Here is a 51,414-nt window from a genome sequence, read left to right as displayed (position 1 = left end):
AGCCCTCGTAGATCTTCACCGAGCGCTCGTCGTTCAGCGGGGGCTTGTTGTAGTGGTGGCGCTTGAGCAGCTCGACCACGTTGAGACTGGCGATCACCTGCTCGCGGTCGGGCTGCAGGTAGGTCCAGTTTTCCGCGGCGGCCTTGGCGGCGGCCGGCAGGGAGTGCAGGCCGAGTAGCAGGGCCAGGGCTGTAGCGGAGAAGAGACGATGCATGTTGGTTCGACGCGAGGGCAAGTGATAACGCATATTAGGCCGTCTAGTGGAGCGCCAGGTTCCGTTCGGTTCCGGCGACAAAACGCAAAAGCCCGGCATCAGGCGCGAAGCCGCGTACTGTCTGTACCGGGGGGCTCACTCACTATGGAGGCAGCATGAAGGCATTGCAAGGCGTCGGAGGGCAGTTGGAGTGGGTCGAAAGACCGTCTCCGGCCTGCGATGTGGGACAGGTCCGCATTCGCGTGGCCGCGGCGGGACTGAACCGGGCTGACCTGTTGCAGCGTGCCGGGCACTACCCGCCGCCGCCGGGCGCCAGCGACATTCTCGGCCTCGAATGCTCGGGGGTGATCGCCGAGGTCGGCGCCGGCAGCCCGTGGCAGGTGGGCGACCGGGTCTGCTGTCTGCTTGCCGGTGGCGGCATGGCCGAGGAGGTGGTGGTCGACGCGCGCCACGCGCTGCCGGTGCCGGCGGGGCTGTCCCTGGCCGAGGCGGCGGCGCTGCCTGAGGTGTACGCCACCGCCTGGCTCAATCTGTTCCAGTTGGCCGTGCTCAAGCCAGGCGAGAAGGTGCTGTTGCACGCCGGGGCCAGCGGTGTGGGCTCGGCGGCCATCCAGCTGTGCAAGGCCTTCGGCAACCCGTGCTGGGTCAGCGTCGGCTCTGCTCAGCGTCTGGCCTACTGCGAGGAGCTCGGCGCCCAGGGTGGCGCGCTGCGTGGCGAGGGGCTGGAGAGCCTGCGCGATTTCGGCCCGTTCGACGTGATCCTCGACCCGGTGGGGGCGAACTACGCCGAGATCAACCTGCAGCTGCTGGCGCGCGACGGTCGCTGGGTGAACATCGGCTTGATGGGCGGCAGCAAGGCGCAGCTGGACATGGCCCTGGTGCTGGGCAAGCGCATCCAGCTGATCGGCTCGACCCTGCGCAATCGAGACGAACAGTTCAAGGCCGAGCTGATGGCCGACCTGCAGCGCCATGTCTGGCCGCTGTTCGAGGAGGGGCGGCTGCAGCCCCGGCTCGAGCGGGCTTTCCCGGCCGCGGACGCCGAACAGGCCTTCGCCGAGCTGGCTGGTAATGGCGTGGCCGGCAAGCTGGTGCTGCTGATCGACGAAAGCCTGAGCTGAGGCCTCAGCGGCACTCCAGCTGCGCGTGCAGGTCCTCGAATTCGTTGTCGGCCACGCAGTAGCTCAGGCCGGCCGGCAGCGGGCGGACCAGGCGCAGCTCGTTGTCGGCGAAGGTGCAGGCCATGTATGGCGGCTGGCCGGAGAGGGTCCAGTCCAGCGGTGCGACGCCGATCTCGTTGACCGAGTCCGACTCGATCAGCGCGGCTCCCTGGCGCGGGTCGCCCGCGTACAGCTCGATGATGGATCGCCACCCGCCGTCGGTCGCGGGCGTATCGGGCGTGAAGCGCTGCCAGTCGGCGCCGGCCGCCTGTGGCGCCTGCGGGCAGACGAAGACCTGGGCCTGCAGTGTGGAGGTGGCCAGCAGGCACAGCGCGAGGAGGGGGTATTTCACGTTGGCATCCTTGCCTTGGGGCGTTGATAGGAGGACGGTCAGTTCCAGTGCAGGATATTCCAGCCGGCCTGCTCGGCGTGAGCGCGCAGGGTCGGGTCCGGGTTGACGGTGTGGGGGTGCGGGACGAGCTGCAGCAGCGGCAGGTCGTTGTGCGAGTCGGAGTAGAAGTGCGCGCCGTCTAGCGATTCGCCCTCGCTCTCCAGCCAGGCCCGCAGTCGCGTGACCTTGCCTTCGCGGTAGGTCGGGACGCCCGAGAGGTTGCCGCTGTAGCCGCCATGCTGCAGTTCGCAGTCGATGGCCAGCACCTCCGCCACGCCCAGCCGTTCGGCGATGGCGCTCACCAGGAAATGCGCCGAGGCGGAGACGATCAGCAGGCGGTCGCCGGCAGCGCGGTGGGTCGCCAGGCAGCGCATGGCGTCGCTGAAGATGATCGGCTCGATCACGTCCTCGACGAAGGGGCCGACGATGAACTCCACCTCCTCCGGCGTACGTCCCACCAGCGGTGCCAGGGTGAAGGTCATGTAGTCCTCCATCGCCAGCTCGCCGCGGGAGTACAGCGCCATCAGCTCCTGCTCGCGGGGCACGAAGGAGTCGCGGTCGACCCACTGGAGGTCGGCCATGTGCTGCGCCCAGAGCGAGGCGCAGTCGCCATGGATCAGGGTTTCGTCGAGATCGAAGATCGCCAGGGCCATCAGGCCACCTCCCGGATCGAAGCGCTGTCGATGGACAGGCCGACGCACTGGCCCCGGTCGATCAGCGAGCCTTGCGAGCGATTGAGCACGTCCACCAGCAATTCCACGCCGTTGGCCTGCACCCGGTAGCGAATGACGTTGCCGAGCAGGCTGTGGCCGAGCACCTCGGCGGCGATAGCGCCGCTGTCCTCCAGGCGGATGGCCTCGGGACGGATGGCGATGCGGCCGCCCACCGGGCGCAGCAGCAGGCGGCTGGCAGCCTCGGCGTCGAGCAGGTTGTAGTTGCCGATGAAGCCGGCGGCGAAGGCGTCGACGGGCTCGGTGTAGAGGGATTCGGCATCGCCGCTCTGGACGATCCGCCCGGCGTTCATCAGGAAGATGCGGTCGCTCATGGTCAGCGCCTCCTCCTGGTCATGGGTGACGAACAGGGTGGTCAGCCCCAGCTCCTGCTGGATGGCGCGGATCTGCTCGCGCAGGTGCTTGCGGATGCGCGCGTCGAGGGCCGACAGCGGCTCGTCGAGCAGCAGCAGGCGCGGGCGGGTGACCAGCGAGCGGGCCAGTGCCACGCGCTGGCACTGGCCGCCGGAGAGCTGGTGCGGGTAGCGCGTGGCGTAGTCGTTCAGCTCCACCAGGCGCAGCACCTCGTCGACCCGCCGGGCGCTCTCGTCCTTGCCGACCTTCTGCATGCGCAGACCGAAGGTGACGTTCTGCGCGACCGTCATGTTCGGGAACAGGGCGTAGCTCTGGAACACCATGCCGACGCCGCGCTTCTGCGGCGACAGCGGCACCAGGTCCTGGCCGTCGAGGAGGATCTGCCCGCCATCGACCCCGGTGAGGCCGGCGATGCAGCGCAGCAGGGTGGATTTGCCGCAGCCGGAGGGGCCGAGCAGGGTGACGAACTCGCCGCGCCCGATCTCGCAGTGGATGTCCTGGAACACCGGCGTGGCGCCGTAGCGTTTGTGCAGATTGCGGATGGAAAGGTAGCTCATGCCTGTGTCTTGTCCTTGTTCAGGCGGGTGGCCGCCCAGGTGAACAGTAGTACGAAGAAGAAGTAGGAGATCACCAGGGCGCTGTTGAAGTGGCCGCTGCTGTTGCGCATGTTGTTCAGGTACACCTGCAGGGTCTCGTAGCGGGTGCCGACCAGCAGGTTGGCGAACACGAACTCGCCGAACAGGAAGCTGAACGAGAGGAACAGCGACACCATCAGGCCGTTGCGCAGGTTGGGCAGCACCACCAGGAACGCGGCCTTCCAGGTGCTGGCGCCGAGCAGGTGGGCGGCATCCACCAGGTCGCGCAGGTTGATCGCCTGCAGGTTGTTGGTGATCGCACGGTACATGAACGGCAGGGCCACGGTGAAGTAGCAGCCGATCAGGATCCACGGTGTGCCGACCATCGCCAGCGGGCCGGAGCCGTAGAGCTGCAGCAGGCCCACCGAGGACACCACCGGCGGCACCGCGAAGGGCAGCAGGATGAGGATGTTCATCAGCCGGTCGAGCCTGGGGAAGTGGTAGTGCACCACGAACAGCAGCGGCAGGATCAGCAGCACCGCCAGCAGCAGGGCGCCGACGCACACCAGCAGTGACTGGCCGAAGGCGGCGAGAAAGCGCGCGTCGCTCCACAGCGCCAGGTACCACTTGAGGGTCAGGCCGTCCGGCAGGATGCTCGCCGACCAACTGGTGGACAGCGAGTAGAGCAGGGTGGCCGCCAGCGGCAGCAGCAGGATGGCGAACAGCAGCCAGACCACCACGCGGTGGTAGAGGGCGGCGGGCCTGGCTTCAGCGCGCATCGTGGTAGCTCCTGCGCAGCAGCCACTGGTGCACCACGGTGATCAGCGCCATCAGGCCGACCAGCATCATCGCCAGGGCGCTGGCCAGGTTCGGGTCGAGGCTGATGTCGCCGGCCACCAGGCCGGCGATGCGGATCGGCAGCACGTTGAAGTTGCCGGTGGTCAGGTAGTACACGGTGGCATAGGCGCCCAGGGCGTTGGCCAGCAGGATGACGAAGGTGCCGAGCAGCGCCGGGGTCAGCACCGGCAGGCCGATGTGGCGCCAGAACTGCCAGGGGCCGGCGCCGAGCAGCTGGGCCGATTCGCGCCAGTCCTCGCGCAGGGCGTCGAAGGCGGGGTAGAGCAGCAGCACGCCCAGGGGAATCTGGAAATAGGTGTAGAGCACGATCAGGCCGGTCTTGGAGTAGAGGTTGAAGCCCTCGATCAGCCCGGCCTGCTTGAGCAGCAGGGTCAGCGCGCCGTTGAAGCCGAGCAGGATGATGAAGGCGAAGGCCAGCGGCACCCCGGCGAAGTTGCTGGTCATGTTGGAGAAGGCCATGACGAAGTCGCGCAGTTTCGAGTCCACCTGGCGCAGGGAGTAGCTGCCGAGGATGGCGATGGCGATGCCGAACAGGCTCGACCAGAAGGCGATCTCCAGGCTGTGCCCGATGGCCTGCCGGTAGAAGCGCGAGGCGAGGATCTTCTCGAAGTTGGCCAGGCTCCAGGTGTCGCCGACGATCAGGCTGTGCACCGCGACCCACAGCAGCGGGGCGACCTGGAAGGTGAAGAAGAAGACGGCGAAGGGCAGCAGGCAGAGCAGCGCCAGCCACTTGCCGCGCAGTGCGACTCTCACGTGAGCGGCTCCTTGTACAGGGGTTGTCGTGGGGTGCGCCGGGCCAGTGTGCGTCAGCGCATGACCGCAATGAAAGCGGAGCCCGTGCGGGCTCCGCGTCGCGTTCACTGCATTTCGATGATCACGTGTTCCTGCCACAGCTGCGGCAGGGCCTTGGAGGTCGCTTCCCAGGCGGCGGCGTCCCTGATCGGCTGGACCTTGGCGTACTGCTCGTTGGGCAGCAGCCGGGCCTGAACCTCTGCCGGCAGGACCAGGTGCTCGGCACGGATCGGCCGGGCGTTGCCCTTGGCCAGGTTGATCTGGCCGGCGTCGCTGAGGATGTACTCGCGCGCCAGCTTGGCGGCGTTCGGATGCCGGGCGTACTTGTTGATGACGGTGGTGTAGCCGGAGATCACCGAGCCGTCGGACGGGATCAGCACCTCGAAGCGGTTCGGGTCGATCTGGGCGCGATAGGACAGGCCGTTGAAGTCCCACACCACGCCGACTTCCACCTCTCCCTTCTCCAGGGTCTGGATGTTCGGGTTGGACAGCGACAGGCGGCCCTGCTTGGCGATCTCGGAGAAGAAGTCCAGGCCCGGCTGGATGTTCTTCTCGTCGCCGCCGTTGGCGATGGCCGCGGCCAGTACGCCGTTGACGGCCTGGGCGGCGGCGCTGACGTCGCCGATGGCGACCCGGTAGCTGCCCTGCTTGAGGTCGGCCCAGGACCTGGGGGCCTCCTTGACCAGCCGCTTGTTGACGATGAAGGCGATGGAGCCAGTATAGGCCAGCATCCAGTGGCCGTCCTGGTCCTTGGCCCAGGACGGGATCTGCTCCCAGGTGCTCGGCTTGTAGGGCTGGGTCACGCCCTTCTGCACGGCGATGGGGCCGAAGGCGGCGCCGACGTCGCCGATGTCGGCGCTGGCGTTGTCCTTCTCGGCCTCGAACTTGGCGATTTCCTGGGCTGAGCTCATGTCGGTGTCCATGTGCTTGAGGCCATACAGCCTGTTCAGGTCGGCCCAGGTGTCCTTCCAGTTGGCCCAGCTGTCGGGCATGCCGACGCTGTTGACTTCGCCCTCGGCGCGGGCGGCCTGTTCCAGCGCCTTCAGGTCTTCGCTGGCCATGGCCTGGTTGCCCAGAACGATGGCCGATCCCAGCAGTGAAGCCAGCAGCAGGCGTTTCATGTGGAGCTCCTTAGTCGGGTTGGTCTAGATCAGTGCGGCTGCGGCTCAATCTAGAAGCCTTGTGTGACGTTTTCATGGCGGCGAGACAGGCGTACGGACGCTCAGGCGCTGCTCGACTGGCCCACTACCTTCGGCAGGCCGCACGAAGGCTGCGGCTGTCATCCGGCAGTCATCTAGGCTGCCTAACATGGCCACATCCGGGCAGGGTTCCGGTGCTGGTCTAGTCCAGATGGGAGAAGCCTGATGCGCGAAGAAGCGCCCCGTACCGTCACCGCCATCGGCCGCGCGCTGCTCGAACAGATCGAGTACGGCCTGCTGCCGGAGGGCGGCAAGCTGCCGGCCGAGCGCCGCCTCAGCGAGCTGTTCGAGACCACCCGCATCACCCTGCGCGAGGCGCTGGGCCAGCTGGAGGCCGAGGGCCGCATCTATCGCGAGGAGCGCCGCGGCTGGTTCGTCTCGCCCCGGCGCCTGGCCTACAACCCGCTGGGGCGCAGCCATTTTCACGCGATGGCGCGCGAACAGGGGCGGCAGCCCGCGACCGAGCTGCTGAGTGCGCGCTCGATGCCGGCGCCGGTTGATATCTGCGCGCGCCTGGAGCTGCCGGCGCTGTCGGCGGTGCTGCAGATCCGACGGGTGCGGCGCATTGACGGGCGGCTGGTGCTCTACGTCGAGCACTACCTGAACCCGGCTTATTTCCCCGGCATCCTCGACCACGACCTGACGGCCTCGCTGACCGAGCTGTATGCCAGCCGCTACGACATCCGCTATGGCCGGGTGGCCTTCGACATCCTGCCCACCGTGCTGCCGGCCGAGGCGGCGCTCAACCTCAAGGCCGCGCCGGGCAGCCCGGGCCTGCGTATCACCCGGGTCAACCGCGACCAGCACGGGCGGATCATCGATTGCGACCTGGAGTTCTGGCGCCACGACGCCGTGCGGGTCAGCGTCGAAGTGCCGGACTGAAGGGCGGTTCTTTCCCAGCTTCTCTTGGGAGAGGGGCTCAGGCCAGTTCGGCGCTGGCGTAGAACGCAGTCAGCACCCTTACCAGGTGGGCCAGGTCATGGCTGCCGGCCAGTTCGCGGATGGAGTGCATGGCGAAGGTCGGCAGGCCGATGTCCACGGTGTTCACGCCCAGCTGGCTGGCGGTGATCGGGCCGATGGTCGAGCCGCAGCCCATGTCGCTGCGCACCACGAAGCTCTGCACCGGCACCTCTTCGGCCAGGCACAGGTGGCGGAAGAAGCCGGCGGTCTCGCTGTTGGTGGCGTAGCGCTGGTTACTGTTGACCTTGATCACCGGGCCGGCGTTGAGCTTCGGGCCGTGGTTGGCGTCGTGCTTGTCGGCGTAGTTGGGATGCACGCCGTGGGCGTTGTCGGCCGACACCAGCAGCGACTTCTGGATGACCCGGACGAAGGCGTCGCCCTCCGGCAGCACGCGGCGCAGCACCTGTTCGAGGAACGGGCCGTCGGCACCGCAGGCCGAGCAGGAGCCGATTTCCTCGTGGTCGGTGCATACCAGCACGCAGCTCTCGTCGCCCCCGGCCGTGAGCAGCGCCTGCAGGCCGGCGTAGCAGGACAGCAGGTTGTCCAGGCGGGCGCCGGCGATGAAGTCCTGGTTGAGGCCGATGACGGCGGCGCCCTGGGTGTCGTAGAAGCTCAGCTCGTAATCCAGCACCGCGTCGGCGGCGATGCCGTGCTCGCTGGCCAGGCGGTCGGCGAGCAGGGCGCGGAAGTCGGCACGCTCGTCGCCGCTGATCTGGGCGAGGATCGGTGGCAGTTCGGTCTGGGCGTTGATCGGCCAGCCCTGGTTGGCCTCGCGGTTGAGGTGGATGGCCAGGTTGGGGATGACGGCGATGGGTTGCTCGAAGTCGATCAACTGGCTCTTGACCCGGCCGCTCTCGCGGAAGGTCACCCGCCCGGCCAGGGACAGGTCGCGGTCGAACCAGGGCGCCAGCAGGGCGCCGCCGTAGACCTCCACGCCCAGCTGGAAGAAGCCCTGACGCTGCAGCTCCGGCTGCGGCTTGACCCGCAGGCAGGGGCTGTCGGTGTGGGCGCCGACCAGGCGCAGGCCGCCTTCCAGCGGCGGGCGGTTGCCGAGGCGGAAGGCGATGATCGAGGAGTCGTTGCGGGTCACGTAGTAGCGGCCGCCGGGCTCGGTGTGCCAGGGCTCGCGCTCGTCCAGCGGGCGGAAGCCGGCGCTGTGCAGGCGCTGCGCCAGGCTGCGGGTGGCGTGGAAGGGCGTGGGCGAGGCCTTGAGAAAATCGATCAGGCCCTGGTTCAGTTCTGCTCGCATGACGGACTCCGGACGGCGATGGCCCGAGTTTATCGCACTGTCGTCGTGAAAGGGCTCAGCGCCTGCGGGCGACCACGGCGAACAGGTGCCAGTGCTTGGCGTGGCCGGTGGCGGTCTTGCCGTCCCACTCGTGCTCCTCGAACTGCAGTGGCTCCCAGTCGTCGAGCAGCCGTGCGAGTTCAGCGCGGGTGTGCAGGGTCAGGTCGCGTGCCTGCCACTGGTCACGCTCGCCGAAGAAGTGGCCGGTGAACAGGCCTCCCGGCACCAGCGCCTGCCCGATGCTGCGCCACAGCCCGGGAAAGTCCGCCGGCGGGCAGAAGGGCAGGGCGAAGCTGGCATTGATCAGTTCGGCCTCGGGCAGTTCCAGCGCCTGGAAGGCGCCGCAGCGCAGTTCGAGCCGTTCGGCCCATGCACCCGCCTGCTCGCCCAGCCCGTCGAGGGCGGCCTGGCGGTTGTCGATGGCCTGCACCCGCCAGCCCTGGCGGAGCAGTTCGAGGCTGTCGCGGCCCATGCCGCAGCCCAGGTCCAGGGCCAGGCCCGGCGCGCCGTTCCAGTGGCGCAGGGCTTCCAGCAGCGTGGGATGGGCGGGCGCGCCGCGAGTGGCGACGTCGAAGTCGGCCACGCTCAGAACGGCGCCGGGCAGTCGAAGCGCAGGCGCTGGCCACTCTGCGGGTGGGTCAGGGCGAGCATACTGGCGTGCAGGCACAGGCGCTCGTGGGCGGCCAGGGCTTCGTCGTGGGCGTAGAGGCGGTCGCCGAGCAGCGGGTGGCCGATGGAGAGCATGTGCACGCGCAACTGGTGCGAGCGGCCGGTGATGGGCGTCAGTTCCACCCGGCAGTAGTGGCCGCAGCGCTCGACCACGCGCCAGAAGGTCAGGGCGTGCTTGCCCTGCTCATGGTCCACCACGTGGCGTGGCTTGGTCGGCGGGTCGTAGCGCAGGGGCAGGTCGACGCTGCCGCTGTCGAGTTCCGGCTGGCCCCAGCACAGGGCGGTGTAGGCCTTCTCGGTCTCGCGGTCATGGAACTGGCGCGACAGCTCGCGGTGGCTGTCCGGGTCGCGGGCCAGGACGATGAGGCCGGAGGTCTCCCAGTCCAGGCGGTGGACGATCCGCGCCTCGGGGTAGCCGTTCTCCTGCAGGCGGGTGATCAGGCAGTCGCGGTTGTCCTCGGCGCGGCCGGGCACCGAGAGCAGCAGGGTGGGCTTGTTGATCACCAGCAGGGCGTCGTCCTGGTGGATGATGTGGATGTTCGACAGCGGCATGGCTTTTCCACAAATGACAACGGCGGCCGTGGCCGCCGTCGCTCACCGCAACCCGATCAGCGATCAGGCAGGGTGATGTTGAGTTCGAGGATGGAGCAGCTGCCCTGGTTCTCCAGCGCCACCTGCACCTGATCCTGCTCGATCTTGACGTATTTGCGGATCACCTCGACCAGTTCCTTCTGCAGGGCCGGCAGGTAGTCCGGCTGGCTGCGCTGGCCGCGCTCGTGGGCGACGATGATCGACAGACGCTCTTTCGCGATCGACGCAGGGGTTTCCTTCTTGCGTTCACGAAAGAAGTCGAAAATGTTCATTAGCGCGCTCCAAACAGGCGTTGCATGAGCCCTTTCTTCTGGACATCGAGGAAGCGGTGGGGCACGTCCTTGCCCAACAGGCGGTCGACGGCGTCGCCGTAGGCCTGGCCGGCGTCGCTTTGCTCGTCGAGGATGACCGGCACGCCCTGGTTGGACGCCTTCAGCACGGCCTGGGATTCCGGGATCACGCCCAGCAGGTTGATGGCGAGGATTTCCTCGACGTCTTCCACGCCGAGCATCTCGCCCTTGGTCACGCGCTCCGGGTTGTAGCGGGTCAGCAGCAGGCGTTCCTTGATCGGCTCCTGGCCCTGCTCGGCACGGCGCGACTTGCTGGCCAGCAGGCCCAGCATGCGGTCGGAGTCGCGGACCGAGGAAACTTCCGGGTTGGTCACGACGATGGCTTCGTCGGCGTAGTACATGGCCAGGTGGGCACCGGTCTCGATGCCGGCCGGGGAGTCGCAGATGACGTATTCGAAGTTCTGCGCCAGTTCGTCGATCACGCGGCCGACGCCGTCCTTGGTCAGGGCGTCCTTGTCGCGGGTCTGGCTGGCGGCCAGCACGTAGAGGTTCTCGAGGCGCTTGTCCTTGATCAGGGCCTGGGTCAGGGTCGCCTCGCCGTTGATCACGTTGACGAAGTCGTACACCACGCGGCGCTCGCAACCCATGATCAGGTCCAGGTTACGCAGGCCCACGTCGAAGTCGACGATGACGGTCTTGTGGCCACGCAGGGCGAGGCCGGTACCGATGGCGGCGCTGGTGGTGGTTTTGCCCACGCCGCCCTTGCCGGAAGTGACTACGAGGATCTTGGCCAAGGTGATTTACCCCAAATATTTGAAAATAAAAGCTTTTCTGAGCCGAAATACGGGCTTCCGAAGGCTTTTTTGGTCCTTGAAAATTGGCCGCAGTATCCGTTAAAGGCGGGTGATGTTCAACACGTCTCCCGACAGGCTGACCTGTACCGATTGGCCCCACAGAGGGTCGCGGCGCAGGTCCTCGGCGGTCTTGTACTGACCGGCCACGGAGAGCATCTCGGCGCCCATCTGCTGGCAGAAGATCCGCGCCCTGGCATCGCCCTTCACGCCGGCCAGGGCACGTCCGCGCAACGGACCGTACACATGGATATTGCCATCGGCGAGAAGTTCCGCGCCGGCACTGACCGGCGCCATCACCACCAGGTCGCCGCCCTGGGCGTAGATCTGCTGGCCGCCGCGCACCGGTGTGGTGATGATCCGGGTCGGTTTGTACTGCGGTTCGGCCGGTTTCGCTTCCTTCTTGCGCGCCTCCACTGGCTCGATCAGCTTCTCCCGGGCGCCGGAAGGCGGCAGGACCGGAATGTCCAGGGTTTCGGCGGCGGCGATGTCGGTCTCGCGGCTGGCGCGGATGGCCAGGGTGCGCAGGCCGTGCTGCCGGCAGACCTCCATCAGTTTGCCCAGATCGAGGTCGCCTTCACCTTCCGGCAGCTTGTCCAGGGCCAGCACCAGCGGCGTGTTCTGGAAGAAATTGGGGGCCTGGGCCACCTTTTCGGCCAGCTGCCGGTCCAGGCGCTCCGGGTCGTTGTGCGCCAGTTCCAGGATGGTGATGGCGAGCATGCTGCCCTTGAGCTGGAACACGGGGTCTTGGTCGAGGAGGTCGGCTTGGCTCATGGTCTGCCCACTGCATTGAATGGGCACGACTTATAACGAGAAGGCCGCAGCGCCGCAAGCCGCGAGCGCTGCTGTAGAATGGCGGGATTTGTCGCCTGCCCGGAATCACAATGGACCGCCCGCAATTTCGCGCCTACTTCCTTCACCCGCGTTTCTGGCTGCTGTGGCTGGGCCTGGGGCTGCTGTGGTTGCTGGTGCAGTTGCCGTACCGGGTGCTGCTGGTGTTCGGCCGCTGGCTCGGCGCGCTGATGTACCACACCGCAGGCTCTCGTCCGGCCATCGCGGCGCGCAACCTGGAGTTGTGCTTTCCCGACAGGAGCGAGGCTGAGCGTGCTCGGCTGCTGAAGGAGAACTTCGCGTCCACCGGCATCGCCTTCTTCGAGATGGCCATGAGCTGGTGGTGGCCGCAGAAGCGCCTGGCCCGGCTGGCCCACATCGAGGGGCTGGAACACCTGCGGCAGGCCCAGCAGGAGGGGCAGGGCGTGATCCTGATGGCGCTGCACTTCACCACCCTGGAGATCGGCGCGGCGCTGCTCGGCCAGGTGCACACCATTGACGGCATGTACCGCGAGCACAAGAACCCGCTGTTCGACTATATCCAGCGCCGCGGCCGCGAGCGGCACAACCGCGACGCCACCGCCATCGAGCGCGAGGACATCCGCGCCATGCTCAAGGTGCTGCGCGCCGGCCGTGCCATCTGGTACGCGCCGGATCAGGACTACGGCCGCAAGCAGAGCATCTTCGTGCCGCTGTTCGGCATTCCGGCGGCCACGGTCACCGCCACCACCAAGTTCGCCCGCCTGGGCAAGGCGCGGGTGGTGCCCTTCACCCAGGAGCGCCTGGCCGACGGTTCCGGCTACCGGCTGGTGATCCATCCGCCGCTGGCGGACTTCCCCGGCGACAGCGAGGAGGCCGACTGCCTGCGCATCAATCGCTGGATCGAACAGGCGGTCAGCCAGTGCCCCGCTCAGTATCTCTGGGCGCACCGCCGCTTCAAGACCCGGCCGGTGGGCGAGCCGCGCCTGTACCGCAAGCGCACCTCCTAGACTCTCAGGAAACAGTGGAAGCGCCCATGACCGAAGCAGTGGATGTCGCCAGGCCCGTCACCGGTCTGATCCTTTCCGGGGGCGGGGCGCGGGCGGCCTATCAGGTGGGCGTGCTGGGGGCGATCGCCGATCTGCTCGGCGAGTCGTGCCGCAATCCCTTTCCGGTCATCGTCGGTACCTCGGCCGGCGCCATCAACGCCGTGGGGCTGGCCTGCGGAGCGTTGCACTTCGCCAGCGCGGTGCGCCGGCTGAACGAGGTCTGGCAGGCCTTCCACTGTGCCGACGTGTACCGCAGCGACTGGCCGGGCGTGCTGCGCCAGGCCAGCCGCTTCCTCGGCCATAGCCTCCTGGGGCTGGGCAAGGACCTGCCGGTGGCGCTGCTCGACAGCTCGCCGCTGGGCGGCCTGCTGGCCCGCGAGCTGGATTTTTCCGGCATCGCCGCGGCGGTGCGCATGCGCCAGCTGCGCGCGGTGGCGGTGACCGCCTTCGGCTATGAGAGCGGCCAGGCGGTGACCTTCTACCAGGGCCGCGCCACCATCGACCCCTGGTTCCGCCATCGCCGCGTGGGCGTGCCGACCCGCCTGAAGCTGGAGCACCTGCTGGCCAGCGCGGCGATCCCACTGATCTTCCCGCCGGTGAAGGTCCACCGCGAATACTTCGGCGACGGCGCGGTGCGCCAGTCGGCGCCGATCAGCCCCGCCCTGCATCTGGGCGCCAACCGCGTGCTGGTGGTGGGGGTGAGTGGCAACCCGGTCGGCAAGGACGTCAACCAGCAGGTGGTGCGCCCGCGCAGCGGCCTGCCGCCGACCCTGGCGCAGATCGGCGGGCACATGCTCAACAGCACCTTCATCGACAGCCTGGAAGGCGACATCGAGACCCTGGAACGGCTCAACCACATGAGCCGCCTGGTGCCTTCCGGCCTGCGCCCGCGCGGCCTGGGACTGAAACCGGTGGAGGTGCTGGTGATCTCGCCCAGCCAGCCGCTGGACCAGATTGCCGCGCGCCACCGCCACGAACTGCCGCGCTCCATGCGCTTCTTCCTGCGCGGCCCCGGCGCGACCCGCGCCAGCGGCGCCGGCGTGCTCAGCTACCTGCTGTTCGAACCCGGTTACTGCCGGGAGCTGATCGAGCTCGGCTATCAGGATGCGATGACACAGAAGGGCGCCCTGTGCCGTTTCCTCGGCCATACCGAGGTGGCGATCGACGAGGCGCCGGTGCTGTCGTCGCGCTAGTGCGACTCAATAGGGTTTGAGGTGCCTGCAAGAACCTCACTCCCGCCCTCTCTCCCGAGGGAGAGGGGCGTCACTCGGCGACCTGCAGCTTGCGCGCCTCGCGGTAGACGTAGCGCACCTTCTCGTACTCGAACGGGCTGTTCAGCTGGCCGTAGCGGAAGTTGGTGCTGTAGCGCGTGTCCACCACCCGCAGCAGGGTGATCTCCGGGTGATCGCTGCTGACTTCGGCGACGTTGAGGTAGTTGATCTGGTTCTCGGCAACGAAGTCGAACACCCGCCCACCCGTGTCGCGCAGGTTGGAGGGACCCAGCAGCGGCAGCATGACGTAGGGACCGTCCGGCACGCCGTAGAAGCCCAGGGTCTGGCCGAAGTCCTCGCTTTGCCGGGGCAGGCCCATGCGCGTGGCCGGATCCCACAGGCCGGCGATGCCGATGGTGGTGTTGACCAGCAGGCGCCCGGTGGTCTGCATCGAGCGTTTGCCCTTGAACTGCAGCAGGCTGTTGAGCAGGTTGGGCACGTCGCCCAGGTTGCCGAAGAAGTTGCTCACCCCGGTGCGCACGAAGCTCGGGGTGACGTAGCGGTAGCCGCGCACCACCGGCAGGAACACCCACTCGTCGAAGCGGTAGTTGAAGTGGTAGACCCGGCGGTTCCAGGACTCCCACGGGTCGTAGACGGCCAGCGCGCCCATGGTGGAGCGCTCGAATTCGCGCTGGTCCAGGTAGGGGTTGAATTCCAGCTGGTCCAGCGGATTGGTGAAGCCGTCCTCGTCCACGACGGGTTCGGCCCGGGCCAGGCCGGTGGCGAGCAGCAGGGCGAGCGTGAAGGTCCATTTTCTAGCCACGGAAGAACTCCAGCATGGCGTCGCCGTTGACGCGGTAGTTGAGATTGCCGCAGTGCCCGCCGCGCGGGTAGAGGGTCAGGCGCTCGCCGAAGGTGCGGCGCAGGAAGCCGAGGTCGCCGGGGCCGAGGATCAGGTCGTCGGCGTTGTGCATCACCGCCACTTTGGGACTCTTCTTCAGGTAGTCCTCGAGGGCGTACAGGCTGACCTCGTCGACCAGTTGCGGCAGGCTGCCGCCGTCGAATTTCTCGCGCCAGTAGGGCATCAGCTGCTCGACGATGTAGCAGTCGAAGTCGCATTGCAGCGCACGCTTGAAGAACGGTGTCAGGCTGGTGCCCTCGCTGATCGGGTAGCGCGGCGGGGTGATCAGGCCGCGGCGGTTGATCAGGTCGGCGGTGAAGGCCATGTCCGACACCGAGAAGCGGAACGAGCTGCCGATCAGCATGGCGAGCTGCTCGTCGCTGAGCTTCTGCCCGGACTGCTGGAAGTCGTAGAGCAGGGCGTCGTTGAGGTCGATGTGGCCCTGTTCCTCGAAGTAGCGGGTGAGCTTGGTCAGGATCAGCTCGAAGTAGGTGGTGCCGTTGTCGACGCCGGCGACCCGGGTCTGCACCAGGCGGTCCAGGTTGGTTACCGAGGTGTACAGGTTGACCGGCGGGTTGAGCAGCAGCACGCGCTTGAAATTGAAGCTGCGCAGGCGCTCGTCCAGTTCGCTGACGAAGGCGGCGTTGAGCGCGCCCAGGCTGTAGCCGGTGAGGTGGTACTCGCTGATTTCCAGGTCCGGGTGCTGCGCGCGCACGGCCATCATCACCCGGTACAGGTCCTCGGCGTCCTGCTTGGACAGGCCCGGGGTGGCGGTGCGCGAGGCGGCACTCATGAAGTCGTAGCTGGTCGGCGAGGACAGCTGCACGACGTGGTAGCCGGCACCGTAGAACAGGCGCTTGAGGTCTTCCGTCTTGCCGCTGGCGTAGCTGGCGCCGGTGCCGGAGATGATGAAGATCAGCGGCGCGTTGCCGTCCTGGCGGGCCAGGCGGTAGCGCAGCTTCTTCACCGGCCAGAAGTTGTCGGGCAGCTCGAATTCGCGCTCGGGGCGCAGCTTCAGCTCGTAGTCGGCCTGGTCGATGTCGTCGTCGGTGGGCAGCTGCGAGCGCAGCTCCGGCGGCGTGGTGGCGATGGTGGCCTCGAAGGGGTTGGCCAGCGGGTAGCCGTAGGCCGCGGCATCGATGTCGGCGGCCAGCGCCGGCGCACCGGAGAGCAGGCCGCCGAGCAGGGCAGCGAGGAGTGGGAGACGGGACATGGCCAGATTCCTTGGCGAAGGACTGCTGAAGTGAATACCGGGCTTATGACAAGTGCAAGCGTTGCGAGTGCCGTTTGGCTTTGCAAGCCTATATACGGACCCCGACGCGGCTAGTCCAGCGCACTCAGGCTCTCCAGCCAGATCAGCTCGCAGGCGCCTTCGCCCACGTCGTCGCGGGTCAGGGAGCTTTGCCAGTGGAAGCCGTCGTCGCCGTCCACCCGCACCAGTTGCCCGGACAGGGCGATGCGCTGGCCGGGCCTGATGCGCTTGAGGGTGTGGGCCACGGCCTGGTTGGCCGGGATCAGGTGCATGTTGGCACTGTGGGTCTCGATGTCGCGACGGGGGATGGGAAAGTCGGCCGTGCGCCAGTAGTACCAGCGGTTGCCCTGGCGGATGTCGATGCGCGCCAGCACCTGCGGGTCGGCCATCGGTCCCCAGCCCAGCGCCAGGTCCGTGGGCGAGACCTTGGCGCCGCGGTCGAAGCGGTAGTCCTCGCGGCCCAGCACCAGGGCCTCCAGCTGGAACGGCTGCATCGGCGTGATGGTGTGGCCGTCGAGACGGATGACACCGCCCGTGGTGGTCACCTGGGGCATCGGCGTCTGCGGGCGCAGCCACTGCCAGCCGAGCGCGATCAGCGTCAGCAGGACCAGGGCGAGTAACAGGCGGCGGGCGTTCATGGCGTGAATTCTAGTGTCCGGTATTGCGCTCGGGGATGGGCGGATTAAGCTGGGCGCCTTTTCGGACCGCCGGAGCGCCAAGATGTCCCGCCATTTTCCTGTTCTGCTGCTGTTGCTGGTAGTGCCGCTGTGGCTGGCGGCCAGCTACGGCGTGCGCTTCGCCCTGATGGAGGATGGCCAGTGGGTGGGCGCCTGCGTGGAGCAGGCCGCGCGCTGGGAGTGCCAGGTCCGCGCCGGGCTGGGCTACCTGATCCATTTCCGGGTGATCGCCTGGATCGCGCTGGTGCTGGCCATCGTGGCCTTCGTCGTGCCGGGCCGGGCGGGCAAGGCCCTCGGCGGGCTGGCGCTGTTCTTCGGCATTCCCGCCCTGGTGCTGTACAGCGCCAGCATGGCCGTGTTCGCCCTGGTGCTGGCCGGCCTCAGGCTGGTGCGCGCGCCGCGCCCGGCCTGATCCGCCTCAGCCCCGCGAGGCGCGAAGGCTGCGCCACAGGGCCGCGACCAGCAGCGTGCTGGTCAGCGCCCAGCCGATGGCCTGCAGGTTGTAGAGGCCTTCCTGGTACAGCTGCGGGGCGATGCCCGCGCCGGTGATGACGGTCAGCAGCGCCAGTTCCCGGCGCGGCCCGCGCACCGGGCGGCACAGGTAGACCAGCGCCGGCAGCAGCAGGGCCACGCTGGGGAAGCTGCGGTAGCGCGAGTCGAACACCAGGCCGAGCATCACCACCGCGCCGGCGAAGCCGGCCGCCGCCAGCCACCAGCCACCACGGGCCTCCAGCCAGGCGAAGGCGCGTTCGCGCCAGCCACCGCGTGTCGACAGGGCCAGCACGGCGTGCGCCAGCACCAGCAGATTCAGGCCGAGCAGGGCGGCGGCCCACAGCCATTCGCCCCAGAAGCGGCTGCCGATCAGGGCCAGTTCGCTCCAGCCCAGGGCGCAGGCGGCGCCGAGCGCGGCGGTCGGCGGCAGCAGCAGGGCGGCGCGGGTCGAGGCCGGGCGGCCGGCGAGGAGCAGGGTGGCGAGCAGCAGCAGGCCGCTCGCGCCCAGCCACAGCGGCCAGTGCGGCAGGTTGGAGACTGGGCCGGCGAGGATGCCCTTGTCCTGGCGGTCGGCGTCGAACAACCCCCAGTAGCCGCCCACAGCGCCTTCACTCTCGCGCTTCCAGGGCTGGTCGAAGGCCTCGATCAGGTTGTAGCGCCAGCCGTTCTCCTCGGCCATCTTGACGAAGCCGCGGATGAACAGCGCCTCGTTGACCCGGCTCGGCACGGCCGTCTCGCGCTGGCGGCCCTCGCTGGGCCAGCCGGTCTCGCCGATCAGGATGTCCTTGGGCGCGTAGGCGGTACCGAAGGTGCGGCGCACGTTGGCGACCTGGTTCAGCGCGGCGTCGATGCCGGTCGGGTCGTCTTCCCAGTAGGGCAGCAGGTGGATGGTGAGGAAGTCCACGGCCGGCGCCACTTCCGGGTACTGCAGCCAGAATTCCCAGACGTCCGCGTAGGTCACCGGCTGCTCGACCTGCGCCTTGACCTGCCCGATCAGCTCGACCAGGCGGGCGGCGGTGACTTCCTTGCGCAGCAGGGCCTCGTTGCCGACGATCACCGCTTCGATCACGTCCGGGTTGGCCTTGGCATTGGCGATCAGCGCGTCGATCTCCAGCTGGGTGTCCAGCGGGTTGCTGCTCACCCAGGCGCCGGCCAGCAGCCTCAGGCCGTGCTTGCGGGCCAGCTCGGGCAGCGCCTCTAGGCTGGTCTGGGAGTAGGTACGCACGCACTCGAAGCGCTTGGCCAGCTGGGCGAAGTCGATGTCCACCTGCTCGGGGCGGATCTGCAGAGGCTTGTCGAAGGGCGACTGGTCCTTGCCGAACGGGGTATAGGAGGCGCACTGCAGCTTGTGGGTGGGCGTGGCCACGTCGTCGAGGACCACCGGGCGACCGATGCCGTACCAGATGGCGGCGAGCGCCGAGAGGGCGAGGGTGAGGGCGAACAGGTACGGCAGGAGCAGGGCGCGCGGGCTGGAGGTCATGTCGGCTGCGAGTGCGAGGTGGCAAAGCCCCGCATCTTAGCGGAAGCGCAATGCGGCCGTTGAGCTTTTCTGGTGGCCGGGGAAAACCCTCGGCGCCCCGTTCCAGGGGTGCTCAGGCGTGGTGGTGCAGCCAGGCGTGGCGGGGAATCTCGCTGCTGGCCTTACCCGGTTTCTCGAAGCGCTTCCAGAGTTTCTCGTGGAAGTAGAAGCCCACCGAGTTGCACAGCGGCTCGACCGCCGCCACCAGGCCGCCCACCGCGATGCTGCCGGTCAGGGCGTAGGCGACGCCGAAGGCGATGCAGAAGTGCATGAGGGTGAAGGTTACGGTCTTGAGCATGGCACACCTCGGTTAATGAGAATTGTTCTCTTGGGTGCACCTTAAGGCGTCGGCCGGGCAGGCGTGAAATCGCCCTTGCCGATGGTTTCGATAGATTCGCTTTATTGATTTCCAGGAATCGATTTTCTTTGTGGCGTCGAGCGACCCGCTAAGACTTTGGTCGAGAGAGGCGGGGTGTTACGACTAAGGTCGTCTGTCTCGCCACGTCCGCCGCTCGCAGAGTGACCTCACCGTAACTCGTGCTGTGGAGGACAACAACAATGAACGACAGCGTCTACAAGCGGATTGAGCAGAATCCGCGCTTCCAGGAACTGGTCGCCAAGCGCGACCGCTTCGCCTGGACCCTATCTGCCATCATGCTCGGCCTCTACGTGGCCTTCATCCTGCTGATCGCCTTCGACCCGCAACTGCTCGGCACCCGCATCAGCGACGACTCGCCGATGACCCTGGGCATTCCGCTGGGCGTCGGCCTGATCCTCTCGGCCTTCGTGCTGACCGGCATCTACGTCAAGCGCGCCAACGGCGAATTCGACCGCATGACCCAGGAAGTCCTGGACGAGGTGCAGAAATGATCGCGCGTCTGCTCACTGCCATCGGCCTGATGGTCGCTGCCCCGGCACTCTGGGCTGCCGGTGCTCTCGAAGGCGACGTGCAGCGTCAGCCGCTGAACATGGCGGCCATCGTCATGTTCGTCGCCTTCGTCGGCTTCACCCTCTACATCACCTACTGGGCTTCCAAGCGCAGCAAGTCGGCTGCCGACTTCTACACCGCCGGCGGCGGTATCACCGGCTTCCAGAACGGCCTGGCGATCGCCGGCGACTACATGTCGGCGGCTTCCTTCCTGGGCATTTCCGCCCTGGTATTCGCCTCCGGCTACGACGGCCTGATCTACTCGATCGGCTTCCTGGTCGGCTGGCCGGTGATCCTGTTCCTGATCGCCGAACGCCTGCGCAACCTTGGCAAGTACACCTTCGCCGACGTGGCCTCGTTCCGCCTCAAGCAGAAGGAAATCCGCACCCTGTCCGCCTGCGGCTCGCTGGTGGTGGTGGCCTTCTACCTGATCGCGCAGATGGTCGGCGCCGGCAAGCTGATCGAGCTGCTGTTTGGCCTGGATTACCACGTCGCGGTGGTGCTGGTCGGCATCCTGATGGTCTGCTACGTGCTGTTCGGCGGCATGCTGGCCACCACCTGGGTGCAGATCATCAAGGCCGTGCTGCTGCTGTCCGGTGCCTCCTTCATGGCGCTGATGGTGATGAAGCATGTCGGCTTCGACTTCGGCACCCTGTTCAGCGAAGCGGTCAAGGCGCACCCGAAAGGCGAGGCCATCATGAGCCCCGGCGGCCTGGTGAAGGACCCGATCTCGGCCATCTCCCTGGGCCTGGCACTGATGTTCGGCACCGCCGGCCTGCCGCACATCCTGATGCGCTTCTTCACCGTCTCCGACGCCAAGGAAGCCCGCAAATCGGTGTTCTACGCCACCGGCTTCATCGGCTACTTCTACATCCTGACCTTCATCATCGGCTTCGGCGCGATCCTGCTGGTCGGCACCAACCCGGACTTCAAGGACGCTGCCGGCGCCCTGATCGGCGGCAACAATATGGCGGCGGTGCACCTGGCCGATGCCGTGGGCGGCAGCCTGTTCCTCGGCTTCATCTCGGCCGTGGCCTTCGCCACCATCCTGGCGGTGGTCGCCGGCCTGACCCTGTCCGGTGCCTCGGCGGTGTCCCACGACCTGTACGCCAGCGTGATCAAGAAGGGCAAGGCCAACGAGAAGGACGAGCTGCGCGTATCGAAGATCACCACCGTGATCCTCGGCGTGCTGGCCATCGGCCTGGGCATCCTGTTCGAGAAGCAGAACATCGCCTTCATGGTCGGCCTGGCCTTCTCCATCGCCGCCAGCTGCAACTTCCCGGTGCTGATCCTCTCCATGTACTGGAAGAAGCTGACCACCCGCGGCGCCATGATCGGCGGCTGGCTGGGCCTGATCACGGCGGTGGTGCTGATGGTGCTCGGCCCGACCATCTGGGTGCAGATCCTCGGCAACGCCACTCCGGTCTACCCCTACGAGTACCCGGCGCTGTTCTCCATCGCGGTGGCCTTTATCGGTATCTGGTTCTTCTCGATCACCGACAAGTCCAGCGCCGCCGACGAGGAGCGCGCGCGCTTCTACCCGCAGTTCGTCCGTTCGCAGACCGGCCTCGGCGCCAGCGGCGCTTCGGCTCACTGACAGCGGTTTCCCATGCGTGACTGGGGCAGCCTTCGGGCTGCCCTTTTTTGTGGGCGGCGGTATGATCGCGGGCCATACGCATGGACGAACCGAGGAACTCTCAAGGATGAATACCCCCGTTACCCGCTGGGGCGCCGTTGCCCTGGCGCTGTGCCTGACCCTGCTGGGCGGCTGCTCCAACAAGGGCTTCGAATCGCCGAGGGCGGCCGCCGAGCCTGCATCCATTCCCGCAGAGCAGGTGTCGTCCGTTGGTCGGCCCGAGGGACGCCTGCTGGCATGGAGCGCCGATCTCTCCGTGGAAGTGGTCGATGTCGACAAGACGGTCGCGGAACTCAACGCCCGCATCGTCGCTCTTGGCGGATACGTCGAGGAGAAGAGCGACTATCAGGGGATGAATTACAATCTCGTCTACCGCGTGCCCGACAAGCTCTTCAACAGCACCGTGAGCGAGATAGAACAGAGCGGCAAGGTGCTGTCGCGCAGCGTCAAGGGCAAGGACGTCACCGAGCAGTATGTCGATCTGGATACCCGGCTCAAGACCAACCTGGCCCTGCGCGACCGCTTCCGCGACCTGCTGGGCAAGGCCAGGGACGTCAAGGACATCCTGCAGATCGAAACGGAGCTGAACCGCGTCCAGACGGAAATCGACGCGATGGAAGCCCGCATGCGCATCCTCAACGACCAGATCCACATGTCCGTCATCCGCCTGACGCTGCTCCAGCAGACGCCACCACAGCCACCGACCATCTACGGCCCGCTGGGCTACCTGTACAAGGGTGTGGAGTGGGTGGTGGTGAAGCTGTTCGTGATCCGCGAGTGAACTGAGCATGGAACTGCTTCGCATGCTGTCGTCGTCGCTGGCCTTCACGGCCGGCATCGCCTGCCTGGTATACGGCCTGACCGGCGATTCGTTGCTGCCGTGGCTGGTCGGCATGGCGCTGTGCTTCCTGCTGGCGTACTGGCTGTGGCCCCGCGGACGGGACGTGCAGAGCCCCTGGCTCGACGTGCTGGAACTGCTGGTCGAGCTGCCGGTGAATGCCGTGCTCTGGCTGCTGCGCCAGTTCGGCCGGCTGTTCCGTGATGTCGACGGAGTGGACCTGTGAGGCGGGGCACGCTCGCGGCCCTCGGGCTCTGCGTGCTGCTGGCGGGCGGTGCGGCCACCTACGCCTGGCTCAAGGCGCCGTACGACAACGCGGCGGCCTGGGCGGTGGCGGAGGAATTCCTGCAACTGCTGCGCGACGACCGGATGGAACAGGCCTACGACCTGACCCTGAAGGAGGACGGTTTGACGGGCCGCAACCTGAGCGACTTCGGCGATCTGGTCGGGCGCCAGCTGTGCTCGCGCGAGCCGTTGGCGCGGGTCTGGCTGCACCCGCCGCAGTCCAACGGCAACCGCCTGCGCCGCTGGCTGCATGACCGCGAGCTGGACATGCCCAGCCTCGTCGCCCGCTTCGAGGGCGCCTGCCTGATCAGCATCGAACTGCGTCGCGACGGGGCAGGGCGCTGGCGTGTCCATTACTTCCAGTCCACGGCGGGCTGAGGCTTGAGGCGCCCGCCGTCCTCGGGCATGGTTGAGCATCGGCTTCCCGCACGAGCGAACGCACCATGGACTGCACCTTCCTGATCATCCCCGGCTATGGCGACTCCGGTCCTGACCACTGGCAGAGCCTGTGGCAGCGCCAGGACCCGCGTTTCCGCCGGGTCGAGCAGCGCGACTGGTGGAATCCGGTGTGCGAGGAGTGGGTGGCGACCCTGGAGCAGGCGGTGGCCGCCAGCGGGCCACGCACCGTGCTGGTGGCGCATAGCCTTGGCTGCGGGCTGGTCGCCCACTGGGCCGCGCAGACCCGCCAGCGCATCCGCGCCGCGATGCTGGTGGCGCCGCCCGACCCGGAAGGCCCGGCGGCCGAGCTGAACATCCAGGGCTTCGTGCCCGTGCCCGATCTGCCGCTGGCCTTCCCCAGCCTGGTAGTGGCGAGCAGCGATGATCCCTACGGCAGCCTGGAGCACGCCCATGGCGCCGCCACGCGCTGGAGCAGCCGCTGGCACAACATCGGCGCCCGCGGGCACATCAACAGCGACAGCGGCCTGGGCGACTGGCCCGAGGGGCGGGCGCTGCTGCAATCCCTGCTGGATTGAAGGGGCACGCTGTGAAAAGGCTATGCCCCCGTTACGTGTTGCAGGCGCTACAGCTGCCTGCCCCTGGATTATTCCCCTTCGGGCCAGCGCAAGCGCTGTTCAGCGATACAGCTGCTGTCCCGCCTTCGCGGGAATGATGGTTTCGGAAGAAATTCCACCCCTACCTCGTCATCCCCGCGCAGGCGGGGATCCAGAAAGACTCAGGGCACGACAACATCTAACGGGACATAGCCATGAAAAACGCCGCGACCCCGGGGTGGGGATCGCGGCGTTTCGTCTGGCGCGAGGGCGGAGGTTCGCGGCCTTATTCGTCCATCTGCGACTGCAGGTAGTTCTCCAGGCCAACCTTGTCGATCAGGCCCAGCTGGGTCTCCAGCCAGTCGATGTGCTCTTCCTCGGATTCGAGGATGTCTTCCAGCAGTTCGCGGCTGCCGTAGTCGCCGACGGCCTCGCAGTAGGCGATAGCGTCCTTCAGGTCCGGCACGGCCTGCATTTCCAGGCGCAGGTCGCTGGCCAGCATTTCCTTGGTGTTCTCGCCGATCATAAGCTTGCCGAGATCCTGCAGGTTGGGAATGCCTTCGAGGAACAGGATGCGCTTGACCAGTTTGTCGGCGTGCTTCATCTCGTCGATGGATTCCTTGTACTCGTGCTCGCCGAGCCGGTTCAGGCCCCAGTCTTCATACATGCGGGCATGCAGGAAGTACTGGTTGATCGCTACCAGCTCGTTTCCAAGGATCTTGTTGAGATGCTGAATGACCTTCTTGTCGCCTTTCATGAGGGAGTCCGCCCGGAGTTGTGAGTGATTATGGCGAAGTTTGCGCTCCAAGTTGCAGTTGGTCAAATATAAGTTATTGAATTATATATAAAAATTAATATAAATAAGAATGTTTAGCTTCTGCGTTTGGCGCTAAGTAATTGATATATTGAAGTAATTGTCGGGGCGGCGGATTGATGTCGGCATTTCCGGTAAACAGCGCCGATAGATATATTTGCGATGAACTGCGGAGTGAATGAAAATGATTCTTCGATTGGCGGCCGACGCGGTCGTGCTGCTGCACTTTTCGTTCATCCTGTTCGTGGTCTGCGGCGCACTCGCTTTGCTGCGCTGGCCGCGCCTGGCCCTGCTGCACCTGCCGGCGGCGATCTGGGGCGTGACCGTGGAGTGGCTGCACCTGCAGTGCCCGCTCACGCCGCTGGAGAACCGGTTGCGCCTGGCGGCGGGGGAGGCTGGCTACGACGGCGGGTTCGTCGAGCACTACCTGATCCCGCTGATCTACCCGGCCGGGCTGACGCCGCAGATCCAGCTCTGGCTGGGCGCCGTGGTGCTGGCGATCAACCTGCCCGTCTACCTCTGGCTGCTGTGGCGCCTGCGCGCCGGCCGCTGATGCGCTTGTGAGCGGTCATTCAGCCGCCTGATGCTGCGTCGCGGCGCGGGGCGCCTTGGCTACACTCGCCCCAACCTCACCACAGAACAAAGGCAGCAGTATGCAAAAACGCATGATGATTACCGGCGCCGGCTCGGGCCTGGGACGCGAGATCGCCCTGCGCTGGGCCCGCGAGGGCTGGCGCCTGGCGCTGTGCGACGTGAACGAGCAGGGCCTGGCGGAAACCCTGAAGCTGGTGCGCGAGGCGGGGGGCGACGGCTTCACCCTGCGCTGCGACGTGCGCGACTACAGCCAGCTCACCGCCGTGGCCCAGGCCTGTGAGGAACGCTTCGGCGGCCTGGACGTGCTGGTCAACAACGCCGGCGTGGCGGCCGGCGGCATGTTCGCCGACCTCAGCCTGGAAGACTGGGACTGGCAGCTGTCGATCAACCTGATGGGCGTGATCAAGGGCTGCAAGGCCTTCCTGCCGATGCTGGAAGCCAGCGGCGGGCGGATCATCAACATCGCTTCCATGGCGGCCCTGATGCAGGGCCCGGCCATGAGCAACTACAACGTGGCCAAGGCCGGCGTGGTGGCGCTGTCGGAAAGCCTGCTGATCGAGCTCAAGCCGGTTGGCGTGGGCGTCCACGTGGTCTGCCCGTCGTTCTTCCAGACCAACCTGCTGGATTCCTTCCGCGGCCCGACCCCGGAGATGAAGCAGCAGGTCGGCAAGCTGCTCGAGGGCAGCCCGATCAGCGCGGCCGACATCGCCGACTACGTGTATCAGGAAGTGGCCAAGGGCGAGTTCATGATCCTGCCCCACGAGCAAGGCCGCATGGCCTGGGCGATCAAGCGGCAGAACCCGCAGCTGATCTACGACGAGATGACCAAGATGTGCGAGAAGATGCGCGCCAAGATGGGCGCTGCCTGATCGTTCGCGGTTCGCGGATGGAAGAACGCCGTTTCCCCGCCGAGGGGAAGCGGCGTTTTCATTTGCGCGATCAGCCGCGTGGCGACTTGAGCAGGCGGTCCAGGCGGGCGTCGAGGCGGCGCTTGAGCTCGGCCTCGATCTGCGGCACGAAGTCGTCGATTACGTCCTGCAGGATCAGCTGGGCGGCGGCGCGCAGCTCGGCGTCCAGCTTGCCTGAGGTCAGCAGGCTCTGCTGCACGGCGGCGCCGATAGACGGGGCGGCGGCGGATGCGGCTGCGGCTGGTTTGGCGGGTGCGGTGCCGGCAGCGGGTGGCGCCACGGCGGGCTGCGCCGGATAGGACAGCGGCATGCTCGTCACCGGCGGGCTGGCCGGGATGGTGGTGGTCGGCGAACTGCCAGGCCCCGGCTGGATGATGTCCGAGAGCAGGGGAATCTGCAGATCGTCATCCAGGCTTTCGGTCAGCAGCGGCGGTTCCAGCTGGTCCTTCTCCAGCAGCTGGCGGATGGCTTCCAGATCATCCAGCAGGAGATCGCGCTTCGGTGGTTTGGAGCTGTCCATGGGCGTGGCGTTGCGGCGGTGGAGTGGGGACGAGGCGTGGGATTCTACGCGCAGTACAGGCCTATTTCGACCTTGCTTTCCTTCAGAGTTCCACGCGCTGCGGGTCGTGGCCGAGCTTGCGGTACTGGCGGAAGTTCTCGCGGCACTGGGCCAGCAGCGCCGGCTCCTGGTTGACGATCTCGATCACCCGGCTGAAGCGGGGGAGATGGGGCGACAACTGCGGGTGCAGGTTGAGCAGCACGCCGCCGGCCAGCGCCGGCTCCTGGTCGAGGCCGATCACCACTGGTGTCTGCGGATCAGCCTGGTGGAGGTCGTGCGGCACGAAGGCTTCCTGACGGAAGCTCCACAGCAGCCGGTCCAGCTCCTCGCACTGCGCCTCGTCGCTGCCGCGCAGGAACACCGGCAGGCCGGCCTTCCAGGCCTTGGCCGCCAGCTGGCAGGCCGCGCGCAGGCGGCCTTCCGGGGTGGCGGAGGAGAGCACGTAGAACTCGATGCGGATCATGGGGCTGTCGGCGCTGGAGGAATGGTCATTGTAGGAGCGAGCTGCTCGCGAAGCTTTCGGGTTGCCTGTGTTCGCGAGCAGAGTTCGCTCCTACAGGAAATCAGTCGTAGCCCGGGTGCAATCCGGGGCAGCAGCGCCCCCGGATTGCATCCGGGCTACGGGGCTGGCGTCAGGCCTTGGCGCGGTCCAGCAGGTACTGGGTGAGCAGCGGTACCGGCCGGCCGGTGGCGCCCTTGTCCTTGCCGCCGCTGATCCAGGCGGTGCCGGCGATGTCCAGGTGCGCCCAGTGGTAGCTCTTGGCGAAGCGCGAGAGGAAGCAGCCGGCGGTGATGGTGCCGGCCTTCGGCCCGCCGATGTTGGCGATGTCGGCGAAGGGGCTGTCCAGCTGCTCCTGGTACTCGTCGTACAGCGGCAGTTGCCAGGCGCGGTCGTCGGCGTGCTCGCCGGCGGCGAGAATCTGCTTCACCAGGGTATCGTCGTTGCCCATCAGGCCCGAGACGTTGCTGCCCAGGGCGACGATGCAGGCGCCGGTGAGGGTGGCGATGTCGATCACCGCCTGCGGCTTGAAGCGTTCCGCGTAGGTGAGGGTGTCGCACAGCACCAGGCGACCTTCGGCGTCGGTGTTGAGGATTTCGACGGTCTGCCCGCTCATGGTGGTGACGATGTCGCCCGGGCGGGTGGCGCGCCCGCTCGGCATGTTCTCGGCGCAGGCCAGCAGGCACACCAGGTTGATCGGCAGCTGCAATTCCAGCACGGCGCGCAGGGTGCCGAACACGCTGGCGGCGCCGCACATGTCGTACTTCATCTCGTCCATGTTGGCGGCCGGCTTGATGCTGATGCCGCCGGTGTCGAAGGTGATGCCCTTGCCGACCAGGGCGAAGGGCTTGTCGTCCTTCCGCCCGCCGTTGTACTGCATCACGATCATCCGCGGCGGCTGCTCGCTGCCCTGGGCCACGGCGAGGAAGGCGCCGGCGCCCAGCTCCTTGAGTTTCTTCTCGTCGAGGATGTCGACCTTGAGGTTCTTGTGCGCTTTGGCCAGGGCCTTGGCCTCGTCCGCCAGGAAGCTGGGGTGGCAGAGGTTCGGCGGCAGGTTGCCGAGGTCGCGGGTGAAGGCCATGCCGGTGGCGATGGCGCGGGCGTGCAGGCTGCCGCGCTCGACCTCGGTCAGCTCGGCCTTGTCGGCGATCAGGGTGATCTTCTTCAGGGCCCTGGGTTCGGCCTTCTTGCTCTTGAAGCGGTCGAACACGTAGCCGCCGTCGGCCAGGGTCTCCACCAGCAGGCGGGCCTTGGCGTAGGCATCGCGGCCCTTGACCGCGAGTTCGCCGAGGGTCAGCACGGCGTCGCCGCCGCCGAGGTTCTTCAGCACGCCATGGGCGCCTGCAACCAATTTGCGGAACTGGCGGTCGGATAGTTCGCCCTTGCCGCTGCCCACCAGCAGCACGCGCTCGGCCTTGAGGCCCGGCAGGCTGTGCAGCAGCAGGGTCTGGCCCTGCTTGCCGGCGATGTCGCCGCGCTTGAGCAGGCTGGAAATCGCACCGCCGCTGGCGTCGTCCACGGCCTTGGCCGCGGCGCCGAGTTTGCGGCCTTCTCCGAGCGCGACCACCAGGGTCGCGGTCTTCAGGGTTTCCGGACGGGTGCTTTTGACGAGGAATTCCATGTGCTGTCCCCAAGACAAAGAGTCGGGTTTGGCGGATAATTTAGAGGTTAGTTCGTATCCGCTTGAATCATAAGGACTTTATGTCTTTTCTGATTCTGTTTGTACCGATTTAGTACCATTTTCAGGCATCGGGAGCTTAGCCAGCTCTGACCAGTCCCCCGCCGAGTTGATCCACTTTGCGTAGGTGTTGAGCAGAACCTCGACCGTGTGCCCCATCTGGTTGGCGATGAAGGCAATCTTCATGTCCGACATAAGACACATGGTCGCGTAAGTGTGGCGGGTATCGTACTGCCGCCGCCGGCGGATTCCCAGCGCCTCGAGCGCCTCGAACAGGTAGCCGGTGGGTCCTTGCGGGTCCAGCATCAGGTCGTTGCCCTGGGCGGGCGGGAAGACGAACGCGGTCTTGCGCCTGATCCGCCCTCGCACGACTCGGGCTCGCTCAAGGGCGTGCATGGCCCGGTCGTTCAGCAGTACCTTGCGGGGCTTGCGATTCTTCACGCGCTCCACCAGGCCTTCGTCGTCGGTCATGGTCCGGTGGACTGACGCGGTCCTCGCCTGTTCGTCCACCTCCGATATCATCAGCGCGCGCTGCTCGCCCGGCCGCATGCCGGTGTAGAAGGCGAACTCAATCGCGGCGGCGTAAATCTCAGTGCGTTTGCCGGCGTACTTCTCGTACAAATACTCGATGATGCGATCCGCCTCCTCCCGGGTGTAGGGGTCGATCTCCTTTTTGTGCTTGGGCGGCAGATCAATGGCGTCGGCCGGGTTCTTCGCGAGCCAGCCGTCCTTAACCGCGGAGTTGAGCAGGGTGCGCAGCCGGACCAGGGCGGTGCGCTTCGCCGTGGCCGACACCCAGGGCGTGTCCGTGACGATGCGGCGCAGCTGATACGCGGTGATCGTAGAGACGGGCTTGATGGCGAGAAACGGCATCCAGTGCCGGTTCAGGGTGGCGCGATAGTTCTTGCGCGTGCCCTCGACAATGTCGCGGCTGTCCAGCCAGACCTGGGCGTACTCACCGAAGGTCGGCTCGACGCGATCCAGGGCATAGCTGGTGTTCGGGAACAGCTCCAGATACTTGGTGTCGTCGAGGGCACCGTGCTTGATGAGCTGCGTTACTTGAGCACGTAGACTGGCTGCGGCCTGGACACCCTTGGCCGTTTGCGGGAACGGGAGGGTTTCGCATCGACGGGGAGGGGTTGCTCCGCGCCAGGTGAAGCGGATGCGTATCGAGTCACCAACGAATTCAACTCCGGGGGGCAGTCCCAGGTGCTTTCCAGCCATGCTTCGTACCTTTTTACGCTGTAAATCACGTCCCCGTTGATCTTGTTCCACACGCCGTAGGGGATTTTCTTTTTCAGGCGGCGGGTCTGCAGCGCCCGGAACGTGATGCCGAGGTGCTCGGCCATCTCCGGCTCGCTGAGTTTGTCGTGGTCGATTGGCGGCAGGGCTTCGGCTGTGCTCATCGTCAATCGCTCCACTTCAAGCCGCCGCGAGGCTCGGCCAGGCGCCGAAGGCATCGAAGATGCGGGCGGCCTGGGCCTCATCGAGGGTCACGTCATCAGGGATCGCGATCCATGCGAGGGCCGGGCTGTGCTTCGGATTGCAGCCATCGCGCAGCTGGACGCCGTAGGTCTCGATGATCTCGCTCAGGGCCTTGGCGAGGTGGACGCCGTGCGGGGCCACCTCGGTGCTTTTCATGTATCGCTCGCCCCGCTGGTCGCAGCACAGCGCGGCGAGGTAGATGCACCACCGATGGGGGATATCGCACAGCGCGCCGGCGATGGCCTGGCGGCTGTTGGATGTGATCAGCGAGGCGTTCTTCCAGTTGATCATCGTCTGCAGCTGGGCTGCCTCAGAGTCAATGACGGCCACATGGTGGTTGCGCAGCATCGAGCGGTAGTACCGCTCCAGCCGCGCGCGGTGGTTGTAGGGCTTGCGGCGGCTCATGCTGCATCCTCCAGATCACCCGGCTCCGCAGGCGCGCCGTCGTAGCACGCGCACGGCGGCGGGTTCGGGAAGTCGTGTTGGCGAAGGAAAAACGCGCTCGGGTCGTTGGCTTCTGCTTCGTCGACCAGTTCTATGAATTCGCCCCAATTCAGCTTCCGGCCGAGGCCGTTGATCGATTTCAGATTGCCGGCGTCCTTCGCCGTCGCCTCAATGGCCAAGGCGCGGGTCAGTAGCTCTGGATGTTCTGCGCGGAGCTGCAGTATCTCGGGCTTGGTCATCGACGGGCAGAAGAAACACGACGATTTCCCCGGCTGCGGCAGCCCGGCAGCGGTGATGGCTGCGATGCACTCCTCGCGCCCCCAGCCCCATTCCAGCAGTGGATAGCGGTAGAGGTACTTCTCGTCTTCCGGGATTGCGGCGCGATGTGGTTCGTCTACGTCGTAGCCAATCAGCTTGACCACCTTACGGCCCGCCGCCCAGGCCTGACGGGCTGGCGGCCAGTTGTTCACCCACTTGTTCTGCGGCTCGATCTTGTACTTGTGAGAGCAACCCTTGAAGCCGTAGGACAAGCTGGGAAGCATCGCCTTGCGCAGACAGTCCTCTTCCAGCGTCTCCTGCCGTCCGCCCTTACGGACGGTGATGATCGCGGGATAGCCGCGCTCGACGAGCCATTCGGAGAACAGGTCGCGGTAGGCATACGTCCATGGCCGCTCACCACCAGCGTCGGCTGCCAGGATGGCGTCGATACGCTCGCCGCGGCGCACCATTTCCGCGATCAAGGCGGTGCTGTTGGTGCCCATGCCGTAGGCGGCGATTATCAGGTCTTGGCCTGTCATGCCGGCACTTCCTGTGACAGTGTTTTCAGCAGCGTCTGCAGCTGGCTAAGGCCTTGGAGCTTGGTCGCTGCCGACTCCTGCTCCTGGGCCACCACCAGAGCGGCTTCCTCGATCTGCCGGGCCAGTTGCTGCATCTGTTTGCCGGTCGTCGAGAGCTGGCTGGCGAGGTCGGCCAGCATCTCGACAGAGGATTTGGCCGGGGCGGCGGCGGGCTTGCTGGTCGATTCGCGCATGGGTTGCTCCGGGGTGTTGGCGGTGGTGGTGATGGGCTCGCGGACCTCGACGCGGCGGAAGTGGCTGCGGGGGTGTTCTCGCACCAGTCCGGCTTCTACCAGAGCCTTGAGGCAGCCGCGGATCACGTGCAGATCGGCGCTGCTGCGGGTGCTGGCGGCGAGCGCCAGCTTGATCTGGCTTGGTTGCCAGGCCTCTTGGATCGGGACGGCCTCGTAGACCTTGCACGCGATGGCGGTGCAGCCCTGGAGGGCGGCCTTCTGTTTGCTGGGGGTCATGCCGCCACCTCGCCCTGCTGCTGCTCGACCAGATTCGCTCGGACCAGGGCGGCAGCTACCGGCGGGCAGACGCTGTTGCCGCACATGCGGACCTGGCTGGCCTTGGATAGCTTGGGGTTGGTCAGAGTGTGGTCGTGGATGTACTCGGCCGGGAATCCCTGGGCGGCATAGAGTTCGTGGGGTTCAAGCATGCGCATGCCGATGTCGACGATCTGGTATGGCTCGCCCTTGACCAGCACCAGGCCTAGGCGGTGCTTGGTGGTTATGGTGTGCAGGGGTTCGCCAAGGCCTTGGCCGACCGCGGTGTCGTAGTACTTGAGCAAGAAGGCGCGGACTTCGCCCATGTGTCCGCCGGTGGTCAGGGTGTGGATCGGCTCGCGCACGTCCTGCCCGATGCAGTTGTTGCGCAGCTTGACTAGGTGGCTGGTGACCACGGCGTTATGGTCCACCGTAGTAACCGTAGGTGCAGGCGCGCTCAGCGGCGCGCCCGGGCCGGTGTAGTTGCCGCCGTAGTGCTTGGCGAGAAAGGCGGCGACGAGACCATGCTTGCCGCCGCCGGCTACGATGGTGCCGAGAGGCTTTTGCAGCCCTGGAGCGCGCGGTGCTTGGCCCTCCCGCTCTCCATAACCGAGCTGCACCAGTGTGGGCACAACAATGCCGGTACCGAGCTTGCTGGTGATGGTCTGTAGGGGCTCGTCGAGCGGCTGCCCACGGAAGTAGTCATAGCCGTGGTTGACCTTGACCAGGAATGGCTCCGCGGTGTCAAGCACATAGCGCTGAATGCCGCGTGCGATGCGGCGTAGCGTGGCTTCGGCAAGTGGGCGCTTACGGGTGAAAATCGACGGGCAGGGCAGCGACCAATCAATGATGTCCGCCGCCAGGCGCTGCGGCTTGACCTGCTTGGCCTTCACCTCAGGGCTGCTCGCTGGCAGGTGGCTGGCCTCCGGCCAGACGATTGGCAGGCCATCGCACCGGGCGATCAGGAACAAGCGCTTGCGGATGGTGGCCGCGCCGTACTGGTTGGCGCGCAGTTCGCGCCACTCCACTTGGTAGCCGTGGCGGCGCAGAGCATTGACGAAGCTGTTGAAGGTCCGGCCCTTGTTCTTCGGGCAGGGGCGGCCATCGGCGAGCGGTCCCCAGGTGACGAACTCCTCCACGTTCTCCAACATGATTACGCGCGGGCGCACGGTGGCGGCGTAGCGGATGGCCACCCAGGCCAGGCCGCGAATCTCCTTCTTCACCGGCTTGCCGCCCTTGGCCTTGCTGAAATGCTTGCAATCCGGGCTAAACCAGGCCAGGTCGACAGGGCGGCCCTGGGTGATCTCGCGCGGATCAACCTCCCACACGCTCTCGCAGTAGTGCTTCGTGTGCGGATGGTTGATCTCGTGCATAGCGATTGCTTCGGGGTCGTGGTTGATGGCGATATCGACCGGCCGGCCCAGGGCCATTTCGATGCCGGTGGAAGCGCCGCCGCCGCCGGCAAAGTTATCGATGACCAGGCCGCCGAAGTTGAAGCTGGGCTGGGGGTGAATGCGGTAGAGGTTGTTCATGTGCGATCCCCCTTGAAGAAGTCGGCAGCGACCAACTCGACAGGGAAGTCGGTTACTGGATGCAGGGCGATCTGCATGGCTGTGGAGACAGCGGCGCCGCCAAGGACGTCGACCACATAGGCCCATAGCTGGGGTGGGGTGAGTTGGAAGCGGTCGAAGTCGCTGTCCGGTTCGACGCCGATCGCGCAGCTCGACATAGCTCCAGGCGTGCCCTCGCCCAGCTTGGTCATGAGGGTGGCGACGCGCCCGTCGCCGCCTGGCTCGGTGCGGTGGAAGTCGTAGGCGTACCAGTGGTAGCTCAGGCCTGCGGGGATGGTCTGTCGGTTCCCCTCTCGCATGATCACTGGTGCATTCGGCTGCCAGGGCCGGCCGCCGCCGGCTTGGCGCGAGCCCTCGTGCAGGTAGAGCCGGTGGGTAGCCGTTTCTTCGCGAGCAGGCATTGCGTGGTAGCTGATGTTGATCTGCTGGCCGACAAGCACCTGGGACTCGAAGCTGAACCGGTGATTGTGGATGGCCGAGTGCTCGAAGCAGCGGCGGCGCGGAAGATCCGGGTGCCAGACGTGCAGCCGCTGGCCGCCCTGAAGCAGGACCTGAACGAAGCCGAGGCCGTGTAGGCTGATGATGGATTTCATCGGGTCGTTGATGGTGGTCATGCCTGGTCACTCTCCGTGCTTTCGGGCCACTCGCGCGGCTCGCCGATCATCCGGGGGCAGATGGCCCAGCCGAACAAATTGAAGCTGCGGATGGTGGCTACGGCTGCGGGCACGAACCCGGGTGGCGCATCAGCCAGACGGCCGATGATCTCCAGATGGTCTCCGGCATCTACCAGCGCCACGTCCTCGGTGATGAAGCGGGGTAGCAGGAAGTCCAGTAGGCGGTTCATGCGGCCCCCTTGAAGGTCTTGGTCATGGCCAGGTCTACGGTGCGGCCGCGCAGCAGCAGGGCCTTGGTCAGGTGCCGGCGGTCGGTCTGGCTGTGGGTGGCCTGGCGCAGCTGGCCGAAGTAGCTGTTGGCGGTGGCGCGCAGGTCGCTCGCGGGCGTGGTGGCCGCCCGGCGCAGGGCGTTGGCGACTGTGCGGCGCCGGGTGATGCGGCGGTGGGGAAGGATGACCTGGCCCACGAAGTCGACGCCGCGGGCCAGGGGCTGGCGGATGGTCTTGCTGGGGTTGAGGCGGGCGTGCAGGCGCTCGGCGAGGAAGGCCTCGATCTGGTCGTGCCAGGCGTTGAGCTGCTGCGGGCTGCGGTGGAGCAGCACGAAGTCGTCGACGTAGCGGATATAGTGCCGCACGCGTAGGCGGTGCTTGATGAACTGGTCCAGCGCGTTGAGGTAGACGTTGGCGAAGAACTGGCTGGAGAGGTTGCCGATGGGCAGGCCCAGGTGGGCCGGCTGCGCGATCAGCCGCTTGTGCTGCGGCACGCGGTTGAGCTGCCGAGCCGGGCTGCGCAGCTGGTAGTTCTCGCGCGGGTCATGCCAAAGGATCTCAAGCGCCAGGCGCTGCCAGGGTTGCTCCGGAATCGCGGCGCGCAGCTGCTCGGCGAGCACGCGCTTGTCGATGCTGACGAAGAAATTCGCCAGGTCGCACTTGAGGTAGTGCGCCGGCCGGCGCCAGTTCTCGGTGATGCTGCGCGCCTTGCGCTCGAGGCGTTCGGCGGCGTAGAGGGTGCCGCGCCCTTCGATGCAGGCGCATGAGTCGGCAATGAAGGTGCGCTCGATGCGCGCGCCGACGTGGTTGTACAGCAGGTGATGAACGATGCGATCAGGGAACGGCGCGGCCCACACCTCGCGTGGCTTCGGGTGGGTGACCACGAAGCAGATGGAGGGGCCGGGGCGCCAGGTGCCGCTGTTCAGCTCGGTGTGAAGCTGCATGATGTTGCGCTCCAAGTTGAACTCGAATGCAAGGGCCGAGGCGCTGCCGCGCTTGGTGCGGCGGCAGTCGTGGTAGGCCTGCATGAGTGCCTCAATAGAAAATCCAGCATGGCCAGGGGCTGCACCGGGTGATGCTGCGGACGGCGAAGGCCGGCCTGGCGTAGTCCTTGTGGTCGTTGTTCTGGTTGCCATCGTCGAAGTTCTGGATCCACGCGTTGTTCGGGCCGTTCTGCGCCAGGTCGTGCTATCTACGTCGCACCGCCGAAGGCCGAGGCCGATCAGCGGCGAAACTGCGCGGGGCCTGCCCGGGCGAAGCCGGGTGGTTCCCCTGGTGCGCATGTCGGTGGCCTTGTGGGCCAGCGGCACGACCAGAATCAAAATCGCGCTGTCATGAAGGCCGTGACCCTCATGCCTCTGGCGATGCGGCATTGCGTTTCCACCCTGTGGCCTGCCGGCCTATGTCATCGGTCAGTTCAACGGTGCGGCCGTGCTGCTTGGGGCTCAGCAGTCGGAGGTCGACCGCCAGCCGCAGTGCAAGCTCGACAACCTGAATGCCCTCCAGCGCCTGCTGGATGTAGGCGACCCGCGCCGCGCCGGTGGCGCTGTTGGCGCGGAAAACCAGTAGGCTCAGGTCGAAGCACTCGTTGAGCACCCGCTCGCCGAGGGTCCGCCCGAAGGGGCGGCGCCAGCCTGCGCTCAGCTCGGCAACGAGCAGAGCCAGCTCAGCGAGGCGCTTGTAGATCGGCAGGTGTTGGGCGATGGCCATGCTGTAAAACTCGCTACCGCGCGCTACGCGCGCGGTTCAAGGGCGTTAAGTGCTGAAGGGGTGACTGCGATTCTGCGGACGGCGAAGGCCGGCCTGGCGTAGTCCTAGTGGTCGCCGTCCTGGTGGCCATCGACGAAGTACTGGATCCACGCGTAGTTCGGGCCGTTCTGCGTGCTGGTGAGCCACCAGCCCTTGTTCTCGAACTGCTCGGGGATGTTGGCCCAGCAGAGAAACGCCTCGGCCTGCGAGGGCAGGTAGAGATCGGCGTGCCCTTCCGCCTGCTGCTCGCTGGCCCACTTCGCGGCCGGGTGCTCGACACCGGAGGCGAGTAGGGCGCGGGTGTTGGCCAGGCCGTCGCGGCGGTGGTTGGCGCCCTCGATGCGGTGGCCGGCGGAGCCGTAGACGATGGAGTCGATCTGCGCGTGCTTCGGTGCGATCAGGTGGTAGTCCGGCGCGCCGTTCTCGCCGCGGATCACGCCGACGTAGGTGCCGCCCTGGCCCTCCCAGTGCTGGCCGATGGCGGGCGGAATCAGGTACTCGCTGGCGGTGAGCAGTACGCCGACGATGCCCTCCACTGGGGCCAGGCCGGTTTCCTGTTCCAGGGTGTGGCGAGCGAGCAGGGCGTTGTTGGTGAGCAGCGTGGTGGTGCCGACCGACAGGGTGATTTCGTGTTGCATGGTCATGTCCTCAAATCTGGAGCCGACCGCGCGCTGCGCGCGCGGCTGGGAGAGCGAAGTGGTCAAGGGGTGACTTCGATTCTGCGGACGGCGAAGGCCGGCCTGGCGTAGTCCTTGCGGGCGTAGTACTGGCCGCCAACGTCGAAGTACTGGAACCACGCGTTGAGCGGGCCGTGCTGCGTGCTGCTCCAGTAGCTGCACGCTTCCAGCGCCTCCTCACTGCCCTCCTGAAAAGCGGCATCGGGGCTCTGCGCCGGCTCGCTCGGGGTGTAGAGGTAGCCCGGCGGCAGGCTGCTGGGGTTGTCGCCGTCGCGGAAGCTGCACCAGTTCTCCGCTCCGGTCGGCTTGCAGGCGCGGTAGACCAGTTCGATCTCGTCGCGGCTGCCGAGGTACCAGTCTTCGGTGCCGTCAATCGACAGGCTCAGTGCCCAGGCCCCCAGCGCGGAGCCGGCCTCGGCCATTGCGCGGGTGTTCGCCAAGCCGTCGACGCAGCTGGCGGCGCCGGGGATCACGATGCCGGCCTCGCCCCAGCGCGTTTCCGCGTGGAAGCCCTGGGCCTTGGGTGCGCGCACCAGGGCGAAGGTCTTGCCCTGCAGGCCGAACAGGCCCATGAAGAACCCGCCACCCAGCGGCGAGCGGAGGGCGGGAACCTGGGCGGCGTTGATGGTGGTGATGATGCTCATTGGTCGTTACCTCGAATCTGGATGGGGTCAGGCGCAGCGCTGCCGGTGGGTGGTGGTGAGCAGCTGCAGCAGGCGGTCGTGGAAGTGCTGGCGGACGATCTCTTGCGGGAGTTTCGGTATCCGCTCGCGGATGGGATCGACGCCGCGCAGGCATTCCCACTCGGCCGGGTGATCCGGCAGCAGGTCGCGGCGCTCGGTGGCGAGCGCGACCCTGTCTGCGCGCTTCACGCTGGCGGGCAGCACGGGGTTGAGGTCGAAGCGCTCGCAGATGGCTGTCCAGATGCGCAGCTCGATCTGGTGGTACACGTCCAGCAGCAGCGTCAGCGCGTCGCCGTTGTCCGCGGGCAGCAGGCGGGCGCTGGCGGCGCTGATCATTGCTTTGTTCCGGTCAAGGCCGGCCTCCGCGATGATCGTCAGCCAGGCTTCGGTGCTGGCTTCTGTGGCCTCTGCCAGCAACAGCTTGAGCGGGCGCGTCAGGTCACTGATGTATGCCTCGGTGCTGTCGTGCAGCAGCCCGGCCAGCTGCTCCTCCGCGCTGCCGCCCTCCAGGGCGATCAGGTCGGCCACCAGCAGGCTGTGCTGGGCGACCGAGTAGTGCCAGGCGCTGTGCCCGTTGAACCGGCACACGTTGCTGAGCGCATGCGCCAGGTCGGCTGCCACGACCATGTCGGCGGCGGGGTTCAGCAGGCTGAACGGCACTGCGTTGTTGGTGAGTATCCAGCTCATGCCGGCACCCCCTGCTGCGCTTTCTGGTGCAGCTGCAAGGCCATGATCAGCTGACGGGCTTCGTGCTTGGCGTCGTCCAGGGCGTGGTGCTTGATGCCCTCGAACGGCAGCGTCTCGGCCTCGGGATAGAGGGCCAGCAGGGTGCGCAGGTCTCGGTCGTTGCGGAACAGCCAGGGGCGCGCGATGGCGTAGGCGTCGAACGCGTTGCCGATGACCACGTTGTCGAAGCTGCTGCCTTTGCCCCACAGCAGGGCGTGTGGGTCTACGCGGTCCGGCAGGGCCGCCCCCATGAACCCCCGCAGGTCCAGCAGAGCGTCGAGCAGCGGCACGTTATCGGGGTTGGCGATTTCCAGCTGCGCGTCACGATCTTTCAGCAGCCACCAGTAGAGCGTGCTGGCGTCAACGGCGAGCCCTGCTTCCAGGGAGGTTTTCAGGTCGACGCGGCGATAGAAGGTGTTGGTGATTCGCAGGTTCTGGACGCACACACAGCCAATTGCAGCGATGGCGGCATTCGAGCATTTGCCCATGGTTTCGAGGTCGAGAACGAAGTGGGTCTGGTTGATCATGCTGCCTCCGGCTGCTTGGCCTTGGAGGCGACCAGGCTCATGGCCTGCTCGTAGCTCAGCACTCGGCGGTAGAAGGGCGTCGTGGGGCCGTCGTGGTTGGTCAGCACCAGGGCCTTGGTCGTGGGCGCCGGCATGCCGGGCTGCCAGTCGTCCACGATCTCGGTCAGGCCCAGCGCCTGGGCGATGGCCTTGGCGTTGGTCGTCTTGCCGCAGCGCGGCGGGCCGTAGACCAGCCAGCTCTTGCCGTTGGGCTGGACGGTGGCAGCGAAGGCGAGAATGTCGTCGGCCGGCGGCAGCGCTGCGTCCAGCTGCTGGATCAGCTGTGCCAGCTTGAGCGAGGCCGTGGCGAGGTGTTGGGCCTGCTCGGTGAGGTTGAGGTTGAGGTAGGTTTTCGCGGCCACGGCCAACTGCTTGTCGATGATGCGCAGTGTGGTGAGGTCGTCTCGGGTCAGGGAGCGGCGTGCGTATGCGGCGACGCGCTCGTCGCAGTCACGCATGATCGCGTCGCGGTCCAGGCGGTGGGCGGCGCGCAGGTTGGTCTCGGTGGCGCGCTGGGCTTCGAGGTCGCCCTCGATCATGCGGATGCGCTCGACCAGCTGCTGGCGGGCGTCGCTGTGGCCGTGGTCGTAGCCCGCGGAGAACGCATTGGCCGCGCTCCGGCGGGTGTACAGGCCCAGGCAGATCAGGCTCAGCACCAGGGCGGCGCCGAGCAGGGACAGGATGGTGATGGGTTGCATGTGCTGTGCCTCTTGGTGGTGGGCTGGTAAGGCCCGGTTACGCCGCTTTCGCGGCTTGCGCGTCGAGCCACTCGGCCAGCTGCGGCAGGAACACGACCCAGGGGCCGCGGTCTCCGCGCTGGCGGGTGAGTGGTACGTCGATCTTCTTGGTCCGGTGCTGCCGCAGCAGCGCGCGGACGCTCGGGATGTCGGTGAGGTGGTCCTGCAGCAGCTGCTCGGCGGTGATGTAGTTCGCCGGGTAGCGGCGCCGCAGTTGCTCGAGGGTGTTCAAGGCCACACCTCCCCGCGGCGGGCTGCGAGGCGGGCTTGCAGCAGTTCCACCAGCCCTTCGGCGGTGCCGGCGGCGCCGCTGGTGGCGATGTTGCCGGCCTCGTCGGTAATCACTGCGCCGAGCGGGCGCACCGGGTCGTGGGTGAGGGTGACGTGCGGCAGCCAGCGCGGCGGGGTGATGGCCAGCAGGGCGGTGTAGAGCGTCACCAGGGCGAGTGCCTCGGCCGGGATGCTCTCCAGGCGCTCGATGCACTCGCGCGCAGCGTCGCGCACCACCTCGGCGGCGACCGCCGTGGGGTTGCGGTAGTGCATGTCGGCCAGCTTGACCACGCCGATGGCGTCGGTGATGGGGTTCGGCTTGCTCATGCGACGTGGTCCTTCTTGATCTCGACGCGGAGCTGGGCAGCCAGCCAGGCGAGGCCCTTCTCGGTGACCTTGATCACGGCGTAGTGCTTGCGGAAGCCGAGCTGGCGGGGCTGGGTGGTGCGCGGCTCCTCAAACAGGTGGCCGCCGGCCACGTGCTGCGCCGCCAGGCTGCCGTCGTGGTTGAGGTGCTTGTGCTCGCGCAGCCACGCGCGCAGCGCGTTCTCGCTCATGCCCAGCGCCTGGGCAGCTGCCTTGAGGGTGCGATTCATGGGGCGACCCTCAAGCGGCTGCGGCGAGGCGCCCGAGGGCGGCGGCTTCGATCCACTCGCACAGCCGGGCCAGGTAGAGCCCGTCCCCCGGCTTGAGCGCCAGCGCGTGGCGCTGCTTGTGGATGCTCAGCGAGGCTTCGAGCGCGTAGCCCTCGGGGTGGTCGATGCGGTCCACCGTCAGCGTGGCGGTGTGCGAGAGCGGCCCGGTGATCAGCAGCAGCTCGGCATCACCTCCGTCCAGCGCCAGGCGGCGCACGGCTGCGACGCTGGAGTCGTCCAGCGTGCTGTAGAGGTCGGGTTCCTGGGCCTGCGCGGCCGGTGCCTCGGCTTCCGTCGCTGGCGCCGGTAGGTAGCCGTGCAGGGCGGCACGCATGAACGCCAGTTCGCGCTCGGTGCGCTGCAGCTTGGTGGCGTACATCTCGTCGTCATCGCCAGGGGCGCGGTAGGGCTCCCAGCGGACCTCGGCCAGGCCGATCTCCTTGGGGCGCGGGATGCCCTGGCCCCACTTGCTGTTGGCCGGGAAGATCGCCACTCGCACATGGTGGACGTGCCCCTGGACTTCGGCGAAGACGATGTAGCGCGGATCGGCGGCCAGCATGGCGCCGAGCTGCATGATCTGGATCAGCAGCAGTTGGATGGCCGGAGTCATGCCGCACCTCCATCGAAGCCGGAGAAGTCCTCGAAGGCGGGCAGGGTGATGCTCAGCGGGGTGGATGCGAGCCGGGGGCGGCCGCCGTCGAGCACGATCAGGCGGCCGGTGGCCTGCTGGACGGCTTTGACGGCGTCAGGGTTGGTGATGCAGGCCGGGTGCAGGAGCACCTGGCGGGCTTGGTGGGGGGTGTGCTGTGCCATGTCGCGTTCCCTTGGTAAGTGGGTACGCGACAATCAAACACTATGTTTGATTTTTGGTCAACACAAAGTGTTTGGTTTTAGTCGGGGAAGTGCATCTGTGCCTTGTAGATGCCGGCGACGGGGTGCAGGACTGCTACGTCCTCATCGTTGATGTAAATATTGCCTACCTCTTCATTGACGCTGCCCAAACAGTAAGCGCCGTTTCGATGGTAGAGATACTCTTTCACCATGCAGCGGCCAGAGTGAGTGCGGATGAGCACCTCGTCGCCGGGACGCGGGCTCTTTGAGGGCTCGATTACCACGAACTCGCCGTCCTTGATGCGCGGGCGCATGCTGTGCCCGACGACACGCACAGCGTAGGCCGCGGGGTCGGTGCTGATGGCATGCAGGTATCCGTCTCCTTGGCCTGTTGGATAGTCCATAACCTCAAAAAAGCCACTGTCCCCCAGCATTGCCTTTCCAAGCACCGGGATCATGTTCATTTCCCGAATCTGCCTGGCTTCGTGTATTTGAAGCTCCTCGAGAGGGATTGTAGTCCTGGGATCTAGTCTCTTTCCTGTGTCGAGCCAATCGGGCGTGACGAACAGCTCCCTCGCAGTGGCCAACAGGTAGCGGCGAGGTACGCCTCTGCTCTTCCAGTTGGTAATGTTTTGGTCGTTCTCCAGGCCTAGTTTCTGCGCCAGTTCGCGGCCTTTTATGCCGCGCTTTTGTAGGGCTTGCGCGAAGCGAGCGCCGCGCGCCTGGGGGGATGTGTCGAAGTCAGTTTCCATAAACAGAATGTTAACCCTCTTGCCAGATTGTTTTAACAAACGTATTGTTTGTTTTCGTGTTTGGTTTGAGGTGGGCTATGAGCGTCTCCACTGCCGCGCTTGATTGCGCAATCAAGGCGGCCGGTTCTGCCACGGAACTGGCACGCTTGGCTGGGGTTTCACCTCAGAACATCTTCAACTGGCGCCGGCGTGGCGTGCCCCCGGAAAAGGTGCCTGCGATCGTTAAGGCATGTAGCGGTGCCGTGGGGGCGCACGAACTGCGCCCTGATCTGCCTGGCTTGTTCCCGCCTCCATCGGAGGTCGCATGATCATCACCCAGCGCATCGAGCAGGCCGGCATCACCTTGGAGGTGTCGGCTTGTATTTCTGCTGAAGCTGTAGGACTTGCAGTTGTAGACCCGCAAGTCGCTTCAGAGCTGTCGCATATTTCAATTGGTAGCTCGACGGCTGATCAGTTGGCCGTACTGGCACCAATGCAGCAGATGCTTGTTCAAGCCCACGAAGCGCTGCGGAAAAGTCTGGTTCAGTTGGCATTGGCACACCTCGAGAGGCAGGTCACAGAGGCCATCGAGGAAGTCGGGAGGCTCCGTGAGCAAGGTTGATATCTACGCCGACGATTTCGGCATCGCCCCCGGCCTGGAGGTATCCATGCGGTGGGTCGAGGGCGAGAAGGTCGCGATCACTGTCATGCTGGACGGGCAGGTGTTCGAGAGCCATGCCCCGCGCGATGTCGGCACGGCCATGGCCGTGGCGGGCTGCCTCATTCGAGGTTGTGCGCCGCCACGTCGGCTGCTGCGCGGGTTCGGTGAGTCTGCTCCGTGAACTCGGCCTGCACTACGCCTTAACTTTCAATCCAGCCCCGCCAGGCACAGCAATGGATAAACAGGCGGGGCGGCCGGCACCGGGAGCCTTACCAGCAGAACGGTGCCGGACGGAATAGTCGGAATTTTGCCTGTCGCCTCGGCGGCAGGTAGGTGCAGGGGGCCAGGGACCCACTTACCAGAAGAACCCTGGCCCCCTGCGGGGTCGGAGCCGATTACCAGTCGGCTCCTCAACAACCGCGATGCCCCGAGGCACAGCAAGTACAAAGGGGCGGGGCGGCTGCTGTAGGCGAATAGTACGGGCATTGCCCGGCTGCCGCCTATGGTAGTGATCGGGTTTTACTACCAATGAGCACAGCACACTCACCGTTGGACCAGGGGCCGAGCCAGCCCCTGGAGGCGGCTATCGACGCCGATTGCCGCGAATACCGCGGCGGCCACAAGGCCGTCTGCGCCCTCCTCGACGAGCCCTACGGCCCGTTCCAGAAACGCCTCTCCGGCGCCTACCCCGACCACCACCTGCACGCCGACGACGCGGCGCGGGTGATCGAACTGGTGCGCGGCCCACACGTGCAGCGCTGGTTCGAGGAGGTCTACGGCGTTACCAGCTACCAGGCGCAGCCGGTCGAGGCCAGCCGCGACGCGCTGTTGGCGCTCGGCCGCTACCTGCAGCAGGAGGCGGGCTTCGTCTCCAGCGTCGCCGAAGGCGCGGCCGATGGCCGCTGGGAGCGGCATGAAGTCGAGGAACTGGAGCGCCACGCCACCGAGCTGATGCGGCAACTGCTCGGCATCGTGGCCGGCGCCCGCCTGGCAATGGAGGGCGGCAACCATGGCTGACTTCTGCGACCTGGCCACCGAGCGCACCGACCAACTGCTGGAGGATGCCCTGGCGCGCCACCAGCGCGCCGCACTGGCGGCACCCGCCACCAGCGCGCTGTACTGCGAGGAATGCGATACCGCCATTCCGCTGGCCCGCCGCGAGGCCATTCCGGGCTGCCAGACCTGCGTTGAATGCCAGGCGCTCCTCGAGCGGAGGGCCAGGGCATGAATGACCAGACTCTGGACCGCGCCATCACCGAGGCGGCGCGCTTCATCGTGCAGGCCAAGCGCCTGCGAGCCGCGCGCAAGCGCGACCGCGATGTGGGCGTGCCCCTGCGTCACCCCGTCGAGTCCGGCGCGGCTCGCCGCGCGAGCATGGACCTGACGCGGGCGCTTGCTGATCTGCGGCAGGGGAGGTAGGGCATGGCGACTCATGAATGCGTGAACTGCCCCGGCCGCACCGACCACTCGACGGCCGATTGCCCGATGGTGCCAGCCGGGCCGGATAGCGCTGAGCGCTGCTCTTGCCCGTCTGGCGATGGCTCGCTGCGGTGGCCTTGCCCCATCCATCGCTCCTCTCAGGACATGGACGCCCCGCAAGACGCGCTGATTCTGAAGCTCGCTGAGCATCGGATAGCCCTCTCGCCCGAGTACGAAGGGCAATGGCACGCGGAGCTGTACGGCGATCAGGAGGTGCCGATCTGCACTGCCGAGGGCGCCACGCCGGCCGAGGCCATCAACGTGGTGGTGGCGAAAGCCCTCCGGGCGAAGAAGCAGGGTGAAGGAGAGCGGACATGACCGTGTTCTGCATCATCTTGCTGATCCTGTTCGCGCTGCATTGGGCCACGGCAGACCATCGCGGGCATCGCTGGGTCTACCGGACCCCATACACCCGAACCTGCCAAAGTTGCGGCCGGCAAGAAGACCACCACTGCAATAGCTGGTCCTGGGAGGCTAGAGGCTTCCGTGCGCATGGCTGGTGGGAGGAAATGCGACCGGGCAGCGGCAATAAGTGCAAGGCAGTCGCAGAGAAGTCGGGGGCTGCTGAATGACGAAGGCAGCAGTACCCGCCAACATGGCCGCCTGGGCGCGGCGCTATATCGAAGTGTTCGGTCTCGCCCTGGTGGCCATCGAGCCTGGGCAGAAGGCCCCGAAGGGCAATGGTTGGAACAAGCCGGGGGGCTACTTGACGGACCCGGACGCGGCCGAAGCGTTCTGGACGAAGCACCCGAAGCACAACATGGGGGTGGTTCACGGCCCGAGCCGGGTGTGCTCGCTGGACGTTGATCATGTGGAGTACACCCGCCAGGTGCTGATGGACCTGTTGGGCGTCGATCTGGATGCGCTCGCGGTGGCCTACCCGACGGTGGTGGGCAACCCCGAGCGTTTCCGCGTGTTGTTCCGTGTGCCGGACGGGCTGGAGTTGAGCCGCCATTCGTTGAGCTGGCCCAATCCGAACGACCCGGACGGGAGCAAGCACCGACTGGCGACCAAGGCGCTGAAGCAGGCGCGCGAGGAGAAGGACCAGCAGCAGATCGAGGCCATGCAGGCTCAGCAGAGGGAGTTCTCGCCGGTGACGGTGTTCGAGCTGCGGGCCGGGACGGTGCAGGATGTGTTGCCGCCGTCGATCCACCCGGACACCGGCAAGCCGTACATCTGGCGCAACCCGCCTCCGGCCGAGGGGCTGCTGGAGTTGCCGCGGGACCTGGTGAACATCTGGACCAACTGGGACATTTTCAAGCGCGATGCGCTGGCGGCCTGTGCCTGGGCGCCGAGTGCCGCCAAGCCCCCGGCGAAGGCGAAGAAGGCGCCGCCCCGCAAGGAGGCTGGCGACCAGCCCTCGGTGATCGACGCCTTCAACCGTGGGCACGATGTGGAGGCGCTGCTGCAGCGCCACGGCTACATCAAGCGCGGGAGGAAGTGGTTGGCGCCGCAGAGTTCGACCGGCCTGCCGGGTGTGTCTGTGGTGGAGCAGCCGGGGGAGCCGTCCCGGGTCTTTTCGCACCACGGCTCGGACCCGCTGGCCAACGGGCACATGAACGATCCGTTCGATGTGTTCTGCATCCTCGAGCACAACGGCGACACATCTGCGGCCATCAAGGCGGCGGCCAGGGCGATGGGGCTGGAGCACAAGCGCTCCGGCCCACGGCCCCCGGAGCCGCCGCCCGTTGGCGGGTCCAGTGTTCGGGAGGCCTTGGAGCAGTTCGATGCCTTGATGAGCGATGGCGCTGAGGCAGCTGGCGATGGCGATGGCGATCTTCCCCCGGCCCCCCCATCTGACGGCGATTCCGCGGCAAAGCCCGGCACCACCGAAAGCGGGGGAGCGGGGGGTGGGCCTAGCCTGAACAGCTTGCTGCGGCGCTATGCGCTGGTCGAGGGAACCACTCACGTGTGGGACTACGACCAGGCGAAGAAGATGAAGCAGAGCGCCTTCGTGGCGCACGTGGGCAAGGAGTCGTTCAAGGCGTGGTCGGCCGTCATCGATCCGAAGCGCAAGAAGCGGGTGAGCGAGGAATGGGTGCGCGATATCGAACGCGCCCAGCTGATGGCCGGCAAGGCGGTGGGGGATGCCGCGATGCCGATGATGATCCGCTATGTGTACATCGACGGCACGAAGGACGCCTGGGACTACGCGAAGAAGCGGCGCATCCCCGAGGGCGCGGTGAAGATGGCCCTGGGCGATGCGTACAGCCTCTGGCTGAACAGCCCGGATCGGCGGGTGGTGGACATGAATCACATCGTGTTCGACCCCACGTCGACGCTCGACCCGGAGGTGTACATCAACACCTACGAGGGCCTGCCGCTGCTGCCGAAACGGGATGACGCCGCCTGCGAGAATCTGCGCTGGTTGATCGAGTTTCTGTGCAACCACGATACGGCCGCCGCCACCTGGCTGATCCGCTGGCTGGCGTACCCGCTGCAGCACTCCGGGGCGAAGATGGACACGGCGGTGCTGATGCACTCGACGCAGGAGGGCTCGGGCAAGAGCCTGCTGTTCTCCGTTGCCCTTGGCCGGCTGTATGGCCAGTACAGCGCGACGGTGGGGCAGACCCAGCTGGAGGGCAGCTTCAACGCCTGGCAGAGCGGCAAGCTGTGGGCCGTGTTCGAGGAGGTGGTGTCGCGCGATCAGAAGTACAACCAGGTCGGCAAGATCAAGCAGTTGATCACCGGCCAGACGGTGCGCATCGAGAGCAAGTTCGTGAACGGCTGGGAGGAAGCCAGCCACATGAATGCGGTGTTCCTCTCGAATGAGATCGTGCCGTGGCCGATCAGCGACAGCGACCGGCGCTTTCTGGTGATGTGGCCGGAGGAGAAGCTGCCGCCGGAGCGCCAGAAGGCGATCAAGCATGAGCTGGAGCATGGCGGCGTCGAGGCGCTGTACGCCTGGCTGCTCGCCCAGGACCTGGGCGACTTCGACCAGCAGACCAAGCCGCCCAGCACGCCCGCCAGGGAGCGGCTGGTGGCGCTCAGCAGGGCACCCTGGCAGACGTTCATCCACTTGTGGCGCACCGCCCAGCTCGGCGACGGGTTGTGGGGTGGGTGCCTGTCGTCGGACCTGTACGCGCTGTTTCTGGAGTGGTGCCACCGGAACAAGGAGCACTCGATGAGCCAGACGAAGTTCAGTCTGTTCATCGAGACGATGGGGGTGGAGAAGACGCGGGCGATCCCCTGGACGGAGCGAACGACCCGGCGATTCAGCGCGTGGCTCTTCCCCAAGGATGACCAGTCCTTCCTGCCACCATCCACCAAGGCGGCCGATCTCGGCAAGCACGTCGAGGAATGGCGAACACGCGCTCGCCTCGCCGGCTGGAACGTGGACGGCTGGGACCATGTGAAGGGGGCCACGCCATGAGTGCGCCTGCATGTGTGTTGGGTGTGTCGGCTGTGTGTAGGGGTGATCCTCGAACCCTACACAGTTGCAAGCCGCGTGGTTCGTGGCGCGCGCGGGTGGTGTGTTGGGTGTGTAAGGTTTTCGCGCGCGGGTGCGCGTGCGCGGGAATATTTTCACCAACTCCACTCGACGGCCTGATGGCGATGTTTTTTCACTACGCGAGGAACGAAAAGCCTTACAAACCCTACACACCTTGCACAGATAGCATTAATGCTTTGTTTTCAAAGGTTTTTTTGTGTGTTGGGTGTGTGTTGGGTTGGGGTGTTCTGTGTAGGGTTTGGGTCTGCGGTGGGGAGTACAGCCATGATTGAGCGGATTGAGGTGTTGCTGAAGGGGTGGGGACAGGAGCGGATCAGTCCGCGCCTGGAGGTGAGCATGCCTTCGCCGTTGGGGCGGGTGGACGATGATGCTCCGTCAGCCGGGCCAGGCCCGCGGTGCTTGTCGGGCGTGGAGTGCTGGGTGGCGATGAGCCGCTCGGCGCAAGCAGTCGACCGGGTGCTCAATGACCTGGCCGAGTCGGGCTCCAGGGGGCGGGTGCTGTATCAGCTGGCGGTGGCGCGCTACTGCCAATCACCCTGCCTGCGGGTGGATGAGCAGGCGCGGAGCCTGGGCATTGCGGTGCGCACCTACCGCAGCCGGGTGAATGAGCTGCACGCCGAGGTGGCCTCTGCGCTGCCGGTGGTGGCCGAGAGCTTGGCGCGCGCCGATGCTGCCACGCCCGGCGCCCTGGCCGCCGCCGCGCGGCGGAAGGAGGCCGAGCGGGAGGGAAGGCGGGTGCGGCGGGTGGCGGGCCGCGTCGAGAAGGCTGCCGGGAAGCGCCAGGCTGCCGCCGCAGGCGTTACCGTTCGTCGGGACGAAAAACCAAATGCCGACCATCTGCATACCAAATGCGCGCATTTGGCGACCACGCCGGAGTAGGGCGTTGCTGGCGTTGCATGTCGTCGGTACAAAGGCGCCAAGGCTTGAAAGCTGCGCCCGCAGTGAAGCAAGCCACCGCGCACTTGTGCTGTGCACCCCGGACGGACTTGGCCGTCCACCACGAAGCCCTGCTCTGCAGGGCTTTGTCTTTTCTGGCCGCTGGCCGCATCGGAGGTAGTAATGGGCGAGCCGGTCTCTACGAGCGCGGGAGCGATGGCGGTAGCCGGCGCTGCCGGCCTGGGCCTGGCCGGCTTCATCGCTGGCATCAATGGCGAGGCCCTGACCGGCGCGTTGCTCGGGTCGCTGATCTACTTCACGACGACCCGGGAGCTGCGCGTGCTGCAGCGGCTGCTGTTCTTCTTGGTCTCGTTCGTCATGGGCTACCTGTTCTCGCCCGCCATCGTGGACTTCGAGGTGTGGGGCATGCGGCCCTTCGCCTATCCGGCCCCGGCCGGGTTCGCGGCGGCGCTGCTGGTGGTGACGGTTTCCCTCGGACTGATCAAACGGTTTGGCGATCCAGCCGCGCTGGAACGCCCGAGGGGGCAGTGATGCTGAGCTATGTCCTGACGCAGGTGACGTTCTGGTTGTGCGTGGTGGTGTTCGTCCGCCTGTTCACATTCCAGCGTGGCGGCGCTCGCTTCCGCCGGGGCATTTCCTGCCTGGCCGTGGCGGTGATGTTCAGCGCCGGGGTCACGATGATTCACATCCTCAAGGGCGACTTGGTGTTGCCCGCCCAGGCCTGGCCCCTGGTGGTGCTGCTGGCGGTGTTCGCCGTATCTGTGATGCGCACGGCCGGCAACCTGGCCGGGGTGCTGCGCCCCGAGGCCCCGGCCTGGTCTGGCGCCGAACGGCGGCGGGCTCGCCGGTGAGAGGATCGATTGACGCCCGAGACCTCGACGATGCGCTGGGGGGATTGCAGGTGCTGGGTTCTGGCCTGGCAGAGCTGGCCCTGGCAGACGCGCTGAACCACACGGCGAACCAGGGCAACTTGGCGCTGTCGGCTGCGATGAGCGAAGTGTTCGACAGGCCCACTCCCTGGACGTTGAAGTCCACCCGCATCTTGCACGCTACGCCGCAACGGCTGGAGGCGGCGCTGTGGGTCAAGGACGAATCGGGGGGCAAGAATCCTTTCAGCGCCGAGGACTACCTGCTACCGCAGGTCGATGGCGGCGAGCGGATCACCCGGCGCTCGGAGAAGTACCTGCGCGAAGCGGACATTCTCCCCCCGGGCCGTTTTGTTGTGCCGGCTGCCGGAGCGCGGCTCGATGCCTATGGGAATCTCCAGCGCGGGCACATGATGCAGATACTGTCCGGCCTCAAGGTGATGCACCGCGCTGGCTCGGACCATAACGCGACCAACAGTGAGCGCTCAGTGCGCAAGGGGCACGCGAAAGCCTTCTTCGTGATGAAGCGGGGAAGCACGCCCATCGGCATTGCAGAGCGCCGCGGCAAGAGTGTGGTGATGGTGCTCGCTTTCGTCCGCCAGCCGCAGTACCGGGAGCGCTACAGGTTTCATGACGTGGTGCGTCGAGTCGCCGAGAACGACCAGCAACTTGAGGCAAACATCGACAAGGCCATCGCGGACGCGCTGTCCGGGCGCCTGCGCCCTCGGGCCGGCAGGCGGCGGAGCTAGGCATGGGCTGGCGGACTGCCGAGGCCCGAGCCACCCCGGGGCCCCTGGGGTGGCGCCCGCGATAAGGGTAATTCGAGCCCCGCTCTCGCAGTAGTGGGAGGGCTTGGAAGTTAGTTAACAGGCGGTTAATCGGTTAACCCGCTGTCGGTTAAGTGGTTAACAGGGGTGGATTGATGACGGTCCTGAGCAAGTCCGAGTTCGCGGACAGCCGCGGCTGGTCTCGCGCCTACGTGTCGAAGCTGGGAAAGCAGGAGCGCCTGGTGCTGACCGCCGACGGAAAGGTCGACGTGGAAGCCACCCTGGACCTGCTGGCGGCCTCGGCCGACCCAAGCAAGGCCGGTGTCGCCGACCGCCACCAGCGCGACCGCGCCGAGAAAGGCGTGCACGCCCTGGTGACACCCGCCGCCCCGGCCTCGCCGCCGCGCTCCGCTGGTGACGGCTACCAGAAGGCACGCGCCCACCGGGAACACTACCTCGCCCTGCTGGCCGAGGACGAGTTCCTCAAGGGGCGCGGGGCGCTCGTCGAGCGTGCCGCCGTCGACGGCGCCGCCTTCGCCGCGGCGCGCACCCTGCGGGACCTGCTGCTCGGCCTTCCCGCGCAGCTCGCCGGCGAGCTGATCGCAATCACCGACGCCTGGGAAATGGAGCGTCGGCTGACCGACGCCCTGCGCCGCGTCCTCGATGACGCCGCCGGCCTGATCGACCTCGATACCGAACTTGGAGGCCCAGCGCCAGGGCCGGAGTAGCCCATGGAACATCCGTATGCCGACGGTGCCGCAACGTACCGAGCGGCATACCTGCGAGGCCTGACCCCCGACCCTGAACTGTGGATCGACGAGTGGGCCGACGAGTACCAGCGCATCCCGAAGGACACCGGCGCCGCAGAGCCCGGCAAGTACCACACCGACCGCACGCCGTTTGCGCGCGAGCCGATGCGCTGCCTGTCGCCCCTGCATCCCTGCAAGCGCGTGGTGACCATGGTCGCCTCGCAGCTGATGAAGACTCAGATCGGCCTGAACTGGATCGGCGGCACCATCCACATGGCGCCGGCCAACATCCTGGCCCTGCTGCCCAGCGAGAAGCTGGCGCGCAGGGTGTCGAGCCGGATCGACAAGACCATCAAGGCCGTGCCGGTGCTGGCGAACAGGGTCGCCAAGCCCCGCTCGCGTGACGCCCGCAACACCCTGGATACCAAGGAGTTCGAGGGGGGCACCCTGTATTGCACGACCGCCGGCTCGGCCTCGAACTTGGCCGAGTTGGCAGCGCGCTACATCTACGGCGACGAGATCGACCGTTGGGATGTCGACGTTGACAGCGAAGGCGACCCCATCGAACTGGCCGAGGCTCGCGGCTCGACGTTCGGCCGTAAGGCGAAGTTCTACTTCTCCAGCTCGCCGACCCTCAAGGGCGTGTCGCGGATCGCCGACCTGTACGACA

General features: G+C 66.6%; 69 protein-coding genes (2 of these 69 running past the window's edge). 27 read left to right on the top strand and 42 right to left on the bottom strand.

Annotation, left to right across the window (positions count from 1 at the left end; genetic code table 11):
• Window positions 1–247 carry the start of a carboxy terminal-processing peptidase gene (locus N5D30_RS08365; protein ID WP_279908594.1) on the bottom strand. Its footprint begins 1,865 nt before the window's first position, so the window shows 247 of its 2,112 coding nt (coding positions 1–247); the start codon lies at window positions 245–247; its stop codon lies beyond the left edge, outside the window.
• Between the two features lie 122 nt (window positions 248–369).
• Between N5D30_RS08365 and N5D30_RS08360 the strand changes: the two genes are divergently transcribed.
• Window positions 370–1,332 (top strand): NAD(P)H-quinone oxidoreductase, encoded by a 963-nt coding sequence (locus N5D30_RS08360; RefSeq protein ID WP_279908593.1) that lies wholly within the window; start codon window positions 370–372, stop codon window positions 1,330–1,332.
• A 4-nt stretch (window positions 1,333–1,336) separates the two neighbouring features.
• Here the strand turns inward: N5D30_RS08360 and N5D30_RS08355 are convergent, their stop codons facing one another.
• The 6 genes from N5D30_RS08355 to N5D30_RS08330 form a co-directional block, all read right to left on the bottom strand.
• Complete coding sequence (locus tag N5D30_RS08355; protein ID WP_279908592.1) at window positions 1,337–1,723, bottom strand: STY0301 family protein; 387 nt, start codon at window positions 1,721–1,723, stop codon at window positions 1,337–1,339.
• A gap of 38 nt (window positions 1,724–1,761) precedes the next feature.
• Window positions 1,762–2,415 (bottom strand): HAD-IB family hydrolase, encoded by a 654-nt coding sequence (locus tag N5D30_RS08350; protein ID WP_279908591.1) that lies wholly within the window; start codon window positions 2,413–2,415, stop codon window positions 1,762–1,764.
• Complete coding sequence (locus N5D30_RS08345; RefSeq protein ID WP_279908590.1) at window positions 2,415–3,404, bottom strand: ABC transporter ATP-binding protein; 990 nt, start codon at window positions 3,402–3,404, stop codon at window positions 2,415–2,417. The genes N5D30_RS08350 and N5D30_RS08345 overlap by 1 nt, the downstream gene beginning before the upstream one ends.
• A complete protein-coding gene (locus N5D30_RS08340) occupies window positions 3,401–4,201 on the bottom strand; it encodes an ABC transporter permease (RefSeq protein ID WP_279908589.1) in 801 nt (266 codons plus the stop codon). The genes N5D30_RS08345 and N5D30_RS08340 overlap by 4 nt, the downstream gene beginning before the upstream one ends.
• The gene (locus N5D30_RS08335) at window positions 4,191–5,033 is read right to left on the bottom strand and encodes an ABC transporter permease subunit (protein ID WP_279908588.1); all 843 of its coding nucleotides are present in this window, start codon (window positions 5,031–5,033) and stop codon (window positions 4,191–4,193) included. Before N5D30_RS08335 ends, N5D30_RS08340 begins: the two co-directional genes overlap by 11 nt.
• Before the next feature lie 104 nt (window positions 5,034–5,137).
• Window positions 5,138–6,193, bottom strand: a complete 1,056-nt coding sequence (locus N5D30_RS08330; protein ID WP_279908587.1) for an extracellular solute-binding protein — start codon at window positions 6,191–6,193, stop codon at window positions 5,138–5,140.
• Between the two features lie 243 nt (window positions 6,194–6,436).
• Here N5D30_RS08330 and N5D30_RS08325 point away from each other — a divergent pair, with 243 nt between their 5' ends.
• Entirely contained in the window at window positions 6,437–7,153 is a 717-nt protein-coding gene (locus tag N5D30_RS08325; protein WP_279908586.1) for a UTRA domain-containing protein, read from the top strand.
• Between the two features lie 37 nt (window positions 7,154–7,190).
• On the opposite strand, the gene N5D30_RS08320 is transcribed toward N5D30_RS08325, so the two are convergent.
• From N5D30_RS08320 to minC, 6 genes are all read right to left on the bottom strand, one after another.
• Window positions 7,191–8,480 carry a M18 family aminopeptidase gene (locus N5D30_RS08320; RefSeq protein ID WP_279908585.1) on the bottom strand — a complete coding sequence of 430 codons (1,290 nt, stop codon included), beginning with the start codon at window positions 8,478–8,480 and terminating at the stop codon, window positions 7,191–7,193.
• 55 nt (window positions 8,481–8,535) lie between these two features.
• Window positions 8,536–9,102 (bottom strand): class I SAM-dependent methyltransferase, encoded by a 567-nt coding sequence (locus N5D30_RS08315; RefSeq protein WP_279908584.1) that lies wholly within the window; start codon window positions 9,100–9,102, stop codon window positions 8,536–8,538.
• Between the two features lie 2 nt (window positions 9,103–9,104).
• Window positions 9,105–9,740 carry an RluA family pseudouridine synthase gene (locus N5D30_RS08310; protein WP_279903437.1) on the bottom strand — a complete coding sequence of 212 codons (636 nt, stop codon included), beginning with the start codon at window positions 9,738–9,740 and terminating at the stop codon, window positions 9,105–9,107.
• A 56-nt stretch (window positions 9,741–9,796) separates the two neighbouring features.
• Entirely contained in the window at window positions 9,797–10,051 is a 255-nt protein-coding gene (gene minE / locus N5D30_RS08305) for a cell division topological specificity factor MinE (RefSeq protein WP_192322011.1), read from the bottom strand.
• Window positions 10,051–10,863, bottom strand: coding sequence for a septum site-determining protein MinD (gene minD / locus N5D30_RS08300; protein ID WP_279908583.1), 813 nt, complete (start codon window positions 10,861–10,863; stop codon window positions 10,051–10,053). The genes minE and minD overlap by 1 nt, the downstream gene beginning before the upstream one ends.
• Window positions 10,864–10,962: 99 nt before the next feature.
• On the bottom strand, window positions 10,963–11,694 hold the full coding sequence (minC, locus tag N5D30_RS08295) for a septum site-determining protein MinC (protein WP_279903438.1): 732 nt from the start codon (window positions 11,692–11,694) through the stop codon (window positions 10,963–10,965).
• A 110-nt stretch (window positions 11,695–11,804) separates the two neighbouring features.
• On the opposite strand from minC, the gene N5D30_RS08290 reads away from it, so the two are divergent.
• Both N5D30_RS08290 and N5D30_RS08285 read left to right on the top strand, forming a co-directional pair.
• Window positions 11,805–12,740, top strand: a complete 936-nt coding sequence (locus N5D30_RS08290) for a lipid A biosynthesis lauroyl acyltransferase (protein WP_279908582.1) — start codon at window positions 11,805–11,807, stop codon at window positions 12,738–12,740.
• Between the two features lie 26 nt (window positions 12,741–12,766).
• Window positions 12,767–13,972 (top strand): patatin-like phospholipase family protein, encoded by a 1,206-nt coding sequence (locus tag N5D30_RS08285; RefSeq protein WP_279908581.1) that lies wholly within the window; start codon window positions 12,767–12,769, stop codon window positions 13,970–13,972.
• A 70-nt stretch (window positions 13,973–14,042) separates the two neighbouring features.
• Here N5D30_RS08285 and N5D30_RS08280 read toward each other — a convergent pair whose 3' ends face one another.
• The 3 genes from N5D30_RS08280 to N5D30_RS08270 form a co-directional block, all read right to left on the bottom strand.
• The gene (locus N5D30_RS08280; protein WP_279908693.1) at window positions 14,043–14,783 is read right to left on the bottom strand and encodes a VacJ family lipoprotein; all 741 of its coding nucleotides are present in this window, start codon (window positions 14,781–14,783) and stop codon (window positions 14,043–14,045) included.
• Between the two features lie 22 nt (window positions 14,784–14,805).
• The gene (locus N5D30_RS08275; protein ID WP_279908580.1) at window positions 14,806–16,104 is read right to left on the bottom strand and encodes a serine/threonine protein kinase; all 1,299 of its coding nucleotides are present in this window, start codon (window positions 16,102–16,104) and stop codon (window positions 14,806–14,808) included.
• Window positions 16,105–16,214: 110 nt separating this feature from the next.
• Window positions 16,215–16,781 (bottom strand): hypothetical protein, encoded by a 567-nt coding sequence (locus N5D30_RS08270; protein ID WP_279908579.1) that lies wholly within the window; start codon window positions 16,779–16,781, stop codon window positions 16,215–16,217.
• An 82-nt stretch (window positions 16,782–16,863) separates the two neighbouring features.
• On the opposite strand from N5D30_RS08270, the gene N5D30_RS08265 reads away from it, so the two are divergent.
• Window positions 16,864–17,232 (top strand): hypothetical protein, encoded by a 369-nt coding sequence (locus N5D30_RS08265; protein WP_220811059.1) that lies wholly within the window; start codon window positions 16,864–16,866, stop codon window positions 17,230–17,232.
• A gap of 6 nt (window positions 17,233–17,238) precedes the next feature.
• On the opposite strand, the gene N5D30_RS08260 is transcribed toward N5D30_RS08265, so the two are convergent.
• Complete coding sequence (locus N5D30_RS08260; RefSeq protein WP_279908576.1) at window positions 17,239–18,792, bottom strand: beta (1-6) glucans synthase; 1,554 nt, start codon at window positions 18,790–18,792, stop codon at window positions 17,239–17,241.
• 112 nt (window positions 18,793–18,904) lie between these two features.
• Window positions 18,905–19,129 (bottom strand): DUF2061 domain-containing protein, encoded by a 225-nt coding sequence (locus N5D30_RS08255; RefSeq protein WP_279903446.1) that lies wholly within the window; start codon window positions 19,127–19,129, stop codon window positions 18,905–18,907.
• Window positions 19,130–19,389: 260 nt separating this feature from the next.
• On the opposite strand from N5D30_RS08255, the gene N5D30_RS08250 reads away from it, so the two are divergent.
• From N5D30_RS08250 to N5D30_RS08225, 6 genes are all read left to right on the top strand, one after another.
• Window positions 19,390–19,701 carry a DUF485 domain-containing protein gene (locus tag N5D30_RS08250; protein WP_220811056.1) on the top strand — a complete coding sequence of 104 codons (312 nt, stop codon included), beginning with the start codon at window positions 19,390–19,392 and terminating at the stop codon, window positions 19,699–19,701.
• Complete coding sequence (locus tag N5D30_RS08245) at window positions 19,698–21,356, top strand: cation acetate symporter (RefSeq protein ID WP_279903447.1); 1,659 nt, start codon at window positions 19,698–19,700, stop codon at window positions 21,354–21,356. Before N5D30_RS08250 ends, N5D30_RS08245 begins: the two co-directional genes overlap by 4 nt.
• Window positions 21,357–21,462: 106 nt before the next feature.
• Window positions 21,463–22,176 (top strand): DUF4349 domain-containing protein, encoded by a 714-nt coding sequence (locus N5D30_RS08240; RefSeq protein WP_279908575.1) that lies wholly within the window; start codon window positions 21,463–21,465, stop codon window positions 22,174–22,176.
• Between the two features lie 7 nt (window positions 22,177–22,183).
• On the top strand, window positions 22,184–22,459 hold the full coding sequence (locus tag N5D30_RS08235) for a hypothetical protein (protein ID WP_220811053.1): 276 nt from the start codon (window positions 22,184–22,186) through the stop codon (window positions 22,457–22,459).
• Window positions 22,456–22,896, top strand: a complete 441-nt coding sequence (locus N5D30_RS08230) for a hypothetical protein (RefSeq protein WP_279908574.1) — start codon at window positions 22,456–22,458, stop codon at window positions 22,894–22,896. The genes N5D30_RS08235 and N5D30_RS08230 overlap by 4 nt, the downstream gene beginning before the upstream one ends.
• A gap of 65 nt (window positions 22,897–22,961) precedes the next feature.
• Window positions 22,962–23,492, top strand: coding sequence for an alpha/beta fold hydrolase (locus tag N5D30_RS08225; protein WP_279908573.1), 531 nt, complete (start codon window positions 22,962–22,964; stop codon window positions 23,490–23,492).
• 304 nt (window positions 23,493–23,796) lie between these two features.
• On the opposite strand, the gene bfr is transcribed toward N5D30_RS08225, so the two are convergent.
• Window positions 23,797–24,267, bottom strand: coding sequence for a bacterioferritin (bfr, locus tag N5D30_RS08220; RefSeq protein ID WP_220811050.1), 471 nt, complete (start codon window positions 24,265–24,267; stop codon window positions 23,797–23,799).
• A 241-nt stretch (window positions 24,268–24,508) separates the two neighbouring features.
• On the opposite strand from bfr, the gene N5D30_RS08215 reads away from it, so the two are divergent.
• Complete coding sequence (locus tag N5D30_RS08215) at window positions 24,509–24,877, top strand: DUF2784 domain-containing protein (RefSeq protein WP_279908571.1); 369 nt, start codon at window positions 24,509–24,511, stop codon at window positions 24,875–24,877.
• A gap of 100 nt (window positions 24,878–24,977) precedes the next feature.
• Window positions 24,978–25,787 carry an SDR family oxidoreductase gene (locus N5D30_RS08210; protein ID WP_279908570.1) on the top strand — a complete coding sequence of 270 codons (810 nt, stop codon included), beginning with the start codon at window positions 24,978–24,980 and terminating at the stop codon, window positions 25,785–25,787.
• Window positions 25,788–25,857: 70 nt separating this feature from the next.
• Here the strand turns inward: N5D30_RS08210 and N5D30_RS08205 are convergent, their stop codons facing one another.
• The 23 genes from N5D30_RS08205 to N5D30_RS08095 all read right to left on the bottom strand — a co-directional run bounded on the left by N5D30_RS08205 (window position 25,858) and on the right by N5D30_RS08095 (window position 41,895).
• Window positions 25,858–26,346, bottom strand: a complete 489-nt coding sequence (locus N5D30_RS08205; protein WP_279908569.1) for a DNA polymerase III subunit chi — start codon at window positions 26,344–26,346, stop codon at window positions 25,858–25,860.
• A gap of 82 nt (window positions 26,347–26,428) precedes the next feature.
• Window positions 26,429–26,848 (bottom strand): DNA polymerase III subunit chi, encoded by a 420-nt coding sequence (locus tag N5D30_RS08200; RefSeq protein ID WP_279908567.1) that lies wholly within the window; start codon window positions 26,846–26,848, stop codon window positions 26,429–26,431.
• Between the two features lie 169 nt (window positions 26,849–27,017).
• Window positions 27,018–28,505 carry a leucyl aminopeptidase gene (locus tag N5D30_RS08195; RefSeq protein ID WP_279908565.1) on the bottom strand — a complete coding sequence of 496 codons (1,488 nt, stop codon included), beginning with the start codon at window positions 28,503–28,505 and terminating at the stop codon, window positions 27,018–27,020.
• Between the two features lie 78 nt (window positions 28,506–28,583).
• Window positions 28,584–29,786, bottom strand: a complete 1,203-nt coding sequence (locus N5D30_RS08190) for a tyrosine-type recombinase/integrase (protein WP_279908563.1) — start codon at window positions 29,784–29,786, stop codon at window positions 28,584–28,586.
• Window positions 29,787–29,984: 198 nt separating this feature from the next.
• Window positions 29,985–30,452, bottom strand: coding sequence for a hypothetical protein (locus tag N5D30_RS08185; RefSeq protein ID WP_279908562.1), 468 nt, complete (start codon window positions 30,450–30,452; stop codon window positions 29,985–29,987).
• Window positions 30,449–31,288: a phosphoadenosine phosphosulfate reductase gene (locus N5D30_RS08180; protein ID WP_279908560.1), complete on the bottom strand. Its 840-nt coding sequence runs from the start codon at window positions 31,286–31,288 to the stop codon at window positions 30,449–30,451. Before N5D30_RS08180 ends, N5D30_RS08185 begins: the two co-directional genes overlap by 4 nt.
• On the bottom strand, window positions 31,285–31,797 hold the full coding sequence (locus N5D30_RS08175) for a hypothetical protein (protein WP_279908559.1): 513 nt from the start codon (window positions 31,795–31,797) through the stop codon (window positions 31,285–31,287). Before N5D30_RS08175 ends, N5D30_RS08180 begins: the two co-directional genes overlap by 4 nt.
• The gene (locus tag N5D30_RS08170) at window positions 31,794–33,347 is read right to left on the bottom strand and encodes a DNA cytosine methyltransferase (RefSeq protein WP_279908558.1); all 1,554 of its coding nucleotides are present in this window, start codon (window positions 33,345–33,347) and stop codon (window positions 31,794–31,796) included. The genes N5D30_RS08175 and N5D30_RS08170 overlap by 4 nt, the downstream gene beginning before the upstream one ends.
• The gene (locus tag N5D30_RS08165) at window positions 33,344–34,000 is read right to left on the bottom strand and encodes a hypothetical protein (protein WP_279908556.1); all 657 of its coding nucleotides are present in this window, start codon (window positions 33,998–34,000) and stop codon (window positions 33,344–33,346) included. Before N5D30_RS08165 ends, N5D30_RS08170 begins: the two co-directional genes overlap by 4 nt.
• Entirely contained in the window at window positions 33,997–34,230 is a 234-nt protein-coding gene (locus N5D30_RS08160; protein ID WP_279908555.1) for a hypothetical protein, read from the bottom strand. The genes N5D30_RS08165 and N5D30_RS08160 overlap by 4 nt, the downstream gene beginning before the upstream one ends.
• Entirely contained in the window at window positions 34,227–35,297 is a 1,071-nt protein-coding gene (locus N5D30_RS08155; protein WP_279908554.1) for an RNA-directed DNA polymerase, read from the bottom strand. Before N5D30_RS08155 ends, N5D30_RS08160 begins: the two co-directional genes overlap by 4 nt.
• A gap of 322 nt (window positions 35,298–35,619) precedes the next feature.
• Window positions 35,620–35,979: a four helix bundle protein gene (locus tag N5D30_RS08150; RefSeq protein WP_279903470.1), complete on the bottom strand. Its 360-nt coding sequence runs from the start codon at window positions 35,977–35,979 to the stop codon at window positions 35,620–35,622.
• Between the two features lie 104 nt (window positions 35,980–36,083).
• Window positions 36,084–36,656: a DUF1566 domain-containing protein gene (locus tag N5D30_RS08145; protein WP_279908552.1), complete on the bottom strand. Its 573-nt coding sequence runs from the start codon at window positions 36,654–36,656 to the stop codon at window positions 36,084–36,086.
• A gap of 62 nt (window positions 36,657–36,718) precedes the next feature.
• Window positions 36,719–37,339 (bottom strand): DUF1566 domain-containing protein, encoded by a 621-nt coding sequence (locus N5D30_RS08140; protein ID WP_279908550.1) that lies wholly within the window; start codon window positions 37,337–37,339, stop codon window positions 36,719–36,721.
• A 27-nt stretch (window positions 37,340–37,366) separates the two neighbouring features.
• Window positions 37,367–38,065 carry a phosphohydrolase gene (locus N5D30_RS08135; RefSeq protein WP_279908548.1) on the bottom strand — a complete coding sequence of 233 codons (699 nt, stop codon included), beginning with the start codon at window positions 38,063–38,065 and terminating at the stop codon, window positions 37,367–37,369.
• Window positions 38,062–38,631: a 3'-5' exoribonuclease gene (locus N5D30_RS08130; protein WP_279908547.1), complete on the bottom strand. Its 570-nt coding sequence runs from the start codon at window positions 38,629–38,631 to the stop codon at window positions 38,062–38,064. The genes N5D30_RS08135 and N5D30_RS08130 overlap by 4 nt, the downstream gene beginning before the upstream one ends.
• Window positions 38,628–39,368, bottom strand: coding sequence for an AAA family ATPase (locus N5D30_RS08125; protein ID WP_279908546.1), 741 nt, complete (start codon window positions 39,366–39,368; stop codon window positions 38,628–38,630). Before N5D30_RS08125 ends, N5D30_RS08130 begins: the two co-directional genes overlap by 4 nt.
• A gap of 37 nt (window positions 39,369–39,405) precedes the next feature.
• A complete protein-coding gene (locus tag N5D30_RS08120; RefSeq protein ID WP_279903483.1) occupies window positions 39,406–39,639 on the bottom strand; it encodes a pyocin activator PrtN family protein in 234 nt (77 codons plus the stop codon).
• Window positions 39,636–40,004 (bottom strand): hypothetical protein, encoded by a 369-nt coding sequence (locus N5D30_RS08115; protein WP_279908545.1) that lies wholly within the window; start codon window positions 40,002–40,004, stop codon window positions 39,636–39,638. Before N5D30_RS08115 ends, N5D30_RS08120 begins: the two co-directional genes overlap by 4 nt.
• Window positions 40,001–40,273 carry a phage antirepressor KilAC domain-containing protein gene (locus N5D30_RS08110; protein ID WP_279908544.1) on the bottom strand — a complete coding sequence of 91 codons (273 nt, stop codon included), beginning with the start codon at window positions 40,271–40,273 and terminating at the stop codon, window positions 40,001–40,003. Before N5D30_RS08110 ends, N5D30_RS08115 begins: the two co-directional genes overlap by 4 nt.
• Window positions 40,274–40,283: 10 nt before the next feature.
• Entirely contained in the window at window positions 40,284–40,922 is a 639-nt protein-coding gene (locus N5D30_RS08105; RefSeq protein ID WP_279908543.1) for a hypothetical protein, read from the bottom strand.
• Window positions 40,919–41,125, bottom strand: a complete 207-nt coding sequence (locus N5D30_RS08100) for a hypothetical protein (RefSeq protein WP_279908542.1) — start codon at window positions 41,123–41,125, stop codon at window positions 40,919–40,921. Before N5D30_RS08100 ends, N5D30_RS08105 begins: the two co-directional genes overlap by 4 nt.
• 77 nt (window positions 41,126–41,202) lie before the next feature.
• Window positions 41,203–41,895 carry a S24 family peptidase gene (locus tag N5D30_RS08095; protein WP_279908541.1) on the bottom strand — a complete coding sequence of 231 codons (693 nt, stop codon included), beginning with the start codon at window positions 41,893–41,895 and terminating at the stop codon, window positions 41,203–41,205.
• A gap of 304 nt (window positions 41,896–42,199) precedes the next feature.
• Between N5D30_RS08095 and N5D30_RS08090 the strand changes: the two genes are divergently transcribed.
• From N5D30_RS08090 to N5D30_RS08025, 14 genes are all read left to right on the top strand, one after another.
• Window positions 42,200–42,496 (top strand): hypothetical protein, encoded by a 297-nt coding sequence (locus N5D30_RS08090; protein ID WP_279908540.1) that lies wholly within the window; start codon window positions 42,200–42,202, stop codon window positions 42,494–42,496.
• A complete protein-coding gene (locus N5D30_RS08085) occupies window positions 42,483–42,716 on the top strand; it encodes a hypothetical protein (protein ID WP_279908539.1) in 234 nt (77 codons plus the stop codon). Before N5D30_RS08090 ends, N5D30_RS08085 begins: the two co-directional genes overlap by 14 nt.
• 347 nt (window positions 42,717–43,063) lie before the next feature.
• Complete coding sequence (locus N5D30_RS08080) at window positions 43,064–43,552, top strand: phage regulatory CII family protein (RefSeq protein WP_279908538.1); 489 nt, start codon at window positions 43,064–43,066, stop codon at window positions 43,550–43,552.
• Complete coding sequence (locus N5D30_RS08075) at window positions 43,545–43,763, top strand: TraR/DksA C4-type zinc finger protein (protein WP_279908537.1); 219 nt, start codon at window positions 43,545–43,547, stop codon at window positions 43,761–43,763. The genes N5D30_RS08080 and N5D30_RS08075 overlap by 8 nt, the downstream gene beginning before the upstream one ends.
• Window positions 43,760–43,954: a hypothetical protein gene (locus tag N5D30_RS08070; RefSeq protein WP_279908536.1), complete on the top strand. Its 195-nt coding sequence runs from the start codon at window positions 43,760–43,762 to the stop codon at window positions 43,952–43,954. The genes N5D30_RS08075 and N5D30_RS08070 overlap by 4 nt, the downstream gene beginning before the upstream one ends.
• A gap of 3 nt (window positions 43,955–43,957) precedes the next feature.
• Window positions 43,958–44,332, top strand: coding sequence for a hypothetical protein (locus tag N5D30_RS08065; RefSeq protein WP_279908535.1), 375 nt, complete (start codon window positions 43,958–43,960; stop codon window positions 44,330–44,332).
• Complete coding sequence (locus N5D30_RS08060) at window positions 44,329–44,586, top strand: hypothetical protein (protein WP_279908534.1); 258 nt, start codon at window positions 44,329–44,331, stop codon at window positions 44,584–44,586. Before N5D30_RS08065 ends, N5D30_RS08060 begins: the two co-directional genes overlap by 4 nt.
• Complete coding sequence (locus N5D30_RS08055; protein ID WP_279908532.1) at window positions 44,583–47,387, top strand: bifunctional DNA primase/polymerase; 2,805 nt, start codon at window positions 44,583–44,585, stop codon at window positions 47,385–47,387. Before N5D30_RS08060 ends, N5D30_RS08055 begins: the two co-directional genes overlap by 4 nt.
• A 342-nt stretch (window positions 47,388–47,729) precedes the next feature.
• Window positions 47,730–48,344: a hypothetical protein gene (locus N5D30_RS08050; RefSeq protein WP_279908530.1), complete on the top strand. Its 615-nt coding sequence runs from the start codon at window positions 47,730–47,732 to the stop codon at window positions 48,342–48,344.
• Window positions 48,345–48,524: 180 nt separating this feature from the next.
• Complete coding sequence (locus N5D30_RS08045) at window positions 48,525–48,893, top strand: putative holin (RefSeq protein WP_279908529.1); 369 nt, start codon at window positions 48,525–48,527, stop codon at window positions 48,891–48,893.
• A complete protein-coding gene (locus N5D30_RS08040) occupies window positions 48,893–49,213 on the top strand; it encodes a phage holin family protein (RefSeq protein WP_279908528.1) in 321 nt (106 codons plus the stop codon). Before N5D30_RS08045 ends, N5D30_RS08040 begins: the two co-directional genes overlap by 1 nt.
• Window positions 49,210–49,977: a hypothetical protein gene (locus N5D30_RS08035; RefSeq protein ID WP_279908527.1), complete on the top strand. Its 768-nt coding sequence runs from the start codon at window positions 49,210–49,212 to the stop codon at window positions 49,975–49,977. Before N5D30_RS08040 ends, N5D30_RS08035 begins: the two co-directional genes overlap by 4 nt.
• Window positions 49,978–50,150: 173 nt before the next feature.
• Window positions 50,151–50,723 (top strand): terminase small subunit, encoded by a 573-nt coding sequence (locus N5D30_RS08030; protein WP_279908525.1) that lies wholly within the window; start codon window positions 50,151–50,153, stop codon window positions 50,721–50,723.
• A gap of 3 nt (window positions 50,724–50,726) precedes the next feature.
• On the top strand, window positions 50,727–51,414 hold the 5' portion of the coding sequence (locus tag N5D30_RS08025) for a phage terminase large subunit family protein (protein ID WP_279908524.1). It continues 1,280 nt past the right edge of the window; only the first 688 of its 1,968 coding nucleotides appear in the window; the start codon lies at window positions 50,727–50,729; its stop codon lies beyond the right edge, outside the window.

The organism is Pseudomonas sp. GD03875 (assembly GCF_029840585.1).
GTDB classification, from domain to species: domain Bacteria; phylum Pseudomonadota; class Gammaproteobacteria; order Pseudomonadales; family Pseudomonadaceae; genus Aquipseudomonas; species Aquipseudomonas paralcaligenes.
This window is presented reverse-complemented; position numbering and strand designations above follow the sequence as displayed.

What these genes read in the sequence shown, in the direction of transcription:
- N5D30_RS08360 (WP_279908593.1), top strand. Translation starts at nt 370, where the DNA reads ATGAAGGCATTGCAAGGCGTCGGAGGGCAGTTGGAGTGGGTCGAAAGA.
- N5D30_RS08350 (WP_279908591.1), bottom strand. Translation starts at nt 2,415, where the DNA reads ATGGCCCTGGCGATCTTCGATCTCGACGAAACCCTGATCCATGGCGAC.
- N5D30_RS08345 (WP_279908590.1), bottom strand. Translation starts at nt 3,404, where the DNA reads ATGAGCTACCTTTCCATCCGCAATCTGCACAAACGCTACGGCGCCACG.
- N5D30_RS08340 (WP_279908589.1), bottom strand. Translation starts at nt 4,201, where the DNA reads ATGCGCGCTGAAGCCAGGCCCGCCGCCCTCTACCACCGCGTGGTGGTC.
- N5D30_RS08330 (WP_279908587.1), bottom strand. Translation starts at nt 6,193, where the DNA reads ATGAAACGCCTGCTGCTGGCTTCACTGCTGGGATCGGCCATCGTTCTG.
- N5D30_RS08325 (WP_279908586.1), top strand. Translation starts at nt 6,437, where the DNA reads ATGCGCGAAGAAGCGCCCCGTACCGTCACCGCCATCGGCCGCGCGCTG.
- N5D30_RS08320 (WP_279908585.1), bottom strand. Translation starts at nt 8,480, where the DNA reads ATGCGAGCAGAACTGAACCAGGGCCTGATCGATTTTCTCAAGGCCTCG.
- N5D30_RS08310 (WP_279903437.1), bottom strand. Translation starts at nt 9,740, where the DNA reads ATGCCGCTGTCGAACATCCACATCATCCACCAGGACGACGCCCTGCTG.
- minE (WP_192322011.1), bottom strand. Translation starts at nt 10,051, where the DNA reads ATGAACATTTTCGACTTCTTTCGTGAACGCAAGAAGGAAACCCCTGCG.
- minC (WP_279903438.1), bottom strand. Translation starts at nt 11,694, where the DNA reads ATGAGCCAAGCCGACCTCCTCGACCAAGACCCCGTGTTCCAGCTCAAG.
- N5D30_RS08290 (WP_279908582.1), top strand. Translation starts at nt 11,805, where the DNA reads ATGGACCGCCCGCAATTTCGCGCCTACTTCCTTCACCCGCGTTTCTGG.
- N5D30_RS08285 (WP_279908581.1), top strand. Translation starts at nt 12,767, where the DNA reads ATGACCGAAGCAGTGGATGTCGCCAGGCCCGTCACCGGTCTGATCCTT.
- N5D30_RS08275 (WP_279908580.1), bottom strand. Translation starts at nt 16,104, where the DNA reads ATGTCCCGTCTCCCACTCCTCGCTGCCCTGCTCGGCGGCCTGCTCTCC.
- N5D30_RS08270 (WP_279908579.1), bottom strand. Translation starts at nt 16,781, where the DNA reads ATGAACGCCCGCCGCCTGTTACTCGCCCTGGTCCTGCTGACGCTGATC.
- N5D30_RS08265 (WP_220811059.1), top strand. Translation starts at nt 16,864, where the DNA reads ATGTCCCGCCATTTTCCTGTTCTGCTGCTGTTGCTGGTAGTGCCGCTG.
- N5D30_RS08260 (WP_279908576.1), bottom strand. Translation starts at nt 18,792, where the DNA reads ATGACCTCCAGCCCGCGCGCCCTGCTCCTGCCGTACCTGTTCGCCCTC.
- N5D30_RS08255 (WP_279903446.1), bottom strand. Translation starts at nt 19,129, where the DNA reads ATGCTCAAGACCGTAACCTTCACCCTCATGCACTTCTGCATCGCCTTC.
- N5D30_RS08250 (WP_220811056.1), top strand. Translation starts at nt 19,390, where the DNA reads ATGAACGACAGCGTCTACAAGCGGATTGAGCAGAATCCGCGCTTCCAG.
- N5D30_RS08245 (WP_279903447.1), top strand. Translation starts at nt 19,698, where the DNA reads ATGATCGCGCGTCTGCTCACTGCCATCGGCCTGATGGTCGCTGCCCCG.
- N5D30_RS08240 (WP_279908575.1), top strand. Translation starts at nt 21,463, where the DNA reads ATGAATACCCCCGTTACCCGCTGGGGCGCCGTTGCCCTGGCGCTGTGC.
- N5D30_RS08235 (WP_220811053.1), top strand. Translation starts at nt 22,184, where the DNA reads ATGGAACTGCTTCGCATGCTGTCGTCGTCGCTGGCCTTCACGGCCGGC.
- N5D30_RS08225 (WP_279908573.1), top strand. Translation starts at nt 22,962, where the DNA reads ATGGACTGCACCTTCCTGATCATCCCCGGCTATGGCGACTCCGGTCCT.
- bfr (WP_220811050.1), bottom strand. Translation starts at nt 24,267, where the DNA reads ATGAAAGGCGACAAGAAGGTCATTCAGCATCTCAACAAGATCCTTGGA.
- N5D30_RS08215 (WP_279908571.1), top strand. Translation starts at nt 24,509, where the DNA reads ATGATTCTTCGATTGGCGGCCGACGCGGTCGTGCTGCTGCACTTTTCG.
- N5D30_RS08210 (WP_279908570.1), top strand. Translation starts at nt 24,978, where the DNA reads ATGCAAAAACGCATGATGATTACCGGCGCCGGCTCGGGCCTGGGACGC.
- N5D30_RS08205 (WP_279908569.1), bottom strand. Translation starts at nt 26,346, where the DNA reads ATGGACAGCTCCAAACCACCGAAGCGCGATCTCCTGCTGGATGATCTG.
- N5D30_RS08200 (WP_279908567.1), bottom strand. Translation starts at nt 26,848, where the DNA reads ATGATCCGCATCGAGTTCTACGTGCTCTCCTCCGCCACCCCGGAAGGC.
- N5D30_RS08195 (WP_279908565.1), bottom strand. Translation starts at nt 28,505, where the DNA reads ATGGAATTCCTCGTCAAAAGCACCCGTCCGGAAACCCTGAAGACCGCG.
- N5D30_RS08190 (WP_279908563.1), bottom strand. Translation starts at nt 29,786, where the DNA reads ATGGCTGGAAAGCACCTGGGACTGCCCCCCGGAGTTGAATTCGTTGGT.
- N5D30_RS08185 (WP_279908562.1), bottom strand. Translation starts at nt 30,452, where the DNA reads ATGAGCCGCCGCAAGCCCTACAACCACCGCGCGCGGCTGGAGCGGTAC.
- N5D30_RS08180 (WP_279908560.1), bottom strand. Translation starts at nt 31,288, where the DNA reads ATGACAGGCCAAGACCTGATAATCGCCGCCTACGGCATGGGCACCAAC.
- N5D30_RS08175 (WP_279908559.1), bottom strand. Translation starts at nt 31,797, where the DNA reads ATGACCCCCAGCAAACAGAAGGCCGCCCTCCAGGGCTGCACCGCCATC.
- N5D30_RS08170 (WP_279908558.1), bottom strand. Translation starts at nt 33,347, where the DNA reads ATGAACAACCTCTACCGCATTCACCCCCAGCCCAGCTTCAACTTCGGC.
- N5D30_RS08165 (WP_279908556.1), bottom strand. Translation starts at nt 34,000, where the DNA reads ATGACCACCATCAACGACCCGATGAAATCCATCATCAGCCTACACGGC.
- N5D30_RS08160 (WP_279908555.1), bottom strand. Translation starts at nt 34,230, where the DNA reads ATGAACCGCCTACTGGACTTCCTGCTACCCCGCTTCATCACCGAGGAC.
- N5D30_RS08155 (WP_279908554.1), bottom strand. Translation starts at nt 35,297, where the DNA reads ATGCAGGCCTACCACGACTGCCGCCGCACCAAGCGCGGCAGCGCCTCG.
- N5D30_RS08150 (WP_279903470.1), bottom strand. Translation starts at nt 35,979, where the DNA reads ATGGCCATCGCCCAACACCTGCCGATCTACAAGCGCCTCGCTGAGCTG.
- N5D30_RS08145 (WP_279908552.1), bottom strand. Translation starts at nt 36,656, where the DNA reads ATGCAACACGAAATCACCCTGTCGGTCGGCACCACCACGCTGCTCACC.
- N5D30_RS08140 (WP_279908550.1), bottom strand. Translation starts at nt 37,339, where the DNA reads ATGAGCATCATCACCACCATCAACGCCGCCCAGGTTCCCGCCCTCCGC.
- N5D30_RS08135 (WP_279908548.1), bottom strand. Translation starts at nt 38,065, where the DNA reads ATGAGCTGGATACTCACCAACAACGCAGTGCCGTTCAGCCTGCTGAAC.
- N5D30_RS08130 (WP_279908547.1), bottom strand. Translation starts at nt 38,631, where the DNA reads ATGATCAACCAGACCCACTTCGTTCTCGACCTCGAAACCATGGGCAAA.
- N5D30_RS08125 (WP_279908546.1), bottom strand. Translation starts at nt 39,368, where the DNA reads ATGCAACCCATCACCATCCTGTCCCTGCTCGGCGCCGCCCTGGTGCTG.
- N5D30_RS08115 (WP_279908545.1), bottom strand. Translation starts at nt 40,004, where the DNA reads ATGAGCAAGCCGAACCCCATCACCGACGCCATCGGCGTGGTCAAGCTG.
- N5D30_RS08110 (WP_279908544.1), bottom strand. Translation starts at nt 40,273, where the DNA reads ATGAATCGCACCCTCAAGGCAGCTGCCCAGGCGCTGGGCATGAGCGAG.
- N5D30_RS08105 (WP_279908543.1), bottom strand. Translation starts at nt 40,922, where the DNA reads ATGACTCCGGCCATCCAACTGCTGCTGATCCAGATCATGCAGCTCGGC.
- N5D30_RS08100 (WP_279908542.1), bottom strand. Translation starts at nt 41,125, where the DNA reads ATGGCACAGCACACCCCCCACCAAGCCCGCCAGGTGCTCCTGCACCCG.
- N5D30_RS08095 (WP_279908541.1), bottom strand. Translation starts at nt 41,895, where the DNA reads ATGGAAACTGACTTCGACACATCCCCCCAGGCGCGCGGCGCTCGCTTC.
- N5D30_RS08090 (WP_279908540.1), top strand. Translation starts at nt 42,200, where the DNA reads ATGATCATCACCCAGCGCATCGAGCAGGCCGGCATCACCTTGGAGGTG.
- N5D30_RS08080 (WP_279908538.1), top strand. Translation starts at nt 43,064, where the DNA reads ATGAGCACAGCACACTCACCGTTGGACCAGGGGCCGAGCCAGCCCCTG.
- N5D30_RS08075 (WP_279908537.1), top strand. Translation starts at nt 43,545, where the DNA reads ATGGCTGACTTCTGCGACCTGGCCACCGAGCGCACCGACCAACTGCTG.
- N5D30_RS08070 (WP_279908536.1), top strand. Translation starts at nt 43,760, where the DNA reads ATGAATGACCAGACTCTGGACCGCGCCATCACCGAGGCGGCGCGCTTC.
- N5D30_RS08065 (WP_279908535.1), top strand. Translation starts at nt 43,958, where the DNA reads ATGGCGACTCATGAATGCGTGAACTGCCCCGGCCGCACCGACCACTCG.
- N5D30_RS08060 (WP_279908534.1), top strand. Translation starts at nt 44,329, where the DNA reads ATGACCGTGTTCTGCATCATCTTGCTGATCCTGTTCGCGCTGCATTGG.
- N5D30_RS08055 (WP_279908532.1), top strand. Translation starts at nt 44,583, where the DNA reads ATGACGAAGGCAGCAGTACCCGCCAACATGGCCGCCTGGGCGCGGCGC.
- N5D30_RS08050 (WP_279908530.1), top strand. Translation starts at nt 47,730, where the DNA reads ATGATTGAGCGGATTGAGGTGTTGCTGAAGGGGTGGGGACAGGAGCGG.
- N5D30_RS08045 (WP_279908529.1), top strand. Translation starts at nt 48,525, where the DNA reads ATGGGCGAGCCGGTCTCTACGAGCGCGGGAGCGATGGCGGTAGCCGGC.
- N5D30_RS08040 (WP_279908528.1), top strand. Translation starts at nt 48,893, where the DNA reads ATGCTGAGCTATGTCCTGACGCAGGTGACGTTCTGGTTGTGCGTGGTG.
- N5D30_RS08030 (WP_279908525.1), top strand. Translation starts at nt 50,151, where the DNA reads ATGACGGTCCTGAGCAAGTCCGAGTTCGCGGACAGCCGCGGCTGGTCT.